The 57,671-nt window shown below is 62.0% G+C and carries 45 protein-coding genes (1 of these 45 running past the window's edge); 22 read left to right on the top strand and 23 right to left on the bottom strand.

The window, feature by feature from the left end:
• Positions 1 to 905 carry the 5' portion of a sensor domain-containing diguanylate cyclase gene (locus Q0P52_RS10385; RefSeq protein ID WP_293761604.1) on the bottom strand. Its footprint begins 694 nt before the window's first position, so the window shows 905 of its 1,599 coding nt (coding positions 1–905); it begins with the start codon at positions 903 to 905; the stop codon falls past the left edge of the window.
• A 163-nt stretch (positions 906 to 1,068) separates the two neighbouring features.
• Positions 1,069 to 1,680, bottom strand: coding sequence for an NAD(P)H-dependent oxidoreductase (locus tag Q0P52_RS10380; protein ID WP_293761602.1), 612 nt, complete (start codon positions 1,678 to 1,680; stop codon positions 1,069 to 1,071).
• 111 nt (positions 1,681 to 1,791) lie between these two features.
• On the opposite strand from Q0P52_RS10380, the gene Q0P52_RS10375 reads away from it, so the two are divergent.
• Positions 1,792 to 2,742, top strand: a complete 951-nt coding sequence (locus tag Q0P52_RS10375) for a LysR family transcriptional regulator (RefSeq protein WP_293761600.1) — start codon at positions 1,792 to 1,794, stop codon at positions 2,740 to 2,742.
• A 12-nt stretch (positions 2,743 to 2,754) separates the two neighbouring features.
• Here the strand turns inward: Q0P52_RS10375 and Q0P52_RS10370 are convergent, their stop codons facing one another.
• The 6 genes from Q0P52_RS10370 to Q0P52_RS10345 form a co-directional block, all read right to left on the bottom strand.
• On the bottom strand, positions 2,755 to 5,415 hold the full coding sequence (locus tag Q0P52_RS10370; RefSeq protein ID WP_293761598.1) for an EAL domain-containing protein: 2,661 nt from the start codon (positions 5,413 to 5,415) through the stop codon (positions 2,755 to 2,757).
• 303 nt (positions 5,416 to 5,718) lie between these two features.
• Positions 5,719 to 5,961, bottom strand: coding sequence for a hypothetical protein (locus tag Q0P52_RS10365; protein WP_293761596.1), 243 nt, complete (start codon positions 5,959 to 5,961; stop codon positions 5,719 to 5,721).
• Between the two features lie 70 nt (positions 5,962 to 6,031).
• A complete protein-coding gene (locus Q0P52_RS10360; protein ID WP_293761594.1) occupies positions 6,032 to 6,778 on the bottom strand; it encodes an EAL domain-containing protein in 747 nt (248 codons plus the stop codon).
• Positions 6,779 to 6,786: 8 nt separating this feature from the next.
• Positions 6,787 to 7,092, bottom strand: coding sequence for a hypothetical protein (locus Q0P52_RS10355; RefSeq protein WP_293761592.1), 306 nt, complete (start codon positions 7,090 to 7,092; stop codon positions 6,787 to 6,789).
• Between the two features lie 180 nt (positions 7,093 to 7,272).
• A complete protein-coding gene (locus tag Q0P52_RS10350) occupies positions 7,273 to 8,928 on the bottom strand; it encodes a ShlB/FhaC/HecB family hemolysin secretion/activation protein (RefSeq protein WP_293761590.1) in 1,656 nt (551 codons plus the stop codon).
• Between the two features lie 17 nt (positions 8,929 to 8,945).
• A complete protein-coding gene (locus Q0P52_RS10345) occupies positions 8,946 to 16,364 on the bottom strand; it encodes a YDG domain-containing protein (protein WP_293761588.1) in 7,419 nt (2,472 codons plus the stop codon).
• 250 nt (positions 16,365 to 16,614) lie between these two features.
• On the opposite strand from Q0P52_RS10345, the gene Q0P52_RS10340 reads away from it, so the two are divergent.
• From Q0P52_RS10340 to Q0P52_RS10330, 3 genes are read left to right on the top strand one after another with little or no spacing between them, the layout of a single operon-like run.
• Positions 16,615 to 17,340, top strand: coding sequence for a response regulator transcription factor (locus Q0P52_RS10340; RefSeq protein WP_293761586.1), 726 nt, complete (start codon positions 16,615 to 16,617; stop codon positions 17,338 to 17,340).
• Positions 17,337 to 18,596 carry a FecR domain-containing protein gene (locus Q0P52_RS10335; protein ID WP_293761584.1) on the top strand — a complete coding sequence of 420 codons (1,260 nt, stop codon included), beginning with the start codon at positions 17,337 to 17,339 and terminating at the stop codon, positions 18,594 to 18,596. Before Q0P52_RS10340 ends, Q0P52_RS10335 begins: the two co-directional genes overlap by 4 nt.
• The gene (locus Q0P52_RS10330) at positions 18,597 to 20,774 is read left to right on the top strand and encodes a CHASE2 domain-containing protein (protein WP_293761582.1); all 2,178 of its coding nucleotides are present in this window, start codon (positions 18,597 to 18,599) and stop codon (positions 20,772 to 20,774) included.
• A 60-nt stretch (positions 20,775 to 20,834) separates the two neighbouring features.
• Here Q0P52_RS10330 and Q0P52_RS10325 read toward each other — a convergent pair whose 3' ends face one another.
• Positions 20,835 to 21,104, bottom strand: a complete 270-nt coding sequence (locus Q0P52_RS10325; RefSeq protein WP_293813708.1) for a hypothetical protein — start codon at positions 21,102 to 21,104, stop codon at positions 20,835 to 20,837.
• 320 nt (positions 21,105 to 21,424) lie between these two features.
• Here Q0P52_RS10325 and ahpC point away from each other — a divergent pair, with 320 nt between their 5' ends.
• The gene (gene ahpC / locus Q0P52_RS10320) at positions 21,425 to 21,994 is read left to right on the top strand and encodes an alkyl hydroperoxide reductase subunit C (protein ID WP_293761578.1); all 570 of its coding nucleotides are present in this window, start codon (positions 21,425 to 21,427) and stop codon (positions 21,992 to 21,994) included.
• Between the two features lie 178 nt (positions 21,995 to 22,172).
• Positions 22,173 to 23,738, top strand: a complete 1,566-nt coding sequence (ahpF, locus tag Q0P52_RS10315) for an alkyl hydroperoxide reductase subunit F (protein WP_293761577.1) — start codon at positions 22,173 to 22,175, stop codon at positions 23,736 to 23,738.
• A gap of 77 nt (positions 23,739 to 23,815) precedes the next feature.
• On the opposite strand, the gene Q0P52_RS10310 is transcribed toward ahpF, so the two are convergent.
• Positions 23,816 to 24,718, bottom strand: coding sequence for a LysR substrate-binding domain-containing protein (locus Q0P52_RS10310; RefSeq protein ID WP_293761575.1), 903 nt, complete (start codon positions 24,716 to 24,718; stop codon positions 23,816 to 23,818).
• Positions 24,719 to 24,937: 219 nt separating this feature from the next.
• Here Q0P52_RS10310 and Q0P52_RS10305 point away from each other — a divergent pair, with 219 nt between their 5' ends.
• The 4 genes from Q0P52_RS10305 to Q0P52_RS10290 all read left to right on the top strand — a co-directional run bounded on the left by Q0P52_RS10305 (position 24,938) and on the right by Q0P52_RS10290 (position 28,254).
• Positions 24,938 to 26,104, top strand: a complete 1,167-nt coding sequence (locus Q0P52_RS10305) for a methionine aminotransferase (protein ID WP_293761573.1) — start codon at positions 24,938 to 24,940, stop codon at positions 26,102 to 26,104.
• Positions 26,104 to 26,946, top strand: a complete 843-nt coding sequence (locus Q0P52_RS10300) for a carbon-nitrogen hydrolase family protein (RefSeq protein ID WP_293761572.1) — start codon at positions 26,104 to 26,106, stop codon at positions 26,944 to 26,946. The genes Q0P52_RS10305 and Q0P52_RS10300 overlap by 1 nt, the downstream gene beginning before the upstream one ends.
• Before the next feature lie 71 nt (positions 26,947 to 27,017).
• Complete coding sequence (locus Q0P52_RS10295; RefSeq protein ID WP_293761571.1) at positions 27,018 to 27,797, top strand: transporter substrate-binding domain-containing protein; 780 nt, start codon at positions 27,018 to 27,020, stop codon at positions 27,795 to 27,797.
• A 22-nt stretch (positions 27,798 to 27,819) separates the two neighbouring features.
• A complete protein-coding gene (locus tag Q0P52_RS10290; RefSeq protein ID WP_293761570.1) occupies positions 27,820 to 28,254 on the top strand; it encodes a hypothetical protein in 435 nt (144 codons plus the stop codon).
• Between the two features lie 83 nt (positions 28,255 to 28,337).
• Here Q0P52_RS10290 and Q0P52_RS10285 read toward each other — a convergent pair whose 3' ends face one another.
• A complete protein-coding gene (locus Q0P52_RS10285) occupies positions 28,338 to 28,946 on the bottom strand; it encodes a TetR/AcrR family transcriptional regulator (RefSeq protein ID WP_293761569.1) in 609 nt (202 codons plus the stop codon).
• Between the two features lie 104 nt (positions 28,947 to 29,050).
• Here Q0P52_RS10285 and Q0P52_RS10280 point away from each other — a divergent pair, with 104 nt between their 5' ends.
• The 3 genes from Q0P52_RS10280 to Q0P52_RS10270 are packed head-to-tail and all read left to right on the top strand — an operon-like array spanning position 29,051 to position 33,224.
• Positions 29,051 to 30,490, top strand: a complete 1,440-nt coding sequence (locus Q0P52_RS10280) for an efflux transporter outer membrane subunit (RefSeq protein ID WP_293761566.1) — start codon at positions 29,051 to 29,053, stop codon at positions 30,488 to 30,490.
• 37 nt (positions 30,491 to 30,527) lie between these two features.
• Entirely contained in the window at positions 30,528 to 31,685 is a 1,158-nt protein-coding gene (locus Q0P52_RS10275; RefSeq protein ID WP_293761564.1) for an HlyD family secretion protein, read from the top strand.
• Positions 31,686 to 31,688: 3 nt separating this feature from the next.
• Entirely contained in the window at positions 31,689 to 33,224 is a 1,536-nt protein-coding gene (locus Q0P52_RS10270; protein ID WP_293761562.1) for a DHA2 family efflux MFS transporter permease subunit, read from the top strand.
• Positions 33,225 to 33,318: 94 nt separating this feature from the next.
• Here Q0P52_RS10270 and Q0P52_RS10265 read toward each other — a convergent pair whose 3' ends face one another.
• Positions 33,319 to 33,522, bottom strand: coding sequence for a hypothetical protein (locus Q0P52_RS10265; protein ID WP_293761560.1), 204 nt, complete (start codon positions 33,520 to 33,522; stop codon positions 33,319 to 33,321).
• Between the two features lie 173 nt (positions 33,523 to 33,695).
• On the opposite strand from Q0P52_RS10265, the gene Q0P52_RS10260 reads away from it, so the two are divergent.
• Positions 33,696 to 36,677, top strand: coding sequence for an EAL domain-containing protein (locus Q0P52_RS10260; protein ID WP_293761558.1), 2,982 nt, complete (start codon positions 33,696 to 33,698; stop codon positions 36,675 to 36,677).
• A 21-nt stretch (positions 36,678 to 36,698) separates the two neighbouring features.
• Here Q0P52_RS10260 and Q0P52_RS10255 read toward each other — a convergent pair whose 3' ends face one another.
• Together Q0P52_RS10255 and Q0P52_RS10250 are read right to left on the bottom strand one after the other, a co-directional pair.
• Positions 36,699 to 37,679 (bottom strand): sensor domain-containing diguanylate cyclase, encoded by a 981-nt coding sequence (locus tag Q0P52_RS10255; protein ID WP_293761555.1) that lies wholly within the window; start codon positions 37,677 to 37,679, stop codon positions 36,699 to 36,701.
• Between the two features lie 135 nt (positions 37,680 to 37,814).
• Positions 37,815 to 38,711 carry a LysR family transcriptional regulator gene (locus tag Q0P52_RS10250; protein ID WP_293761552.1) on the bottom strand — a complete coding sequence of 299 codons (897 nt, stop codon included), beginning with the start codon at positions 38,709 to 38,711 and terminating at the stop codon, positions 37,815 to 37,817.
• 119 nt (positions 38,712 to 38,830) lie between these two features.
• Between Q0P52_RS10250 and Q0P52_RS10245 the strand changes: the two genes are divergently transcribed.
• Positions 38,831 to 40,222, top strand: a complete 1,392-nt coding sequence (locus Q0P52_RS10245) for an MFS transporter (RefSeq protein WP_293761550.1) — start codon at positions 38,831 to 38,833, stop codon at positions 40,220 to 40,222.
• 228 nt (positions 40,223 to 40,450) lie between these two features.
• Here Q0P52_RS10245 and Q0P52_RS10240 read toward each other — a convergent pair whose 3' ends face one another.
• Both Q0P52_RS10240 and Q0P52_RS10235 read right to left on the bottom strand, forming a co-directional pair.
• Entirely contained in the window at positions 40,451 to 40,921 is a 471-nt protein-coding gene (locus tag Q0P52_RS10240; RefSeq protein ID WP_293761547.1) for a MarR family transcriptional regulator, read from the bottom strand.
• A gap of 99 nt (positions 40,922 to 41,020) precedes the next feature.
• On the bottom strand, positions 41,021 to 41,437 hold the full coding sequence (locus Q0P52_RS10235) for an organic hydroperoxide resistance protein (RefSeq protein ID WP_293761544.1): 417 nt from the start codon (positions 41,435 to 41,437) through the stop codon (positions 41,021 to 41,023).
• 725 nt (positions 41,438 to 42,162) lie between these two features.
• Between Q0P52_RS10235 and cyoA the strand changes: the two genes are divergently transcribed.
• The 5 genes from cyoA to cyoE are packed head-to-tail and all read left to right on the top strand — an operon-like array spanning position 42,163 to position 46,974.
• The gene (cyoA, locus tag Q0P52_RS10230) at positions 42,163 to 43,101 is read left to right on the top strand and encodes a ubiquinol oxidase subunit II (RefSeq protein ID WP_293761539.1); all 939 of its coding nucleotides are present in this window, start codon (positions 42,163 to 42,165) and stop codon (positions 43,099 to 43,101) included.
• A gap of 3 nt (positions 43,102 to 43,104) precedes the next feature.
• Positions 43,105 to 45,147 carry a cytochrome o ubiquinol oxidase subunit I gene (gene cyoB, locus Q0P52_RS10225; RefSeq protein ID WP_293761535.1) on the top strand — a complete coding sequence of 681 codons (2,043 nt, stop codon included), beginning with the start codon at positions 43,105 to 43,107 and terminating at the stop codon, positions 45,145 to 45,147.
• A gap of 15 nt (positions 45,148 to 45,162) precedes the next feature.
• Positions 45,163 to 45,774, top strand: a complete 612-nt coding sequence (cyoC, locus tag Q0P52_RS10220; protein WP_293761532.1) for a cytochrome o ubiquinol oxidase subunit III — start codon at positions 45,163 to 45,165, stop codon at positions 45,772 to 45,774.
• Positions 45,774 to 46,094, top strand: coding sequence for a cytochrome o ubiquinol oxidase subunit IV (gene cyoD / locus Q0P52_RS10215; RefSeq protein WP_293761530.1), 321 nt, complete (start codon positions 45,774 to 45,776; stop codon positions 46,092 to 46,094). The genes cyoC and cyoD overlap by 1 nt, the downstream gene beginning before the upstream one ends.
• A gap of 10 nt (positions 46,095 to 46,104) precedes the next feature.
• A complete protein-coding gene (cyoE, locus tag Q0P52_RS10210; protein ID WP_293761528.1) occupies positions 46,105 to 46,974 on the top strand; it encodes a heme o synthase in 870 nt (289 codons plus the stop codon).
• 215 nt (positions 46,975 to 47,189) lie between these two features.
• On the opposite strand, the gene Q0P52_RS10205 is transcribed toward cyoE, so the two are convergent.
• A complete protein-coding gene (locus Q0P52_RS10205) occupies positions 47,190 to 47,399 on the bottom strand; it encodes a hypothetical protein (protein ID WP_293761525.1) in 210 nt (69 codons plus the stop codon).
• A 371-nt stretch (positions 47,400 to 47,770) separates the two neighbouring features.
• Here Q0P52_RS10205 and Q0P52_RS10200 point away from each other — a divergent pair, with 371 nt between their 5' ends.
• The gene (locus tag Q0P52_RS10200; RefSeq protein ID WP_293761523.1) at positions 47,771 to 48,814 is read left to right on the top strand and encodes a sensor domain-containing diguanylate cyclase; all 1,044 of its coding nucleotides are present in this window, start codon (positions 47,771 to 47,773) and stop codon (positions 48,812 to 48,814) included.
• 154 nt (positions 48,815 to 48,968) lie between these two features.
• Positions 48,969 to 49,757, top strand: a complete 789-nt coding sequence (locus Q0P52_RS10195) for an ABC transporter substrate-binding protein (RefSeq protein ID WP_293761521.1) — start codon at positions 48,969 to 48,971, stop codon at positions 49,755 to 49,757.
• Positions 49,758 to 49,846: 89 nt separating this feature from the next.
• Here the strand turns inward: Q0P52_RS10195 and Q0P52_RS10190 are convergent, their stop codons facing one another.
• The 6 genes from Q0P52_RS10190 to atpD all read right to left on the bottom strand — a co-directional run.
• Positions 49,847 to 51,721 carry a methyl-accepting chemotaxis protein gene (locus Q0P52_RS10190; protein ID WP_293761519.1) on the bottom strand — a complete coding sequence of 625 codons (1,875 nt, stop codon included), beginning with the start codon at positions 51,719 to 51,721 and terminating at the stop codon, positions 49,847 to 49,849.
• 285 nt (positions 51,722 to 52,006) lie between these two features.
• Positions 52,007 to 53,836, bottom strand: coding sequence for a glutamine--fructose-6-phosphate transaminase (isomerizing) (glmS, locus tag Q0P52_RS10185; RefSeq protein WP_293761517.1), 1,830 nt, complete (start codon positions 53,834 to 53,836; stop codon positions 52,007 to 52,009).
• Positions 53,836 to 54,627 carry a DeoR family transcriptional regulator gene (locus tag Q0P52_RS10180; RefSeq protein ID WP_293761515.1) on the bottom strand — a complete coding sequence of 264 codons (792 nt, stop codon included), beginning with the start codon at positions 54,625 to 54,627 and terminating at the stop codon, positions 53,836 to 53,838. The genes glmS and Q0P52_RS10180 overlap by 1 nt, the downstream gene beginning before the upstream one ends.
• A gap of 286 nt (positions 54,628 to 54,913) precedes the next feature.
• Positions 54,914 to 56,278 carry a bifunctional UDP-N-acetylglucosamine diphosphorylase/glucosamine-1-phosphate N-acetyltransferase GlmU gene (glmU, locus tag Q0P52_RS10175; RefSeq protein WP_293761512.1) on the bottom strand — a complete coding sequence of 455 codons (1,365 nt, stop codon included), beginning with the start codon at positions 56,276 to 56,278 and terminating at the stop codon, positions 54,914 to 54,916.
• Between the two features lie 90 nt (positions 56,279 to 56,368).
• Entirely contained in the window at positions 56,369 to 56,791 is a 423-nt protein-coding gene (locus Q0P52_RS10170) for a F0F1 ATP synthase subunit epsilon (protein ID WP_293761509.1), read from the bottom strand.
• Between the two features lie 11 nt (positions 56,792 to 56,802).
• Positions 56,803 to 57,671 (bottom strand): F0F1 ATP synthase subunit beta (gene atpD, locus Q0P52_RS10165; protein ID WP_293813707.1); only part of this gene is annotated, 869 nt, incomplete at its 5' end.

Genomic DNA, 57,671 nt, shown 5'->3' with positions numbered 1-57,671 from the left:
TTGATATGCGCGTTGGGTGTGAGCAGGTAATCAGCGGACACCGGCATGTTAAGCAGGTTTTCTTGCGGCAGGGCTTGCTGACTAGTGGCCGCCACCAACTGATCCTGCCCATTCACCAGATACAGGCTGCCCAGCTCCGCATCGCTGGGCTTGAGCAACTGCACCAGCGTGCTGGTGGTGATATCCATGCACAGCACGCCGGCAAAGGCGCCGCCCACGCGCAGCGGCTGTACCACACTAAGCATCGGCCCCTTGCCCGCCTGATCGATGTAAACCGGCGTCAGCACGCGCCGGCCGGTGGGATTGCCTTCTGGCGAACCCAAGCGCCAGAAAGCGCCTTGCTCGGTGATGGCGGAGTAGTGGTAGTTGGCCGAAGGAGTATAGGGATAGAGATAAATGAAACGACGGGCCGACACAAAATACACCCAGGCCACACCGTTGACGTCCAGATTGCGGTAAGCGGCTTCAAACAGCGGGCTCAAGCCCACCACCACTTCCATTTCGCGCCGCGCGGCCACGTCCAGCGTCGCAATGCGACCGGTGCCGGTGAGGTTGCCCAGCTGCCGCCCGCCGGCCCCGCCCTTGAGGCTGTCCAGCTGGAAATACTGCCCGGAAGGATCATCCTGCAGGGCTTGCAGGCTGGCGGCGGCGGCGTCCAGCTTATCGAGGCTGCCCAGCTCTTGCTCGGTCTCCACCCGGAGGGTGTCCAGAAAGCCAAAGACGTGGGAGAAATGCTGTTCGATCTGTCCGGCGGCGCGCAAGACGCCCTGGTCGGCCAGGATCAGGGCGCGCGTGTAGATAGACCACGCGTTGACGCCCAACAACGTAGCCAGCAACAGCAACAGCGCAAACCGCATCGCGCGGCGATGCGCCAGCACGTACACACCCACTTTCGACCGAGTCATACCCGCACCAACCCTACTCTCTCCCTTGCCCTTGTACCGGGCATGGTTACACGCTAACACGCGACAGGGCGGCAAGGTATTATCGGCGGTTCGGATCGAAGGCTTTAAAAACAAAACGGGCCACATTGTGACCCGTTTTTTCCACAGCGCGCTTGAAAGCGTCTTACAGCGCCAGCCCTGCAATGGTTTCACGCGCGGCGTGAATAGCGGTGGCGCGCTTGTCTTCGCCCATGTTGACGGCTTCGGCACGTACGAAGCGGATATCGCTCACTCCCAGGAAGCCTAGCACGGTGCGCAGATAGTCTTCCTGGAAGTCCATCAGCTTGCCCTGCTCATTGGTGTAGACGCCGCCTCTGCTGGAGACGATCACCACGGTTTTGCCCGGGGCCACCAGGCCCTCAGGGCCATTGGCTCCGTAGCGGAAAGTGCGGCCGGCCACGCAGACGCGGTCGATCCAGCTCTTCAGCTGCGAGGGGATAGAGAAGTTGTACATCGGTGCACCGATGACCACGACGTCGGCAGCGAGGAACTCTTCGATCAGGGCGTTGCCCACGGCGCTTTCCTTGCGCTGGGTGTCGCTCCAGTCGGCCTCGGCGATGAAGTTGGCCGAAGCGATTTCGCCCGACAGATGCGCTACCGGCGCAGCGGCCAGATCATGGTAAACCACGGTGGCGTCGGCATGGCGCTGGCGCACGCTGTCCACGACGGCCGCGGTCAGTTGGCGGGAAACGGAATTGGCGCCGAGGATGCTGGAATCCAGATGCAGCAGTTTCATCAGTGTGTCCTTTCGGGAAAGCAGGTTCAGTGACGTCATGGTATGTTTTCGCAACAATCGGCACTAGACTGCTGATTTTGGAAACATTGTTCCACTGATAGGACAATCCACATGCAAGACCTGAACGACATGATGTTCTTCGCCCGCGTGGTGGAAGCTGGCGGCTTCATGGCCGCCAGTCGCGTGCTGGGCGTGCCCAAGTCGCGCCTATCGCGCCGAGTGGCGCTGCTGGAAGAACAACTGGGCGTAAGACTGTTGCAACGCACGACGCGACGGCTGGCGCTGACTGATATCGGCAGCCAATACTACCAGCGCTGTCAGGCCATGTTGGCCGAAGCCGAAGCCGCCGCCCACGCCATCGCCAGCGCCACGGCGGAACCGCGCGGCCTGATCCGCGTCAGCTGTCCGGAGCTTCTGGCCAAGGGCCTGCTCGGCCCCAGCCTGCCGCGCTTTTTACAGCGCTACCCCAAGGTGCGGGTATGGCTGGAGGCCACCAACCGGCGGGTGGATCTGATCGAGGAAGGCATTGATGTGGCCTTGCGCGTGCGCCACCGGGTGGAAGACAGCGCCAATCTGGTGGTGCGGCCGCTGGGCACCAGCCAGGTGATTCTGGTGGCCAGCCCGGCGCTGGTGGCAGACTTGCCGCCTCTGCTAATGCCAGCCGATCTGGACGGCTTGCCGTTTCTGGCCATGAGCCGCGCCGACGGCAGACAGGAATGGGCGCTGCTGGATCAGGACGGTCATGTGCATCACTTGCAGATAGACCAGCCGAGGCTGATGACCGACGATCTGATTGTGCTGCTGGACGCGGCGCTGGCCGGCATGGGCGTAGCGGCCCTGCCGCGCATGGTGTGCGAGGCGGCCCTGAAAGACGGCCGGCTGCTGCGCGTGCTGCCCGGCTTCGACAGCCCGCAAGGCGTGCTGCAGGCGGCGTACCCCACCCGGCGCGGTTTGCTGCCGGCGGTGCGCGCCTTCATCGATTTTCTGGTGGAAGACTTGCCCGGCACTTATGTATTGCCGCCGGCGCCGCCGCCCTTGATGGCGATGCCCGGCAAACCCTGAAGCCGCCCAGCCTCAAGCGGTAGCGGCCGCCAGATAGTCGGCGAAGGCCGACGGCGGCATGGGACGGGCAAACAGGTAACCCTGCGCTTCCTCGCAGCGCAGGCTGTGCAAGGCCTGCGCGGTGGCCTCGTCCTCCACGCCTTCGGCCAAGGTTTGCAAGTTGAGTGTGCGGGCCATCTCGATGATGGCGCGCACAATCGCCTCATCCTCCGGCGATTGCCGCAGATGTTGTACGAAGGAGCGATCGATCTTCAGCTTGTTCACCGCCAGCCGCTTGAGATAGGCCAGGCTGGAATAACCGGTGCCGAAATCATCGATTGCCAGCCGTACGCCCAGTTCGCGCAGTCGCTGCAGGGTGCTGATCACAGCCTCGGTCTGGTGCAACAGCAGGCTCTCGGTCAGCTCCAGCTCCAGCAAATGCGGCGGCAAGCCGCTCTGTCTCAAGGCGGATTCCACGCTCAGTTCCAGATTGCCGCGCTTGAACTGCACCACGGAGATGTTCACCGCCACCACCAGCTCGTATCCGGCGTCGCGCCACTGCGTCGCCTGGCTGCACGCTTCCTGCAGCACCCACTCCCCCAGCGCCACGATCATGCCGCTGCTTTCCGCCAGCGGGATGAAATGCCCCGGCGGCAGCAGGCGCTCGGCCGACTCTTGCCAGCGCACCAGCGCCTCCGCGCCCACCACCCGGCCATCGGCCAGATTCAACTGTGGCTGGTAGTGCAAACGGAATTCGCTTTGCGCCAGCGCCTGCACGAAGCGGCTGCGCAGATTCAGCGTTTCCCGCGCCTGCACGTACATCGCCTCGTCGTACAGCCGGTAGGTGTTACGCCCGGCATCCTTGGCGTGGTACATGGCGGTGTCGGCCTGCTTCATCAAGGTAGTGAAATCTCGACCGTCCTGCGGAAACACCGCCACGCCGATGGAGGCGGTGGTGATCAGCCGGTGGCCATCCGGCTCCATTGGTTGTTCCACCTCGGCCAACAGGCCATCGAACAGCGGCAACAACTGATCCAGTTGGCGCGCGCCTGTCAGCAGCAGCAGGAATTCGTCGCCACCCAGCCGGCAAACGGTATCGCCCTGACGTAAGCGCGATTGCAGACGACGCGCGATGGTTTGCAGCACTTTGTCGCCCACATCGTGGCCCAGCGAGTCGTTGATGGTCTTGAAACCATCCAGATCCAGAAACAGCATGGCCAGTATCTCGCCATGCCGCAGCGCCAGCGAAGCGGCCTGGCTGAAGCGCTCTTCGGCAAACAGGCGGTTGGGCAAGGAGGTGAGCGGGTCGTGATGCGCCAGAAATGCGATGCGCGCGGCGTCGCGCTTGCGCTCGGTAATGTCCTGAAACAGCAGCACCGTGCCCAAATCCTCGTCGCCCCGCCGCAAGGGATAAGCATCGTACTGCACCGACAGCAGGTTGCCGTCCACGCAGCGGAACACCGCATCCTGACTATGCGCGTCCGTACCGTCGCGCAAGGCGCGCGCCACCGCGTTCTGGCCGCCGGGCGTCAGCTGGCCGTCTTCGCCGCGATCATGCAAGCGGTTGAGCACCGCATCGCGATCAATCGCCGCCTCGTCGCCATAGCCCAGCAAGCGGCGCGCGGCCTGATTGCTGAACAGGTGTTCGCCGCCGCGTCCCAATGCGCAGATGCCCTCGCCCACCGAGCCAAGCAATAGCTGGAAGCGGTCTTCGGTGTCGCGCAAGGCCCCGGCCGTCAGCTCGCGCCGCCGTTCAGCCAGAAACAGGCGACGCAGCAACCAGGCCAGCAAAGCCAGGCCTATCAACGCGCCCACCGTCGCGCCAGTCAGGGTTTTCTTCCATTGCGGCAAGATGTCCTGCAAGGCTATGCCGGCCGCCACATAGAAGGGATAGTCGCCCACCCGCTTGAAAGCGTAGATGCGGTCCGTCTTGTCCAGCGCCGCCTCGAAACGGATCACGCCCTCGCGCTCGCCGGCCTCCACCCGCATGTGCATGGGGTTGTTCTTCAGGGTCTGATTGGTTGAACCCGCGCGCGGCGGCTGACGCAACACCAGCCGGCCATCGTCCGAACGGCGGAAGGTGATCACGCCATGCGCGCCCAGATCCACCCTGGCGAACAGGTTTTGAAAGTAGCCAAGATCCAGCGGGGCCATGGCCAGGCCCAGCAAGCGGCCCTGGCTGTCGCGAACGGGAACCGCGATATGCAACTGCTGCCGATGCGACATCCGCCCTTCCGACACCTCGGAAAAGAAGATCCTGATTGTTGGCTCGCGTTTCAGCGCCTCGACATAGCTGCGCCCGCGCGCGTTTGCGACGCTAGCGGGATCACGCACATCAGACGCATACATCAGCCGGCCGTCAGTCCTTACCAGACGCAGGCCGACGATTTCCGGAAACAGCCGCGCCTGCAAGCCCAATTGCCGGTAGATGCGATCGCGCAAGGCGTCAGAGGGTTCATCGGCAAAGGCTTCCGGCGGCGTGGAGGCCGCCACATCGTCCAGCAAGGCCTCGGTGCGTCGCAGGGTAGCCTCCAGACGGGTTTCCAGCACGCCCACCACATTGGCCGAGTCCGTCTCCGCCTGGTGCAGACGCTGCCGGTAGGCCGCCCCCATGAGAAAGGCGATCAGCGCCGCCATGGCGGCGAACGTCAGCAGGAAGAAGAGCAGGTAAATCCTGTACGGGCGCTTGGGCATGATTGCTGGCTTCGTGGCATGTGCTGTGAGACTAGCAAATCCCGCTCTTTCTTCACAGCGGAATGGCCAAACGCCACGAACAAACCATCAATTTCACATCAGGTAGCCAGCCTCATCGTTCCTGGCGCGCATGAGCGCGCGGCTGACGGTGAGTCGCCTCCGCCAGAGCCGCCGCCGTAAAAGGCAAAAAAAAACCGCCAGCGGGGTGGCGGTAAAATTGGGGCTTGTGTGCAACAGCACGGACTAATCATCACACAGATCACTACAGAAACAGTATTAAATCATGTTAAATCTCATTCCATATCACCTTCTCAAAAAATCTACTTCGCCCACCTGTGAGATGTGTTCTATGACCGCATCTCGCAATACCGAGAACGGCACGCGGCGATCAAAATAACCCACGATGGTATCCGCATGCTTGCTGGAAAAGATCTTGCCATAGCGGCTATTGGTTTTATGCCAGCTCAGTTTTCCTTCCCGCCACACCACCATAATGGCGCCTTGAGCCTCATCCACTTCTTCAAGTTTCAATTCAATTTGGTCCAACTGTCTCCACAGTGGAGATCCCAAAGGGATAAACATGTCGAATCACTCGCAATGTAATGTCAAAAACCGATCAAAAAAACATGCCGCCATAACTCAATCCAAAACCCTGGCCCAAACCAATACCCATTGCCCGGCAATTTTCCACATCCACCACATCGCTGACGCCTTCCGCGACGATTTCCAGTCCCAGCTGACGGAATCGCACCACATCTTCCTGCAAGCGTTCCCGCTTTTCCTTGCAATGTCTGGCGCCGCCAATCAGCGACTGATCCAGCTTGACCGCGTCCACCGGCATCAGGTCGCGCAGATTGCGATCTGCGTAACCCGCGCCGTAGTCGTCAATACTGATGGCGCAACCCAGTTGCTTTAGCGACAGCAAGTTTCGCCGGGCCGCATCCAGATTGCTGACAATGTCGGACTCGCTCACTTCGAGAATCAAAGCGGACAGATCGCATCCGTATCGGGTGGCGATCTGCTGGAAATAACGTCCCAGCCCCGGCTCGGCCAGGCCTGCGCCGCCCACATTGACAGCCAGTCGCGCCGCCGTGCTGACGGGCCGCCATTTCAGGCCCCATTCGAACAAGGTCAGCGCCAGGGCGACATCCAGGCTGTCCTTTTTTACGCCGGCCACAAAACAGGCCGGATACAAGATACCGTAATCCGGGTGCAGCCAGCGGGCCAACAGCTCCCAGGAGTGAATGCCGCCAGACTGCAAATCGATAACCGGCTGACAGTGCGGCAGCACTTCACCACACATCAGGGCTTCGACAAATCCGATTGTGTCGTATTCAAAACCATCAACCACCTGCTTCGGCATACAAGCACTCAAGCCGACATTTTCAGCAAAGGATTAATCAACAGATACACACTGCCTTGGCTGCAGGCCATTTCCTGCAATATCCAACCATCGCCATCCAGCACATCCACCCAGCAGTCCGGGTCCATGCCTTCCTTGTCATTGATATAAGCCATCTCATCCAACACCGAGCCATATTCCAGCTCTTGCCAGCTGAACGGAATAATATCGTAGTAAATAATTTGATTATTTTTAAAAACAACAGGGCGAAGATATTTAACCTTGCGATCAATAGTACTCTGTGTACCACTCGTTGTTGTAATCAGCTTTTTCATTACCCGCTCCAAAGAATTCACAGTGAAATTATATGGATAGGCGCGCTGATTGTTTGTTAAATGATGCTAAATGCGAAACCAATTAAAATCTTTTACAAAAACACTCAATTTTAAACAAACACAGAAAGACATAATGGAAAAAGCCCCTGCCGGGGCTTTTTTTAAACAACAACTTTAATCTTAGAATTGATTGGACACGGCAAACAGGAAGCGCAGATTGCGCGGGCTTGATTCGATATTGCCATCCACATAGCCAGCATACGGCCCCAAGCCCTTGGCTACCGTCAAGCTATAGGACAGCGCCTTGTATAGGCGACCGCCAAACTCGACGCCGGCGCCTTGCAAGGTGTAGCTGTTGTTGAACGCGCCTGCCACCGCATTGCGATTGGGCTTGACCACGCCCGCATCGTAGAACACCCCGACATACTGGTTGTTGCCAAAATGCTTGATCAGATCAAGCGACAACACCAGGCCCTCGTCGCCCACGCCATCATCCGTGGAGTAGGCACGCACGCCATTAACGCCGCCCAGAGAGATCTTGTCGTAGCTGTCCAGATTGGTGCTGGCCAGCTGACCATGGAAACGGACACTACCCAACCATTTGCCGTCATCGCTCAGAGTGCGCTCCACTTGCCCGGACAGCTCCTGCTTGTTGTAGCTGCCCATGGTGCTGTAGCGACCGGAAGTAAAACTCAACTCGTAACGATAGTGATCCAGCGACAGCGCGTCGTTGTCGGCGCTGAACGCCAGCCTGGCTTTGTCGTCGCGCAGGTTTTCCAGTTGCAGTCCGCCAATCACCAACGAGCTGGTGGTATTGCGCGTCATTAACTCCAACCGGGATTTGAACACCGCGTCGCGCGTGGTGCCGATGACATTGGTCAGGCTGGCACCGTACTCGCTGGTGCGGCCGCGAGTGTCGGTAACCTGATCCAGCACGCTACGGCTTTCGGTATAAGAGCCCCACAGGCGGACTTTGCCTTTGAGCGTTTCGGTGGGGAACTCATACTCGGCGCGGGTAAAACCAATGCCGTCCGCCGCCAACCCGGTGAGCGTCAGCTCAGAAAACGGCGTGAAGCCGCCAAAAGCCACAGAGCCCAGCATTTGCGCACGACCATATTGCCGCAAGCCATAGTTGTTGCCCTGCAGGAAGCCGCCGGCAAACTTGCCCAACTCCGGCGGCACTTCTTTCACATGCAACACCAGATCCACCTTGCCGGGGTCGGACTGCTGGATGCTGGCGTGAATATCGATGGGCAAATCGAAATTGGCGCTGGCGATGCGGTTTTCCAGATACTGCAGATCCAGCGGTTTGCCTGGCAGCACCACGTCCGAGAAGCGACTGATCAGCAGCTTTTCATAACGGCGGCTGACGGATTCGTTTTCCGCCGCCACGCGCAGGGTGCGCACTGTCGGCTGCAACACATTCACCCGCAACACACTGCCATCGCCTTCCTGCTGCTGGCTGGTGCTAGCGTAAGCCAGATAGCCGCTGCGGGTGATGACACCCCATACCCAGCCGTTGAAACTGTCCAGTTGTGCCTCGGTGACCGGCTTACCGATCATGTCGGAGAAGTAGTTCTGGATTTTCTTGCGCTCGATATTTCCTTCCACCTCCACCCGCACCAGCTTGCTAATGGCGGTGCGGGTCATGTCGCCCTGGGGCGCGGTTTGAACCGCTTTCTCCTCGCTACCCGCCGGAGGTTGGCCGAAACGGTTCTGCTCGATATTGCGCTGCACATCACCCACTGAACTGACTTGGGCGGTATCCGCCTGCGCCGCGCCAGCCAGCGTCAGCTGGATCAGGGCGGCGATAAGAGTTTTGTTTGTCGTTTTCATGCTTGCTTTACCCCGCTTCAAAACAGCTGCGACACGCGCGGCTCATTGTCTTTTTTCTTGATCTTCACATCCGGCGTCACGTAACACACCTGCACGGACGGCACCAGCGTGTCTTCGCAAGTGCAGTTTTCCGGATGCAGTCTGGAACAGGCCTTGGTTTCTTCGCGCTTGTCGAAGGAAATATGGCCATCGGTGTGATCCTTGCCGCCATCCGGATTGAAGAACGGCGGTTTGATCGGATTCACCGGGGTGTAGGGGTTGATCGGGTCCACCGGACGGATCGGGTTGATTGGCTTGATCGGATCGGCGTTTTTCAGGATGGAGGCCTGCACCACATCACGGGTACTCACAACATAGTAGTTCTGCGCCAGGCCGCCATTGCTGCCATCCGCCAGGGTGTAGTTCACGTTCACCAGCTTGCCGTTGCCCACCTGCGCATCAGTGAAGCTGCCGGAAGCGCTCAGCCCCAGCGATTCGCTGCCCACCAGGCCGCTAAGCGTGCCCGCCGTAACGATGGCGCGGGTGCCGCCATCGTAGTATTTGTCCTTGGCGGTGGTGCCGCTCACCAGCAGCGCCTTCGGCGTAATGGTGCCGGCGGCGGTGTTGGTCACCACGCTATAGTTGTTGCCGCCATTGCCGTCGCTGATGGTGTAGCCGCTGACCGTCAGCGTGCTGCCGTTGGCGCCCAGTACGTTCTTGGACACATAGCTCTGGCTCAAACCGCTGACCGTATCGCCGCTCACCAGACCGGATACCAAAATCGGCGTAGCGCTGGCGCTAGTGGTGCCGTCGTAGGTTTTGGTATTGCTCACCGCGGACAGCACCAGTTGCGCCTTGGTGATATTGCCGGTGGTGTTCTGGTCGGTAATCGAATAGTTGGCTGCGTCGGCGCCGTGCAGCGTGGTGCCCTGCAGGGTAACCGCCTGACCCGCGCCCACATTCTTGCTGGCATAGGTGGCGGTGGCCGCTGTGGCGCTGACGGCATCGCCCGACATCGCATCTAGCAACGACACTGGCGCAGAGGACTGGGTATTCACGCCGTCATACACCTTGCTGACCGTCCCCGCCGTCAGCGCCTTTGGCGTAATGGTCAGCACGCCGCCATTGGTATAGCTGCCGGTAAAGTTGGCGGTGCTGGCCGGCTGCATATTGCTGCTGTTGTAGGCGTAATTGCCCACGTTCAGATAGCCGCCGGAAGAGGCTTGAGCGCCATTAATGCCAAGGTTGAAAGTCACCGAGGTATTGGTGCTGTCGGTTGCCTTCCAGATGCCGTTGCCCAGGTTCTGCATGGTGAGGCTGGAAATCACCGAGCCGCCGCTGGTATCCAGATACTGCGCGGTGACAGTCTGCGCCGTGGCGCCTGCGTTGCCCGGCAATACGGTACCGTAGGTTTTTTGTTGGCCATTGACGGTAATCAGCAGCTGACCGGCCGGCACCACTTGCAGCTTGCCGTTCTGCACCGTGACGGTGTAGTTGCCGTTGACGGCTACCGGGGTGCTGGCAAGGCCGTACACATTGTTATACGTGCCCACTACCGGGTTGCTGGCGCCGCTGTAGGTGCGGGCAGCGTTGCTGATAGCGCCGCCCACCAGCGCCGTGGCCGCGGTTTCACCGTTCTTCAAACCGGTGTAGCTGAAGCCCTGGTTCACGGCGAGGTTCGGATCTTGCGTCACAAACATCGCGGTATCGTTTACCTTCACCGTCAGCGCCGCCGGGGTGATGGTGCCAACGTTGCCGGTGGCGGTGGTGGGCAAGGTGTAGTTGCTGAGCAAGGTATTGCTGTTGGCGCTAAAAGAAGATGGCTGCAAGGAGACCGTCACCGCGCCGCTGCCCTGGTTGTCCACCACGTTCTTGCTGGCGTAAACGCCGGATGTCGCCACCACGGAACCGCCCTCGCCCGCCGCAAAACCGGACAGGTTGACATTGGACGGCGCAATGCTGGCGGCCGTGGTGCCGTCATACACTTTGCTGACCGAGCCCTGCAGATTGGCCGACAACGCTGCCTTGTTGATGGTGCCGGTGCTCACGGTTTGGGTGGTGACGTTGTAGTTGTTGCCGCTGTTGCCATCGTTGATGGTGTAGCCGCCATTCACCGTCAGCGTCTTGCTGGTACCCGCGTTCTTGTCGGTAAAGGACTGGCTCAGACCACTGATGCTGTCGCTCCCCTGCAAACCTGAGGTTGCAACCGTTGCCGTTGAGCTGGTGCTGCCATCGTAGGTTTTGGTGTCGGTTACCGCCTGTAGGGTGAGGCTGGCCTTGTTGATGGTGAGGTTGGCGTTGTTCACCGTCACGTTGTAGTTACCGGCATCGCTGCCGCCAACACTCAGGCTGGACGTGTAGGTACCGGCATTACGACCACTGGCCGCACCGCTGATGGTGATGCTGTCGCCGCTGATAAAACCGCTGCTGGTAGCAGCAGACTGGTTCTGCGTGGCACCGTTGTAGGTCACCGTGGTGGCGGTACCGTTGACGGTGGCATCCTTCGGCGTGATGTTGGCCGTAGTCGTGGCGCTGCCGGTGCTGGTGAGGTTGTAGTTGGACCACAAACCAGTGCCATTGGCTTGGCTCAGGGTGGTTACGTCACTGACTGTCACCGTCTTGCCGTTGGCTACATTTTTGTCAGCGAAAGTGCCGCTGCCGCTCAGGCCCAGCGTTTCGCCATTGGCCATATTGTTGAAAGTGGCACCGGTAATCGTGGCCGCCGTCGTGCCGTCGTACACCTTGTTGCTGGCAGCAAGCGTATTGATAGTGATGTTGCGTTTGCCGATCACCATATTGGGCTGGGCGCTCAGCGTGGTATTGAGGCCGCTGCCCACGCTCAGGTTATAGGCGTAAGTGCCCACGTTTTCGCCAGCCACACGGGAGCCGGTAAGGCTGGAGATGACGTCGCTGGCTGCCAGGCCGAAGGTGTTGTTGCCTACGGCTTTGGTCAGGGTCGTCGCGCCGCCGCCTGCGGTATAGGCGGTTTGCAAGGCGCTGGTCAGGCTGGCCGGATCAGCGTCGCCATAGGTCTTGCTGAGGTTGGCCAGCGAAATGGAGAAGGAGGGGTAAGTTGCCGGTGCTTCGCGGAAGAGTACTTGCGCCGTACTGCTGGAACCGCTGATAGTGCCCCCGGCCGCGGTATTGAACTGCGCGTTGAGCGCATTGCTGCTGCCGTTGTAATAGAGCGTATTGAACAGGCTGGTCAGATATGACAGGCGACCCGTTGTCGTGCTGCTGCCGCTGTACACCTTCAATTTGCCGCCGCCCAGATTGGCTGCGGCATTACCAGACACCGTCAGCACCTGACCACCAGTGGCGTCGCCAGCTGCGTGCAACTTGCCGGCGGACAAAACGATATCGCCGCTGCCCATGTTGATGATGCCCGGCGCAGTGACATTGCCATTGCCATCAGTGCTGACAGTCACGCCGCCAGCGCTGTTCTGGGTAATCAACGAGGCTGCCTGAGCCGTGATGGTGGCAGCGGATGTGGCTGTGCCGTCTCCTGCGCTCAAGCTGACAGCACCGGCAGTACTACCATTGAGAATGCTGGCAGTCGACGCCACCGTAATGCCGCTATTGGTGGAGCTGATGCTTGTCGCGCCGCCATTGCTGTTGTTGGTGATGACGCGATTGCCAGTCACCCCTGCCGCCAGATAGACGCCATGCCCGCTGCCGGTAGCGCCGGCGGCGGTATTATTGCCCGTTACCGATACGGCGTTGCCGCTGTTGGCACTGCCACCGGCGGCGATGTTCACGCCCACAGAGCTCAGGTTCACCCCGTAGCCGCCGCTGGCGGTGGTCGACCCGCTGATGGTCACGCGGCTCTGGCTTTGCGTAATGCCGCCCAGCGTCACGCCGTTGCCGCTATTGGAGCTGCCGGTAAGCGTGATGTTGCCGGCGGTAGTGCCGCCAAGGGCGCCATACCCGCAATCCGAGGTGCCGCACCAGGTGCTGCCGTTCATGACATTAATGCCGTCGCCGCCCGCTGTGCTGGTGCCGGTGATATTGACCATGCCGCCGGCAGCGCCGCGCACATAACCCTGAATGGATACCCCGTGACCATTGCTGGCCGTACCCGTGATATTCACCGTCGTGTTACTGCCCGTGGACAGAATGCCCGCGCCGCCACCGTTGTTGTAGCCATTGGTCTTGCCGGTGGCGTTGATATTCAGGGTGGCCGCATTGCTGGCGGTGATGCCTGCGCCAAACATGCCGACGTTATTAGTGCTGTTGGCGGTAATGGTCGCGGAGCCGCCGCTGACTGACAGCCCGGCGGTTTGTACAAAGTACACGCCGTGGCCGTTGGTGGAGGTGCCGCTAATCACCCCGCCGGTCACGTTAGTCAGGTTCAGAGAACCGGTGCCGGTGGCCGTGTCGTTGTAATTGCTGAAGCCTGCGCCGTTGCCGCCCACTGTATTGGTGGTGGTGCTGGTGCCGCTGATGTTGGCCGAAGTGCCGGCGCCATAGTTGATGGCGCCGCCAATCAGGGAAACACCGGCCTTGGCCACCAGCGCCTTGTCGGTCACGCTGGAAGTGGCGCTGGTTACCGGATTGGTCCAGGTATAGGCATTACTGGTCAGGACCTGCACTGCGCCGCTGGTGCTGCCGGTGATGTTCAGCGCGGTACCGCTATTGCTGACATTCACCGTGCCGGCATTCAGGAAACCGGACGAGCGGACGTAACCCTGATCGACCCCCAGCACAACACCGGCACCATCGACAGAACGGTTGGCCACCGTAGTGCCGCTGACGCTGCCGCTGCTGCCAGTACCGTTAACCGTCACCGTGCCGCCCGTCACATTGGTGGTGCCGTAGCTGCTGACGCCGGACATATCCAGCGCGGTATAGGTACCGGACAAGGTACGCGAGCCACTGAAGCTGTTGCTGCCGGTGATGCTCAGCGTGCCGCCAGTCTGGCTGAGATTCAAAGTACTGTTGCCGCTGGTATTGGCGCCCATGACCACGCCGGCGCTCTGGCCGGCGGCATTGCTGCTGGTGCCGTTGACACTGCTGTTTTGCTGCGCAGCAAAGGTGCCGGACAGATAGACGCCGGCCGAACCATTCTGATTGCCGGTGGCGGTGGAAGTACCGTTGATGGTGTAGCTGCCCGCCGTGATGCCGGCGCTGCCGCCAAACTGCACACCGTAGTTGGTCACGCCATCAGTGCTGGTCTTGCCGTTGACGATCACCTGCTGGCTGCTGCTGGTATTGGCAGTCAGTACCGCGCCCACATTCACACCACCGCCGCCGCCGTTGCCGGTAATGGCGATGTTGCCGGTATTGGCCTTCACGCCCACATTCACCAGCACGCCCGCCGCGCTGGTGGCGCTATTGGTGCCGGCGCCGGCCGTGATGGAACCCGCGCCAATGGTGCCGCCGGTATTGTCGATATACACGTTGTTGCCGGTAATGCCATTGCTGCCGGATGCGCCGTTGATGACTATCCCACCCTGATTGGTGGTGACCTTCACATCGCCGCCGGTGGAGACAATGTTGTTGCCCGTGGACAGGCTCTTGAAGATGCGCACGCCGGTAGCGGCGTTGTTGGCGGTAGTGGCGGCAATATTCACATTGCCGCCAGCGTTCACAGTGAAGTCGGCCAGCGACAGCACATCCGCCGTGCTGCCGGCATTGGTGGCGGTGCCGGAAATGCTGGTGGTTGTGCCCGAGGTGAGTTGAATGGCAGTCGAGCTGGGATTGCTGCCTAGCAATACGGCATTGCCGGTACCGCTATTGGTACCGTTCAGCGCCAGTGCGGAAGCTGCCGTAATACTGACATTGCGGTCCAGCAGCACCCCAACGCCAGTACCACTGGCGCTGCCGTTCAGGGTGACGTTGCCGCCGCTGACAGCACTGCCCTGCGCCACATACACGCCGTAGCCGTTGGCCGAAGACCCGGTCAGCGTGATATCGCCGCCATTGGTGCTGATAGTAGTGCCGCTGACGGTCACCCCGTTGCTGCCGGCCACCGCGCCATTGCCCGTGCCCACCACATTGAGCTTGCCGCTGGTGGAAGTAATGGCGGAATTGATGCTGAGGGTGTTGTCGGCGTTCAGGGTCAGCGTGGCGTCCGTGCCGGCGGTTTTCTGGATGGCGGCATTGACGTAGATATTGCCGTTGCTGCTGCCGGCCGTACCGCTGTTGGTGGTGGTGATGGTGACGCTGGTGCCGTTGTTCAGCGCGGTATCGATGGTGTTGACGTTCACCACCGAGCTGCCCACGCCGCTATTGGGCGTCATGCTGCCGCCAGTATTGGTGTAGCCGCTGTCCGCGCCGCTGCTGATGGTGACATCGGCCGGGTCCAGCAACCATTGCGCCGACTTGACGCTGACGCCGTCGGTCTTCAGCCAGTCTGCCGAGGTTTCCACAAAGCCGCTTTTGGCGCTCAGGCTGGCGCCGCTGACATCGGTGCTGGCCGCCAGAATGCCGGTGTAGGGGTCGCGACCAATGATGATGGACGCCAGGCTGCCGGCGCTGCCGTCGGCAGTGATGGTGCCGCTAACCTGGATCTGGCCTTGGTCCGCCAGCAATTGCACCTGTCCACCGCTCTTGCCGCTGACATCAATGGCGCCGGCCTGCATCACGCTGGCCAGTGCGCCATTAAGCGAGGCGGCGCGCATGTACACCTGACCATCCTCTGCCTGAATGAGGCCGCCGGCAGTGTTGCCGACGCTGGTATTGATGCTGGCCGGCGTCATCTCGAAAGTGATCTTGCCGCTGGCAGACATCGGTACACTCACTACCTCGCCCGCCGCCATGCCCACGGTGCCGTGCGGCGCGATGATCTGACCACTGTTGCTGACGCTGGCGCCGATCAACGCCACATAGCCGCCGTCGGCGACGCTGATACTGCCCTGATTCACCACCGAGGCGGTGGAGCCGTTGCGGTAATAACGATAATTGCCGGCGATGAAGTCCGCATCGCTGAGGCTATAAGTAGAAGCAGTGAAACCGCCGGTGTTGACGCTGCCGTCCTTACCAAACAACACGCCGTTGGGGTTGATCAGGATCACGTGCCCATTGGCGTCCAGTTTGCCGAAGATCTGGCTGGGGTTGTTGCCCACCACGCGGTTGAGCAGCACCGAGCTTTTGTCCGGCTGCACGACCTGCACGCGGGCCGAGGAGCCGATATCGAAGGTCTGCCAGTTGGTGATGGCCTTGCCGCTGGTCTGGTTGATGGTCATGGTCGAACCGGACTGGCTGATAGTGGCCTGTCCATAAGTGACCGTGCCGCCGGTAGGCAGTGCATTGGCGGCGGGCGCCGCCCAGGCCATGGACACCGACAGCGCACTGAGGCTGACCACGCCGACAAAGAGGCTGATCGCGCTGGAAAAGCGCGCCGCGGATTCACGGCTAACGCTGCTTCCGGACCCAGCCACCTCTGAATATTCAGAAACTACTATAAAATCACCGCGCGATTTAGAGAAAATCACTTTAAAAAGATTTTTATTCATACCTGCTCCGCTATCCGCTCATAACCAGTCTTAACGCTGGCAGTTTAATAATCTTGTTTAATATTCTGCTGTTAAATCTTGTTAAATGCCGCAACGGCAATAGACAGCCGACACCGGCGAAATTAGAGTTAACCCACTTTATTTATGGCAAAGTTTCATTTAAAAGCAAAGCAACATTGCCACTGCTTTTATTTGAAATGGCGAATTAATTATCTACATTGAAAATGGTTACAAACCATTGAGATGAGAAATGAAAATCATTCTCCTTGAAGACAACGAATACCTTGCCGCCGAGCTGAAAGCATCGCTGGAGAGCCACGGCCACACCGTGCGGCACTTTGCGCATGGAGACCATCTGCTAGAGGCAATGCCTTGTGAAGATTGCGATATTTACTTGCTGGACTGGCAGGTGCCGGGAAAAAGCGGCTTTGAAATACTGCTGGCGCTGAGGGGGGAGTTCCATGAAACCGCGCCCATCGTTTTCATCACCAGCATGAGCGACGAGGAGTCCGCCGTTGCCGCTTTGTCGGCCGGAGCGGACGACTACTGCGTCAAACCGGTGCGGATCAACGAACTGCTGGCGCGAATGCAGGCGCTGCTCAGGAGATCTCAGAAAAAGAAAAAAGAAGATGTTATTGAAGAAAATTACGAATTTTACAAATTCAACACCCGGGCCAGGGAAGCCTCGATAAGAGAATCGATTATAAAGCTGACGGAAAAAGAATTTGAATTGGCGCTATTTCTTTTCCGCAATAGAGAACTGCCATTATCCCGCGATTACCTGATGGAAAAGGTATGGGGTAAATCCAGCGACATACTGACCCGCACCGTGGATGTGCATGTTGCCTGGATCAGGAAAAAACTCCGGATCGGCCTGGCCGATCGCCCTTATCAACTGCAGTCCATCCACGGCTTCGGCTACCGACTGACCCATGTCGAGACTGCTGACACCACCCAAAACGAACAGCTCCCATGACTCTGAAGCACGCAACCCTCATCGCCTTTTTGCTCGCGCTGGCTGGCCAGGCCAGCGCCGATACCGTCGACCTGGCTACCTACATCATTCAGCCCGGCGACAACCTGGAACGCATCGCTCAACGCTATTTGTCCGGCAAGAACGGCGTACAGGCCTTGCAATCCGCCAATAAACTGAACGGCAAAGCGCTGTTGCAACCCGGCGCCGCGCTGCTGATTCCGCGAGAGCTGCTGGCCTTCCAGCCTGTTAAAGCGGTGGTTACGGAAAGCAATTGCAGCATCAGCGGCTCCCGCAACGGCGCGCCCCTGCGCTATCGGGTTGGCAGCGTGATCAACGAGGGCGACGAGCTGAGCATCGACAAGAACTGTCGCGCCAGCCTGCTGCTGGACGACGGTTCGCAAGTACGCTTGCTGTCCGCCGCCACAGTGCGGCTGGAGCGCTTGCGCCGCAATGCGCTGGAGGAAAAGCCCGAAGTCCGGTTGAAAGTGGTGAACGGCAAAGCCGAAGCCGAAGTAGCGCACCGGGAGGACGGTCGCGCCAACTTTCGCATGAGCACGCCGACGGCCATGGCCGGCGTGCGCGGCACTATCTTGCGCGTGGGTTACGATGCCGAGCAGGGACGCAGCGCGATTGAGGTGGATCAGGGTTTGGTGGCGGCTTCTTCGCTCAAGACACCAGGCACAACGCCGGCATTGCTGGCGGCCGATACTGGCCAGAGCTTCGACGCCAAGGGACGGCCCGGCCCGGTGGAACACCTGCCGCCGCCGCCCGCGGGGTGGCATGCGGCTGCCCAGGACGAAGGCGCGGTTGCCGTCGCGGTGGATCAGGCTGGCGCATACCATTACCGGCGCAGCATCGACCTGTTCTTTTCCGACTTCGAGGAGGCGCAGGCGAAAACACCGCCGGCGCTGGCCAAAGAATCCCTGTCCCGCACGGCCGTCTTTCTGGAAAGCAGCAGCCTCACCGCCAGCGGTCTGGAAGGACGCTCCGCCGTGGCCGGGGTTTGCCGAAGCGCCGCCGGGTGCGATCTCTACGTCAACGGTGCGCCCGTGCAGATGCGCCGCTTCCGCTTGCTGTCCCATACCGGCGAGCAGGCCGCCAGCGTCATCGTGGACAAGGCCAGTTTTGACAAGGGCGCATCCTTCGTGGTGAGCGGCCTGCCCGCCGGGCGCTATGAATGGCAGGCGGAACTGCAGATCCAGCCGGAACGCACCGTCAGCATTGGCGGCACGTTCAACCTCTTCGCGGTGAACTGATTGATCACCCCCCATCTGCGCGACGACCGACGCCGTCTGGGCAACAGGCGGCTGATGGAGTGGGCGCTGCTGAGCGCGGCATCCACCTTATTGCTGCTGGCGCTGCAGTTTGGCAGCCTATCCACGCTGATGGGCGATGCCTTGTTCGATCTGGCGCAAGGCCGCGACATGCCGCCCCCCTCCTCCGACATTGTGGTGGTGAGCCTCGACAACGACAGCCTCGACAAACTTGGCGGCTGGCCGCTGTCGCGCCAACGTTACGCAGCGCTGCTTGAGCAGTTGCGGGCCAGCGGCGCAAAGCCGCGCGCCATTGGCTTTGACCTGCTGTTTCTCGAGCCGCGCCCAGACGACGCCGAGCTGACCCGGGCCATGCAGGGACTACCGGTAGTGCTGCCGGTAGAACTGCGCCCCGCGCCGCAAGGCGAGATCAGGATCATGCCGCCCACCGTGGGCGGCCCGCAAACCCGCCTCGCCCACATCGACATCCTGCCCGACAACGATGGCCGGGTGCGTCAGGTCAACCCTCTACGCGGCGGTTATCCACAGTTTGCCTATGCCATGGCGGGCATCCCCCTTGGCGTGGACGCCCGCCTCCCAGCGCGCTTCGCCCGCATCGCAGACGGCGCCGCCTTTCCGATGATTGGTCTGGCCGACCTGCTGGACAATCCCTATTCAGCGCGCCAACTGGACGGCAAATACGTGCTGGTGGGCGCCACGGCGGCCAGCTTGGGCGATCTCTATCCTGTCAGCGGCGAGGACGGCGGCACCCGCTTCATGCCCGGCATCCTCTTGCACGCCAACATCCTCAACAGCCTGCTGCAGCAACGCAATATCAGCCTGGCCGGGCCATGGCTCGCCTTTGCCGCAAGCCTGCCCCTGCTGCTGGCATTTCTATTGGGCCTGCTGCTGCTGTCGGCCGATCGCGCTGAGTTGGCGGCCACATTGGGCGTGTTGCTGGCGGCGCTGGCGCTGTGCGGGATGTCGCTCTGGTGGGGACGCATCTGGATCAACCCAGCCGGTCTGATCATCACCCTGCTGCTCACGCGGCCGGCCTGGTCATGGCTGCGCATGCGGCAATTGGTGACGCGCCTGCAAAACGATCTGAGCCAGGCGCAGCAGTTTTTGCCCGCCGCCGCCCTGCCGGCCAGCGGCACGCCGCACCCGGTGTGGGACAGCGGCGACGAATTGGTGGCCGGCATCAATCGCCTGTCCGGCCAGACCGAATTCCTGCAGCACATCATCAACCGTCTGCCGGATGCGGTGTTCATCTTCAGCCCCGCCCAGGAGCTGTGGCTGAGCAACGCCCGCGCCCGCGACATCATGAGCCGGCTGCCGGAGGGCCGTGAGTCCGGCTTGCGCCAGCTGATCCTGCAACTTGGCGGCGAATGCGACCACCTAGGCCGGCTGCGGCCGGAAAGCCTGCAACGCCGGCTCAATCTGGAGCACAACGGCCTGCCCTGCCACTACCAGCTGCAAGTGCATCAGGTCAGCGAAGACGAGCAGCGCGCCTGGCTGATCATGTCCATGGCCGACATTACCGACACCATTCGCGCTCAGGAGCAACGCGAGCGCGCCATGCAGTTGCTGTCGCACGATATGCGCACGCCGGTGATTACCCTGATCACCCTTTGCCGCCACGCCCACGAACAAGGTCAGCTGCCTGCCGAAGACTATGCCCGGGTAACCGACAACACCGACTTGCTGCTGGCCTATATGGACGACTTCATCCTCAGCATCAAGGCCGAGCGCGAGCGTTATCAGACCCATGAAATCTTGCTGTCCGAACTGTTGGCCGAAGCCGCCGCCAAGGTGCGCCCCCTGGCTGACCGGCTGGGCATGAGCATGGATGAAGTGGAAGACGAAGCGATGCTGTTTGTGGAGGTGGACAACCGCCTGATGCTGCGCGTGTTCATCAATCTGCTGTTCAACGCCGTCAACCACGGCGAAACTCCTGGGCGGGTCAGTATCTCGATCCGGGCCGACGAAGGCTGGGCCGTGGTGAGGATAGGCAACCGCAAAGCCGCGGACGGCGGCAACAATGCCCGCCACACCGGCTATGGTTTGGGAAACGGCTTTGTGGACAATGTCGTACGCCGCCACGGCGGTGAAGTGACGCGCCACATTCCGGAACAGGCAGGCGCCGAAGTGTGGGTGGAAATCCGGCTCAAATCTTGCTGAACACGCTGCCCGGCCCCTTTCGCAGGGTGCGCCAGGATGTGGGGCCGGTATCAACCGTGTTTACCAGGCCGCCATTTTCATCAGCAATTCATCATTGCAGGCCAGCCGGGCCACCACATGGCCGCGAGCGTCGACGGCATCCACCCAGCAGTCCCGGTCTACGCGTGAAATCGCATTCAGCAAGCAAAGCGTCTGCGCCACCCGCGACGCCTGCACCAAGGGGGAGAAAGCTACGCGGCGCTGATTGAGCAGCACGCCCGGGCGCAGGCTCACCACCTCGCCGCCCAGCTCGCATACTTCCCCGGTCATGGTCAAAAACAGACTTTTCATCGCGCACTCTGCTGGAAAATTGTTGATAAGCGCATGATAAGCAAAGGTTTGCCAGCCAACCGTTAAATCATGTTAATAACTGGCTATTTCCCTGCCACGCCTCCTTGCCGTCCGGCTTGTCCTGTGCAGCGGGCGACTCCCAACCGTTTCGGTCTGCGAGGCGCACTCTTCCCCCGCCTGCGCCATGGCAATGCTCTCCCGATGGCATTAAATTAAAATTCCCTATCGAAAAATTAAAAACAATTAATTTGAGCAAACAAAATAGCCGCCATAGAATGCATCCCATCAACAACGCAACACCACCAACCCGGAGAACCGCAATGAGCGTTACCCTGATCAACACTGAAATCAAACCGTTCAAAGCCACCGCTTTCCACAATGGCAAATTCGTCGACGTGAGCGACGCCAGCGTGAAGGGCAAGTGGTCGGTCTTCTTCTTCTACCCGGCTGACTTCACCTTTGTTTGCCCGACCGAACTGGGCGACCTGGCTGACAACTACGCCGAATTCCAGAAGCTGGGCGTGGAAATCTACGGCGTGTCCACCGACACCCACTTCACCCACAAAGCCTGGCACGATACGTCCGACACCATCGGCAAGATCCAGTACCCGCTGGTGGGCGACCCGACCGGCGCCCTGACCCGCAACTTCGGCGTGATGATCGAAGAAGCTGGTCTGGCCGAGCGTGGCACCTTCGTGGTGGACCCGGAAGGCAAGATCCAGATCATCGAAATCAACGCCGGCGGCATCGGCCGCAACGCCGAAGAACTGCTGCGCAAGATCAAGGCCGCCCAGTACGTGGCCAGCCACCCGGGCGAAGTGTGCCCGGCCAAGTGGAAGGAAGGCGCTGAAACCCTGGCCCCGTCCCTCGATCTGGTAGGCAAGATCTAAGGTTTGCCGAAGGCCGGGACTCCCCCACCCCGGCCATCACCGCGACGCCGGCCCCCGTTGGCGTCGCTCCCCCCCGGTTCCCAGTGAAAAAGCTTCGGGCGCCGCCGCTTTCTCACTGTGACATCGTTCAACCGTTTGCCCGGCCCTGCCCGGCAAGCATGCGACTGGAGACTTACTCATGCTCGACACCAATATCAAGACCCAGCTCAAAGCCTATCTCGAACGCCTTTCGCAACCGATTCAGCTGGTGGCTTCGCTGGACGACAGCGACGCCGCTCGCCAGATGCGCGAACTGCTGCTTGAAGTGGCCGAGCTGTCCACCCTGGTGACCGTGCGCGAAGACGGCGACAACACCCGCCGCCCGTCCTTTGCCATCGTGCGTCAGGGCGATACCCCGCGCGTGCATTTTGCCGGCATCCCCATGGGCCACGAGTTCACCTCGCTGGTACTGGCCCTGCTGCAAGTGGGCGGCCACCCGCCCAAGCTGGACGCCGCGCAAATCGAGCAAATCAAAGCCATTGACGGCCGTTTCGACTTCGAAACCTTCATCTCGCTGTCCTGCCACAACTGTCCGGACGTGGTGCAGGCGCTCAATACCCTGGCCGTGCTGAACCCGGGTTTCAGCGCCACCATGATTGACGGCGCTCTGTTCCAGCAGGAAGTGGAATCGCGCCAGATCATGGGGGTGCCGGCTGTATTCCTCAACGGCGAACACTTCGGTCAGGGCCGCATGGGCCTGGAAGAAATTCTCGCCAAGGTGGACAGCGGCGCGGCGGCGCGCGAAGCCGACAAGATTGCCGGCAAGGCGGCGTTTGACGTGCTGGTGGTGGGCGGCGGTCCGGCCGGCGCGGCCGCAGCGGTCTACGCTGCGCGCAAGGGCATCCGCACCGGCGTGGTGGCGGAACGCTTCGGCGGCCAGGTGCTGGACACACTGGGCATTGAAAACTTCATTTCGGTGAAGCAGACCGAAGGCCCCAAGCTGGCCATGGCGCTGGAGCAGCACGTGCGCGAGTACGAGGTGGACATCATGAACACCCAGCGCGTGGAAAGCGTGATTCCCGCCACGGAACCGGGCGGCCTGCACACAGTGACACTGGCTTCTGGCGCCAGCCTGCAAAGCCGCAGCCTGATCATGGCCACCGGCGCGCGCTGGCGTGAAATGAACGTGCCGGGCGAAGCCCAGTACAAAACGCGCGGCGTGGCCTTCTGCCCGCACTGCGACGGCCCGCTGTTCCGCGGCAAGCGCGTGGCGGTGATCGGCGGAGGCAACTCCGGCGTGGAAGCGGCCATTGATCTGGCCGGCATCGTGGCGCATGTCACCCTGCTGGAGTTCGGCGACGCCATGCGCGCCGATGCCGTACTGCAGAAAAAACTGTTGAGCCTGCCCAATGTCACCGCCGTCATGAACGCGCAAACCACCGAGGTGGTGGGCGATGGTCAGAAAGTCACCGGCCTGCGCTACACCGACCGCGTGAGTGGCGACAGCCGACTCATCGAGCTGGAAGGCATCTTTGTGCAGATCGGCCTCTTGCCCAACACCGACTTCCTGCGCGATACGCTGCAACTGAGTCCGCGCGGCGAAATCGAGATCAACGCCCACGGCGAAACCTCGGTGCCCGGTATCTTTGCCGCCGGCGACGCCACCACGGCACCGTACAAGCAGATCATCATCGCCATGGGCGAGGGCGCGAAAGCCAGCCTGGGCGCCTTCGACTACCTGATCCGCAACTCCGTGCCGGCCTGATTGACCCAGGCCCACCATGCAAAACGGCCTCCCCAGGGAGGCCGTTTTATTTTGCGCTGCGCGGAGGGGCGTGCCGCTCAGCCCGATACGGTGTCCGCCGTCTCGCTCGCTGCCTGCAGCAGGTGACGGCGCAACGCCAGTACACCGGCACGCCGCTCGTCCGGCCGCAAAGCCAGCGCGTAGGCGCAACCGCTGGGCCAGGGCGGCGAAAACGGCGTCAGCAACTCGCCTTCAGCCAACTCCCGCGCCAGCAGGCGAATGTCGCCCAGCGTCACCCCATAGCCTTGCAAGGCGGCGTTCATGGCCTGATCCAGCGTATCAAAGACCGTGCCGCCGCGATAATCCACCGCGCCGGCGCCACGCTGCGCCAACCATTGCCGCCAGTCCCGCTTGTCGTGCGAGGGATGCAACAAAGGAAAGCGGGACAAATCAGCCTCCGTCTCCAGCGGCAGCCCGCTTTGCGCCAGCAGGCGCGGCGACGCCACCGGCGTCAGCACTTCGGCAAACAGCAGCGTCTCGTTGTCGGCCACCGCCTTCAAGGGCTTGTAGACGATGGCCAGATCCACATCCTCGCGGGCAAAGTTTACCGCATGCTCGTGCACCCCGGCCAATTGCACCGGCCACTCCGGCGAAGCCCGGGAGAAAGCCTGCAACAGGGGCAGCAGCCAGCGCACCACGCAGCTGGGTGCCTTGATGCGCAGCGGAGACGCCAGCGAAGCGGCAGCGTCCATGCCCTGCTCCATCACCTTGAAGCCACGCTGCAAATAACCCAGCAACAGTTCGCCCTGCGCGGTCAGCCGCAAGCTGCGCGCATAGCGGTGAAACAACTCGTAGCCCAGCCGGGCCTCCAGCTGCGCCACCTGTTTGCTCACCGCGCCCTGAGTGAGGAACAGCTCATTGGCCGCGCGGGTGAAACTCTGATGGCGCGCCGCCACTTCAAACACGGACAAGGCATACAGGGGAAGACTTTTGCGCGACATGCCGACATCACCATGACTGAATTTTTCTCATTTATAACATGCCGATTAATCGTTTGCGGCGATCACGCTCTGGCCGTTGAATAAGAGTCGCTAACAAAACCCGGCAAAGAACCCAAGCCAAGGCGCGCCACCACAGGCAGTACGCGAAGCGGTCAGTGCTGCCGGATCACAAACCATGCCGGCCCCGCCCGGCGCGTTTTCTTACCAGAGCGAGATGTCATGCTGCACACACCCGTCGCCCCGCGTTCCCGGCTGCCCAATGTGGGCACCACCATCTTCACCGTCATCGGCCAACTGGCCGCCCAACATCGGGCCATCAACCTGTCGCAAGGCGCGCCCAACTTTCCCTGCAGCGAAGCCCTGCTGCGCTATGCGCACGAAGCCATGCAGGCCGGCCACAATCAGTACGCGCCCATGACCGGCCTGCCGGCGTTGCGCGAGGCCATCGCCGCCAAGGCGCAAGCGCTGTACGGCTGTCGCTATGATGCCGACGAGGAAGTGACGGTGATGGCCAGCGCCAGCGAGGCGCTGTTCTGCGCCGTCAACGCGCTGGTGCACGCCGGCGACGAAGTAATCGTGTTCGAGCCGGCCTTCGACAGCTATGTGCCGATGATCGAACTGCAAGGCGCGACACCGGTCATCATCCGGCTGGCCGCGCCCGATTTCGCCATCCCTTGGGATGAGGTGGCGGCCCGCATCAACCCGCGCACCCGCATGATCGTGCTCAACACACCGCATAACCCCACCGGCACTACCCTGTCGGCTGCAGACGCGGCCCGCTTGCAGGCCCTCACCACCGGCACCGACATCGTGGTGCTGTCCGACGAGGTGTACGAGCATGTGGTGTTCGACGGCGAAGCCCATCAGAGCATGAGTCGTTTCCCGGCGCTGGCCGCGCGCTCGGTGGTGGTGGCCTCTTTCGGCAAGACCTACCATGTGACCGGCTGGCGCGTCGGCTACTGTCTGGCCCCGCAAGCCCTGATGGATGAAATCCGCAAGGTGCACCAGTTCGCCATGTTCGCCGCCGACACCCCCATGCAGTACGCACTGGCGCGCATCATGGCGGAGCCGGAGCACTATCTTGGCCTGTCGGCCTTTTACCAGCGCAAGCGCGACCTGCTCACCCGCTCGCTGGCGGACAGCCCCCTGCGGCTGCTGCCCAGCCGCGGCAGCTTCTTCCTGCTGGCCGGCTTCGGCCATTTCAGCGAGGAAAGCGACAGCGACTTCGTGCAAAGGCTGATCACCCGTCACGGCGTGGCCACCATCCCGGTTTCGGCTTTCTACAGCGACGGCACCGATCACCGCGTGATCCGTCTCTCCTTCGCTAAGGACGACGACACCTTGCTGGCCGGCGCCGAACGGCTGTGCCGGCTGGGAGACGCCTGATGACCGGCGCACTCACCGCAGCCGCCGTGCAGATGAACGCCGGCGACCAGCTCGATAACAATCTGGCCCGGGCGGAAACACTGGTGGAACAGGCGGCGGCGCAGGGCGCGACGCTGATTGCCCTGCCGGAATATTTCTACCTGATGCCCGCCGATGACAGCGCCCGGCTGAAGTTGGCCGAAGACGACGGAGATGGCCCCTTGCAGACGCGCATGGCCAGCCTGGCTCGCCGGCTGGGCATATGGCTGCTGGCCGGTACCCTGCCCTTGCGCGCGGCGCGGCCAGACCGCTTCTTCAACAGCAGCCTGTTGTACGGACCCAATGGCGGCCGTGTCGCCCGCTACGACAAGATGCACTTGTTCGGTTTTGATGACGGCGGCGACCGCTACGCCGAAAGCGACACCATGCAAGCGGGCGACGCCGTGGTCAGCGCCGACACGCCCTGGGGTGCCATGCGGCTGTCGGTATGCTACGACCTGCGCTTTCCCGAGCTGTACCGCGCCCTGCCCGCGCCAACCCTGATCACCGCGCCGGCGGCCTTCACCCGCGCCACCGGTCAGGCCCACTGGGAACTGCTGCTGCGCGCCCGCGCAGTGGAAAACCTGGCCTTCGTTATCGCCCCCGGCCAATGCGGCCGCCATCCCGGCGGCAGGGAAACCTTTGGCCACAGCATGATCGTGGACCCGTGGGGCGAGGTGCTGGCCAGGCAGGAGGATGGCGAAGGCGCGGCCGTTGCCCGGCTGGAGTTCTCCCGACAAGCGGACTGGCGGCAACGCCTGCCGGCACTGCGCCATCGACGCCTTGGCGACGGTACGCGCAGTACAAGCCAACACGGCGACTGACAACGATACGGCCCGGACACAAGGGCCGAGGGCATGACCACTTTCTCAGACATGACGACAAAGGATATGACATGAAACACGCCGCACTGATCGCGGCCGCACTGGCGGCCGCCTCCCTTTCCCCGCTGGTTTGCGCAGGCCAGAGCCTGCGCTTCGGCATCGAAGCGCAATACCCGCCGTTTGAGTTCAAGACCGCCGGCGGCGAGCTGCAAGGCCTGGATGTGGAATTGGGCAAAGCCGTCTGCGCGGAAGCGCATCTGCAATGCAGCTGGGTGGAAAACGCCTTCGACGGTTTGATTCCTGCCTTGCAGGCCAAGAAGTTCGACGCCATCAATTCGGCAATGAACGCCACGGAACAGCGCCGCAAAACCATTGACTTCACCCGTGTGCTGTACCGTGTGCCCAGCATGGTGATCGCCCACAAGAACAGCGGCATCGACGCCAGCGCCGACAAGCTGAAAGGCAAGAGCATGGGCGTGCTGCAAGGCTCCATCCAGGAAACCTACGCCAAGTCCCACTGGGAACCGGCCGGTGTGCGCGTGGTGTCTTATCAGGACCAGAATCAGGTGTACAACGACATGGTATCCGGCCGGCTGGACGCCACGCTGGTGATGGCCCCTGCGGGACAGAAGGGTTTCCTCAGCCGGCCGGACGGCAAGGATTTCCAGTTTGCCGGCGCGGTGCACGACGACAAGATTCTGGGCAGCGGCATCGCCTTCGGTCTGCGCAAAGGCGATGCCGACTTGCGCAACAAGCTGGATGCCGCCATCGCCAAACTGCAAGCCAGCGGCAAAGTGAAAGCGCTGGCGGCCAAGTATCTTGGCGAGGGCATTGATGTATCGGTGAAGTAAGCAAGGAAAGGCCGGGAGCGCCATGAGCGACACAGCGAAAGACAAACACAGCGAGGACGCGCTCAAACAGGCTGTGCGCGCCCAGTACCACTTCCGCAGCAGCCCGCAAGGACTGCTGGCGTGGGATGTCCGCCGTTTGATCCGCCTGAGCCGCGACTTGCCGGTGCAGACGGTGGCGCTGGAACGCATTGTCGAACTCGACCAGCCACACTGGCATGCCCATGGCGCGGCCAGCCCCACCGTCCGCAACGTGGTGGAGCACTGTCGTCTCATGATGGCTGCCGACCTGGCCTATCCCATCTTGCTGGACAGCGCCGGCCGGGTCATGGATGGCATGCACCGGGTGGGCAAGGCGCTGTTGCAGGGCCGCACCCATATCAACGCGCGGCGGTTTGTCGTCGACCCGGAGCCCGACTATCCGGACTGCGACCCCGAACGCCTGCCCTATGATGACTGAAGCTTGGGCAGCCGGGCTTGGCAGCCCCGAAGCCAGGGCCGTCGGCCGCGTCTCTCGACGCGCCGGCGGCCTTTTTCGTCCCCTCAATCCGGACGCGGCGCGTACGAGGCCATGAATACCTCGACGCCGTCGCCCACCCGACGCGGCAGCAAGGCCATGTCTTCAGGACTGATGACGCCGATGATGAACGCCGCCTGATACTCGGCCTGGATCAGCGCCAGATAATGCATGGCCGCCTGCCAGGGATCGGCCTGCCGCAAACGGCCCGCCTCCATTTCTGTCTCCAGAAACGCCGCCACCTTGCCCCAGCCCTGACGCGGGCCGTTGTCGTAAAACTGCTGGGCAATGCCGGCTCGCACCAGTTCGCCGGCGATGATGCTGCGCATGGCCAGCATCTCCGGCCCCAGGATCACGCTCAGATAATGCTCGCCGAAGGCGCGCAGCGCGGCGGCGATGTCGCCGCCGGGCACCAGCCGGCCGAAAGCCTGCATCAGTTTTTCTTCGGCCAACATCTTCATCACCATCAGGAACAACTCTTCCTTTGACTTGAAGTAGTTGTACAAGGTGGCCTTCGAGCCGCCCACCCGGGCGCAGATCTCGGCCATGGATGTGGCTTCATAGCCACGCTCCAAAAATACTTCCGCCGCCGTCGCCACCATGCAACAGCGGCGTTCTTCGCTTTTTGTACGCATCGGCACTCCAAAACTGAACCAGTCTGTACATCGATTGCTTGACAGAAGGATGATATCACGATTATAACTGTACCGTACAGTACAGTTTATAAGCAGAAAAGACAATGGAAACCGCCATCGAACCCTCTTCTTACCCGCGTCTGCCAGTGCTGGCCATCATGGCCGGCCTGCTGCTGGCAGGCTGCGCCAACGTGCCACAACTGGGCCCGTCGCCGGAGATGAAAACCCCCGCTGCGCTAAGCGCGGGCAACGCTTTGTCCGGCGATGCCGCCGCCTGGACCGCCGACAACTGGTGGCAACGCTATCAGGACGCGCAACTCGACCAACTGATCAGCGAAGCGCTGGCTGGCTCGCCCGATCTGGCCGCCGCGCAGGCCCGCCTCGCCCGCGCCCAAGGCCAGGCGCAACTGGCCGGCGCCAGCGAGCTGCCTTCGCTCGACCTGTCCGCCAGCGTCAACAAGACGAAGCAGAGCTACAACAACGGCATCCCGCCCAACTTTGTTCCGCAGGGCTACAACAACACGGCCAAGGCTACACTGGACTTCCAGTATGAAATCGACTTCTGGGGCAAAAACCGCGCCTCGGTGGCGGCAGCCTCCTCCGAACTGCGCGCGGCCGAAGCGGAAGCCGCGCAAAGCCGCCTGATTCTTACCAGCGCCATCGCCGCCAACTATGCCGAGCTGGCCCGCCTGTTTGCCGAACAGGATGCCGCCGAGCAGGCGCAAGCCGTGCGCAAGCAAAGCGCCAACCTGCTGCGCCAGCGTTACGACAACGGACTGGAAACGCTGGGCAGCCTGCGTCAGGCCGAATCCCGCGCCGCCGCCGCCGAGGCGGATCTCTCCGCTGCGCGACAAGCCATTGCGCAACAGCAGTTGGCCCTGGCCGCGCTGATGGGCGCGGGCCCGGATCGCGGCCTGACCATTGCCCGGCCTTCGGCCAACCTTGCCAAGCCGCAAGGATTGCCGGCCACCTTGCGCGCCGATCTGATTGGCCGCCGCCCCGACCTCACCGCCGCCCGCCTGCGTGCTGAAGCCGCCGCCAAACGCACTGATGCGGCCCGCGCGGAGTTCTATCCCAATGTGAATCTCACCGCCTATCTGGGCGTGCAGTCGCTGGGCCTGAGCTGGCTGACCCGCAGCGGCTCCGATATCGGCGGCGTTGGCCCGGCCATCTCGCTGCCGCTGTTCCGCGGCGGCGCGCTGCAAGGCAATTACCGCATCGCCCGCGCCGACTACGACGCCGCCGTGGCCAGCTACAACCAGACGCTGGTACAGGCTCTGCGCGATGTGGCCGACGTGCTGGCGCAGGAAAAAGAACTGGACCCGCAGCTGCAACAGCGCCGGTTGGCGCTGAAAACCGCCGAACAGGCCTATGAGGTAATGCAAAACCGCTATCAGGGCGGCCTCTCCAGCTATCTGGATGTGCTCAATGCCGAAGACTCGGTCATCAACGCCCGCCGCGCCGCGGCCAGCCTGGAAACCCGGTTGTTCTTCCTTGACGTGAACCTCGTCAAGGCACTGGGCGGCGGCTATCAGGCCGCTTGAGCGATCGCACCAACTCACAGACATCAAGAGACAAGACATGAACGACAACTCCACCGTCCTGCCGGCCGCCGACGCGCCGCGCTCCGCCGACCAGCTGCGCCTGGCAAAGCGCAAGAAACTCTTCACCCTGCTGGGCCTCGCCGTGGGGATGGCCGCGCTGGCATCCGGCGGCTACTGGTATCTGGTGGCCTCCCACCATGTGAGCACCGACAACGCCTATGTCGCCGCTGAAGTGGCGCAAGTGACGCCGGAAGTGAGCGGCACCATCAAGCAAGTGAAAGCCGTGGATACCCAGCAGGTGAAGCGCGGCGATGTGCTGGTGCAACTGGACGACACCGATGCCCGCCTCAGCCTTGCTCAAGCGGAAGCCGAACTGGCGCGCGCCGAACGCCGTGTGCAAGGCTACCTCGCCAGCGACGAAGGCCTGCAGGCGCAAGTGCAGGCCCGCGTGGCCGAACAGGCCCGCACCACCGCGCAACTGGCTTCGGCCAAGGCGGATCTGCAACGCGCCGAACTGGACCTCAAGCGTCGCCAGGCGCTGAGCAAGAGCGGCTCGGTTTCGGGCGAAGAGTTGAGCAATGCGCAAAACGTGTTTTCCACGGCTTCGGCCAACCTGGCCGCCGCCGAGGCCGCCGCCCGTCAGGCGGAAGCCAATGCCCGCGCAGCGCAAGGCTCGCTGAAAGCCAATCAGACTCTCACCGCCAACACCACGGTAGGCAGCAATCCGGAAGTGATGCTGGCCCGCGCCAAGCGCGATCAGGCACAAGTGGATCTGGCGCGCACCGTCATTCGCGCACCGGTGGACGGCGTGGTGGCCAAGCGACAGGCGCAAACCGGCCAGCGCGTGCAGGCGGGTACGCCGCTGATGTCGGTGGTGCCGCTGCAGGACGCCCACGTTGACGCCAACTTCAAGGAAGTCCAGCTGGACAAGGTGCGCGTGGGCCAAAGCGCCACCCTCACCGCCGACCTCTACGGCAGCCGCGTCACCTACCACGGCAAGGTCGTGGGCCTGTCCGGCGGCTCCGGCTCCGCCTTCTCCGCCATCCCGGCGCAAAACGCCACCGGCAACTGGATCAAGGTCGTTCAGCGCCTGCCGGTGCGCATCGCGCTGGACCCGGCCGAATTGCGCGCTCATCCGCTGCAGGTGGGCCTGTCCATGGAAGTGGACGTCGATACCGCCAGCCGCAGCGAGTAAACCATGTCTGAAGCGCAATCTCCCGTCGCCCCCCCCCTGGAGGGCAACAAACTGTGGCTGGCTGCCATGGTGCTGGCGGCCGCCAACTTCGTGGCGGTGCTGGACACCACCATCGCCAACGTTTCGGTGCCCAATATCGCCGGCGGGCTGGCGGTGTCCTCCAGCCAGGGCACTTACGTCATTACCTCCTACGCAGTGGCCGAGGCCATCACCGTGCCGCTGACCGGCTGGCTGGCGGCGCGGCTGGGCACGGTGCGGCTGTTTATCGGCTCCATGGTGCTGTTCGGCCTGTTTTCCTTGCTGTGCGGCATGGCCGGCTCCATTGAAACGCTGGTGCTGTTCCGCGTGCTGCAAGGCCTGGCCGGCGGCCCGCTGATGCCGATGTCGCAGACGCTGCTGCTGCGCATTTTTCCCAAGGAAAAAACCGGCGCGGCCATCGGTTTATGGAGTATGACCACGCTGATCGCGCCCATCATGGGGCCAATCCTGGGCGGCTACTTATGCGACCAGGTGAGCTGGCCATGGATTTTCTACATCAACGTGCCCATCACCCTGCTGTGCGGCTACGCCGGTTGGCGCTTGCTCAAAAACCAGGAAAGCCTGCACGAGAAACTGCCCATGGACCGCATCGGCCTCATCCTGCTGGTGGTGTGGGTGGCTTCGCTGCAGATCATGCTGGACGAAGGCAAGAACCTGGACTGGTTCAGCTCGCCGGAAATCATCGCGCTGGCGGTAGTGGCCGCCGTGGGCTTTGCCGCCTTCCTGATCTGGGAACTGACCGAGAAAAATCCGGTGGTGAACCTGCGCGTATTCCGCCATCGCGGCTATTGGGCCAGCGTGCTGACCATCTCGCTGGCCTTCGGCTCCTTCTTCGGCGCCACGGTGCTGACCCCGCAATGGCTGCAAGGCTATATGGGCTACACCGCCACCGAGGCGGGCTTCGCCACCGCCATGAGCGGCATCCTGGCCGTGCTGGTAGCGCCCATGGTGGCGCAGCTGTCCACCCGGGTAGACCCACGGCCGCTGGTATTCTTTGGCGTGATGTGGCTGGGCGGCGTGACGCTGTTCCGCAGCTTTTCCAGCACAGACATGGGCTTCTGGAGCGTGGCGCTGCCGCTACTGTTCCAGGGTCTGGGCATGCCCTTCTTCTTCGTGCCGCTCACCGGCCTGGCCATGGCCAGCGTCGAGGTGGAAGAAATGGCCTCGGCCGCCGGCCTGATGAGCTTCATGCGCACACTGTCCGGCGCTTTCGCCACCTCGCTGGTGACTACGGCCTGGGAAGACAAGGCCAGCTATAACCACGCCGAGCTGGCGGGCAAGGTGGACAGCATGGGCGACACGCTGCGCACGCTGACCAGCAGCGGGCTGAATGCGGACGCCGCCACCGCCCAGCTCAACCAGTTGTTGCAAACGCAGAGCATCATGCTTTCCACCAACCAGATTTTCTGGCTGAGCGGACTGTCGTTTGTGGTGGCGGCCTGCGCCATCTGGCTGGCCCCGCGCCCGACACGCGTGGCGGACACCTCGCAAGCGCACTGATGGTCCAACGCCTCTCCCCACAGCCGGCCCTGCGCCGGCTTTTTTCATGACTGAGGACATGATTTTCAAAAATAGGCCTGTTCTCTTCTTATTTTCATAAAAGCGCCTGTTTTTCCAATCGAACTGTCAAGATCATTGCACCGAGCGCCATGCGGCACCATGACTGCAATGATTTCAGCACGGCCTGGCTGATAGCGATATGCGGCGGCCCATCTGCCGTCGGCCGGTCAATGACCCTAGGATTGCCACTGGACTGAAACGGAAAGAAACGAATGACTGTTTGAATTTGATGGCTCATTGCCGGGCCTGAGTTTGATATGACACAAGACTGCAAAACGGGAATGCCTCTACATTTCAAAACATGCCCGCACAGCAATGACAAAGGCATTTCATTTTATCCGGATTTATACCCATGCCCGAATTCATTCCCCGCGCGCACGCCACGGCCACGCCGGAGAAAGCACCGCCAGCATGACGCTCCCGGCAAGGTGGCGGCCCTGGCTGGCGGGCATCGTCGCCGCGCTCTGCACCGCACTCATCGGCGGGCTAGCGGCCCGGCACGACCTCAAGCGCAGCGAGCAGGCCATGCGCACCCAGGCGATGGCTGATGCGGCGGATCGTGCCGGTGCGGTGCAAACCGCCATCAACCGCGCCCTGTCCTCCACCTACGCGCTGGGAGCGATGGTGCGCGAAAGCAAGGGCGCGATCAGCGATTTCGACGCTTACGCCAGCCAGCTTATCCGCTACTACCCCGGCGTGGCGTCCTTGCAGCTGGCGCCCGGCGGTACGGTTAACCGCATCTATCCGCTGAAGGGCAACGAAAAAGCCCTGGGCCACAACCTGCTGCAGGACCCGGCGCGCACCAAGGAAGCCTTCATCGCCCGCGATACCGGCAAGATGACGCTGGCCGGCCCTTTCAAGCTGGTGCAAGGCGGCATCGGGGCGGTGGGCCGGCTGCCCATTTATCTGCCACGCCAAGCGGGCGGCAAGCCGGAATTCTGGGGATTTTCCATCGCCATGCTGCGCTTTCCCGAGGTACTGGACGACGCCGGCCTAGCCTGGCTGCGACAACGTGGCTACCAGTACGCACTGTGGCGCACCCATCCGGACACGCATGCCGAGCAGGTGATTGCCGCCTCCCCCGGCCTCGACGCCCGCCCGCCCGACGCCGCCAGCTACCGCATTGTCACGCCCAATGGCGCGTGGATGCTGGATGTAACCCCCACCGCCGGCTGGATCAACCACGATATCCTGCTGCGCGACACCGCATCGGTGTTGCTGCTCAGCCTGCTGATGGGCTGGCTGGCACGACAGATGGTATTGCTGCGCCAGCAGCGCGCCCTGCTGGCGCAGCAAGTGGCCCAGCGCTCGCTCGCGCTGGAACAGGAAACCAGCGAACGCCAGGCCGCCGAGCAGGCGGTGCAAGCGGAACTGAAACGCCAGGCGGCGCTGATGCAGACCGCCACCGACGGCATCCACATCCTGGACGATCAGGGCCGGCTGGTCGAGCTGAGCCCCTCCTTCGCCGCCATGCTGGACTACACCCCGGCGGAAATGAAAAGCATGCCCATGAGCGCTTGGGAGGCAAGCCTGAGTCCGCTGCAACAAAAAGCGATGCTGGATGAATGCATGCGCTTCGGCAAACGTTACGAAACCCGCCATCGTCGCCGCGGCGGCGGCCTGATCGACGTTGAAATCAACGCGCGCGGTTTTGATATCGACGGCCAGCGTTATCTGTTCGCCGCCTCGCGCGACATCACCGAGCGCAAGCAGGCCGAACAATGGCTGCGCATCGCCGCGGCGGCTTTCGAATCGCAGGAAGGCATCGTGGTGACCGACACCAACGCCTGCATCCAGCGCGTCAATGGCGCTTTCAGCCGCATCACCGGGTTTGCCGAAGACGAAGTCATCGGCCGCCGCATCAATCTGCTGCAATCCGGCAAGCACGACCGCGCCTTCTACCAGCGCATGTGGCAAGCCATTCACCAGAACGGTTTCTGGCGCGGCGAAATCTGGAACCGCCGCAAGGATGGCGAGGTTTACCTCGAATGGCTCAGCATCAGCGCGGTACGCGGCGACGACGGCCAAGTCAGCCACTATGTGGGCACCATGAGCGACATCACCCAGCGCAAGGCGGCGGAAGAACAGATCCGCCATCTGGCCTTCTACGACCCGCTCACCCAGTTGCCCAACCGCCGCTTGCTGCTGGACCGCCTGCTGCGCGCGCAGGCCGCCAGCGCCCGCCGCATGGAGTACGGCGCGCTGCTGTTCATTGACCTGGACAACTTCAAAACCCTCAACGACACGCTGGGCCACGACAAGGGCGACCAGTTGCTGTGCATGGTGGCCACGCGCCTGACGCTCTGCGTGCGGGAATCCGACACCGTGGCGCGGCTGGGCGGCGATGAATTCGTGGTCATGCTGGAAGGGCTGAATGAAGAACTGGACCTTGCCCTCCAGGAAACCCGCGCCATCGCCAGCCAAGTGCTGACCGAGCTGTCCCTTCCTTACCGGCTGGACGACAAAGAACGCCACTCCACCTGCAGCATCGGTTCGGTGATGTTCTGGGGACACAACAACTCGGTGGAAGAGCTGTTGAAGCGAGCCGACATGGCGATGTACGAGGCCAAGAGCGCAGGCCGCCACACGGTGCGCTTTTTCGACCCCGCCATGCAGGAAGCTGTCACCGCCCGCGTGGAACTGGAACAGCATTTGCGCAACGCGCCGCGCAATGATGAGCTGGCGCTGTACTACCAGCCGCAGGTGGACAAGCAGGGCCGCTTCACCGGCGCGGAAGCCTTGCTGCGCTGGCAGCGTCCCGGCTACGGCCTCACCGGGCCGGATGAATTTATTGGCCTGGCGGAGGAGTCCGGCCTGATTTTTCCCATCGGCGACTGGGTCATGGATCAGGCCTGCCGGCAATTGGCTGCCTGGCAGCTGGACCCCCTCACGGCGGCGCTTGATCTGTCGGTCAATGTCAGTTCGCGCCAATTCCGCCAGCACGGCTTCGTCGAGGCCGTACTGGAGCGCCTTCGGCAAACCGGCGCGCCGCCGGAGAGGCTGAAACTGGAGCTGACCGAAAGCCTGCTATTGCACGACATTGATGACGTGGCCGCCAAGATGCGCCTGCTCAAGACGCATGGCTTGCGCTTTTCGCTGGATGACTTCGGCACCGGCTACGCCTCCTTGTCCTATCTGCGCAACCTGCCCTTCGACGAGATCAAGATCGACAGAACCTTCGTGCAGGACAGCGGCCAGCAGCATCACGCCATCCTCAAGGCCATCATCGTACTGGCGGAAAGCCTGCAATTGCAGGTGGTGGCTGAAGGCGTGGAAACGCCCGAGCAATTCGAGCAACTTCAATTGCAGCGCTGCCAGCGTTTTCAGGGGTATCTGTTTGCCCGGCCCATGCCGGTGGGCGACCTGCACAGCCTGCTGGCGCGGCAGGACTGACCGGCAAGGCATGCCGGCAGGCTAGAGACTCAGCTCGTTCTGGAACAATTGCAGGCTGCTGCGGCCTTCCGCCTTGGCGCGGTACATGGCGCTGTCGGCGTGACGCACCAGCTCCTCGCAGGTGGTGCCGTTGAGCGGGTAGCAGCTGACGCCGATGCTGGCGCCGATATCGACGGTTTCCTTGCCGATATGGAAGGACTTGTTCAGCACGGAAAGAATGCGGCTGCCCACGTCGGAAGCCAGCGCAGCCAGCTCGCCGCCCTGCAGCAGCAGGATGAATTCATCGCCGCCCAGTCGGGCCAGCAGATCGCGCCCGCGCACCACCGCCTGCAACTGCCGCGCCACCGCGCTCAGTACCTGATCGCCGAACACATGGCCAAAACGGTCGTTCACCTGCTTGAAGTTGTCCAGATCAATGAACATCACCGCCAAGGGACGGCCGCTGAGGTCGGACTCGTGCATGGCAGCCTGCAGCTGATCGAAGAAATATTTGCGGTTGGGCAGGCCGGTCAGCGCGTCGCTGTGCGCCAGGCGCAGCAGCTCGGCTTCGGCCAACTTGCGTTCGGTGATATCGGCATGCGCCCCCATGATGCGCAGGGCGCGGCCTTCGGCATCGCGCTCCACCACCCGGCCGCGGTCCCACAACCAGGTGATTTGCTGGTCGGGCCCCAGGGTGCGGTACTCCGCCTCATAACTGTCCACCTCGCCCGCCAGATGCGCCTGGTAGCGCGCCACCACTTCGTCGCGGTCGTCCGGATGCACTTTGGCGTACCAGACATCGTAATGGCTGGCCATGTCTTCGCGCCGGAAGCCCTGCAAGTTGAACACCTGCAGTTCGCCCGTTTGCAGCAGCCCTTGCCAGATGCACAGCCCGGTGCCGTCCAGCGCCGCGTTCAGCTGTTCTCTTTGCTGAGCGATGATCTGGCGCGCCTCGTCCAGCTCGGCGCGCAGTCGGGCCAGCTCGGCTTGTGTCGCGTGGTCATCGCGGGAAGGGTCTGCCATATGTCGATCTGCCTGCTTTGAATCCGGCGCGACCGAGTCCGCAGTGCGCCCAAGCCAGTCATATTAAGCGCTGTCCGGATGGACAACAATTGCTTCTGCATAAAACTATCCCGGCACGCCCTGCCCAATGCGCTTTCAGGCCATGGCGGCGCAGACCTCGTGTATCCGCTCACGCAGCCAGCGATGCGCGGGGTCCGCATCCATGCGCGGGTGCCAGTGCAAGGACACCGTGATGCCTGGCACATCCAGCGGCAGCGGAAAACTGAACAGGCCGCGCCGCAGATTGCCGGTATGCCGCTCTGGCACCACGGTGATCAGCCCGCTCTCTCGCACCAGGGCCAGCGCCGCCGCGAACCCGCCCACCGACGCCGCTACCTGCCGCCGTAGCCCCAGCGCCGCCAGGGCTTCATCCACCCCGCCATGGAAGCGGCCGCGCCGCGATACCTGCAAATGCCGTCCCTCGGCAAAACGCGCCGCCGTCATTGCGCCCGCCGCTAGCGGATGATCCGCCCGCGTCACGCCGATGAAGCGGTCGCGAAACAAAGCCCTCACCCTCAGCTCAGGGCTGGTTTCCTCGCCCACCACGCCGGTTTCCAGATCCACCCGCCCTGCTCGCAGCAGCGCGCTGTCCTTGTCCGGCTTGGGCAGAAAACTCAGCCGCACGCCAGGCGCTTGTGCCGCCAGGGCCTCGATCAGCGCCGAGCCGAAGTTTTCCACAAAGCCCTCGCTGCATCGCAAGGTGAAGTCGCGCACCAGATTGGCGGGGTCTGCCTCATCCTGGGGATTCAATACGGCAGCGGCCTCGCGCACAAGGCGCGCCACCTCATCGCGCAGTTGTTGCGCGCGCGGCGTGGGCACCAGCCCGCGCCCGGCCCGCACCAGCAAGGGATCGCCGGTACTCTCTCGCAAACGCGCCAGCGAGCGGCTCATCGCCGAGCCGCTCAAGCCCAGCCGCCGCGCCGCGCCGGCCACACTGCCTTCGGCCAACAAGGCCTCCAGCGCGATCAACTGGTTCAGATCGTTTTGCCGCATGCGTTTTCCCTTTCCGATAGATGGCGTCAGCTGCATGAATATAGTGCAATCGCTGCGTCTTCCGACAACATTGGCGCCCGGCCTAAGCTGTACACCATCAGTCAGACCGGGGTTGCATCATGTCCGTCATTTCCGCCTCTACCCACGCCTCCCGCGCCGCGATCGCCAGCCTTGCAGGCTGCGTGCTGCTGGCTTCCTTCGGCCTTAGCAGCGCCAACATCGCCCTGCCGATGCTGAGCCGAGAACCCGGTGCCAGCTTCGCAATCGCCCAATGGGTGGTGCTGGCCTACCTGCTGACCAGCACGGCCATGATGGTTGCCGCCGGTCGCTTGGGCGATCTGTTCGGCCGCCGCCGACTGCTGCTGGGCGGTCTGGCGCTGTTCGGTTTTGCATCGCTGTGCTGCGCCCTGCCGGATTTTCGTCTGCTGCTGGCGGCGCGCGCGGCACAGGGCATGGGCGCCGCGCTGATGCTGGCCCTGTCCATGGCCATGGCGACCGACATCGCGCCGGACGGACGCACCGGACGGGCCATGGGCCTGCTGGGCGCCATGTCCGCCATCGGTACGGCGCTGGGGCCCTCGCTGGGAGGCTTGCTGCTGGCGTACTGGCACTGGCGGACGCTGTTTCTGATCAATGCGCCGGCCGCATGGTGGTTGTGGCGCAGCGCACGCCGGCATCTGCCGGCAGGCGCGCCCGCCAAGGGAGACTGGCGGCGCTTTGATTTCCCTGGCGCCGCCCTGTTGGCGCTGGCGCTGTTTGCCTATGCGCTTTGCTTGAGCGGCGGGTCACGACAACCACTGCCATCGGCGGCAATCGCCGCGCTGGCGCTGGCCGCTTTCATTCTCCGGCAGCAACGCTGCAGCCAGCCCATTTTGCCGCTCAAGGTGCTGAAGGAAACCGCGCTGGCTAGAGGCGTGATCATGAGCGGGCTGGTGGCTTGCGTCATGATGACCACGTTGGTGGTTGGTCCCTTTCATCTGCATCGCGCGCTGGGGCTGACGCCCACCGAGGCCGGTCTGGCGATGGCTGTCGGTCCGGTGATGTCGGCGCTGGCTGGCGTGCCGGCCGGCCGCCTGACTGATTGCTGGGGAGCGGGGTCGATGACGCTCTGCGGGCTGCTGCTCATGCTGTTGGGCACGCTGTTGCTGTGGCTGTTGCCCGATGCGCTGGGACTTGCCGCCTATCTTGGGGGCCTTGCCCCCCTCACCGCCGGTTACGCCCTGTTTCAAGCCGCCAACAACACCCAGGTCATGGGCGCGGCCGGCCCCCAGCGGCGCGGCCTGTTTTCCGGCCTGCTGAATCTGGCGCGCAATGCCGGCCTGATCAGCGGCGCCGCCATGATGGGGGCGGTATTCCTCGCCGCCACCGGGGCGGCCCAGCCTGCGACGGCGGCTCCCCTTGCGGTGGCCCGCGGCATGCACATCACTTTCATGAGCGCGGCGGCGATGGTCATGCTGGCGACACTGATTGCTTCGGCCAACCTTGCAAAGCCGCAAAAAACCGCAGTCTGACTGGCCGCGACACCCGCCGCTGGCCCTGCCATCGTCTGGCGGGCACAATGCAGCCGCCGACCCAACCCGGCAAGCCGACAGGCGCGTTGACCGGACGGCCTTGACCCGCTGTCCAGTCAGCCTGTTGTCCGTCTGTGCTCGCCGCAAGCAGGCAAGCGGCCCCCCTTCACAAAACAAAGCCGCCGACGGAGCGAAAGCCCCGCCGGCGGTGTCATCGGTCTGTGCACATCAAGCCGGGTCGCCGCCCACGGCCTCTTGTGCCAGCATGGCGCGCAGCAACTCATCCAGCTGTGCTTTCAGGGCCTGCAGATTCTCCAGTGGCATGCCTGCTCCCTTCAGCAACTCTGCAGGAATGCAGCGGCACTGCGCCTGCAGGGCGGCTCCCGCAGCGGTCAGGCCGATCTCTACCACCCGCTCATCGCCGGCGCGCCGCTGGCGGCTGACGTAACCCAGCTGCTCCAGCCGCTTGAGCAAGGGAGTCAGCGTATTAGTATTCAGCAGCGCACGCTGGCAGATGCGCGACACCGGGCAGGGTGCCTCCTCCCACAGGATCATCAACACGATGTATTGCGGGTAAGTGATGCCCATCGGCTCCAGCAACGGTTGATAGGCGCGCGTTAACAGACGCGACGTGGCATACAGGCTGAAGCAGAGTTGCTGATCCAGGGTCAGCGGCGCCTCATCGGGTGTGGCGGTCATGTTCACACTCATCTCTTTGAAACGGCGCAAGCAGCGATAAGGTCAGACGCGATGCCGCTTGCGCAGCCGCCACAGCCGACGGGCCCCGGCCCTGCTTGTTCACAGCAGCGCCAGCGCCACCTCGATATTGCCGCGCACGGCGTTGGAATACGGACAAACCTGATGCGCCCGGTCCAGGATGGCCTGGGCCTGCTCGCGCGGCAGGTCGGGAATGGTTACTTCCAGTTTTACCGCCAGCTGAAAACCGCCAGCGTCATTACTGCCGATGCCGACGGTGGCGTCCACGCGGGTGCCGGTCAGCTTGATTTTCTGTTGCATGGCGACAAAGTTGATCGCGCTGTCAAAGCAAGCCGCATAGCCGCAGGCAAACAGCTGCTCCGGATTGGCGGCGGCGCCGCCGGGACCGCCCAAGCCTTTGGGAATGGCCAATTGCAGGTCAATGATACCGTCGTCGGTGGATACTCGGCCATTGCGGCCGCCAATGGCCGCGGCCCGTGCTTGGTACAAGGTGTTCATGGGCATATCTCCTTTAATCGCACACGTTTATATCGTGTGCGATATATATTTCACCCGATGACCGGAAAAGTCAAACCCTCCCTCGTTCTTCATCGCCTTCCCGTGGCCTTCAGACACATGTGCCGCACCGCATGACGCACATGCAGCATCATCATCAGCAATAGTGAATTCATCCTGTTTCAAATGCGCTCATTCTGACTCTTGGCAATAACCACAATATATTGATGGGGATTAGCATTTATCCGCCACATTTGCCCATAAAAACTAAAAGGTTATTGCCTGCTGCACTGCATTGACTGTTGCGCACACACCAATCCATGACAGAAAAAGTTCGAGTTCACACTTTTTTTGTAACGGTTTGCAACCATCGCTTTATTGCGCCGCAACAGCAATGCCATCTCAATAAGCACTGTCCGAACAATCATTTGCCGCCACATTGCGTCCTTGATATTCGTCAAACCCAAAGGGTTTTCATGCCGCAAACATGCAATTCATTGATTTGGATCAGCTTGCCCGAGGCTTGAAATGAATCTTTAATAGCGCGGGCGAAAGTGCGGCGATTTGTCGCACCCGCTCCTCGAGCCGCCATGAGGGCCTCGCCGCGAGCCTGCGGCAGGCAAACGGCACAGCATGATTTCACGGGCAAGACGGCCAAGGCGGCCTTGCTCCGGTTCGCGCCGCCAGACGACCGCGCACCACCAAGAATCTTTAACTGCACAAGACGCATGATGAGAAACTGTAGACCCACCCGCCTGTTGTGGGGACTGTCGCCGGCTCTCGCCGCACTGCTTTCGGGCTGTCAGGGAGGCATCCTTGACCCCAAAGGGCAAATTGCGGCGGACGAGAAGTCCCTGATCATCACGGCCACGCTGCTCATGTTGCTGGTCGTCATCCCGGTCATCGTCATGACCTTCCTGTTTGCCTGGAAGTACCGCGCAGGCAACAAGGACGCCACCTATACCCCCAAGTGGTCGCACTCGAACAAGATCGAGGCGGTGGTGTGGATTGTTCCCATCATCATCGTCAGCTGTCTGGCGGTGGTGACCTGGGAAACCACGCACAAGCTGGACCCGTACCGTCCGCTGGAGTCGGACAAGAAGCCGATCAACGTGCAGGTGGTGGCGCTCAACTGGAAATGGCTGTTCATCTATCCGGACCTCAACATCGCCACCGTCAACCAGCTGGCCTTCCCCAAGGATGTGCCGGTGAATTTCCGCATCACCTCCGATGCGGCGATGAACTCCTTCTTCATTCCTCAGCTGGGCGGCCAGATTTACGCCATGGCCGGCATGGAAACCAAGCTGCACCTGATCGCCAACGAAGCCGGCACCTATAAGGGCTTTTCGGCCAACTACAGCGGCGCAGGTTTCTCGGGCATGAAGTTCAACGCCATCGCCACGCCTACCCAGCAAGAGTTTGACGCCTGGGTGGCCCGGGCGCGCTCCGCCGCCAAGCCGCTGGACGCCGAGGCGTATATCCAGCTGGCCAAGCCCAGCGAAAACAATCCGGCCGCCTTCTACTCGCTGCAAGAGCCGCGCCTTTTCAGCGCCGTGCTGCACAAGTACATGGCCAATCGCCAGTCGCTGGCCGCCACTGACGAGCAACTCAAGATCGACGCACTGACCAAGCGCCTGTGCGAAACACCGGTCATCAAGGAGCAATAAGCAATGTTGTTAGGCAAACTGACCCTGGATGCCATCCCCTTCCACGAGCCCATCATCATGGGCGCGCTGGGCGGCGCCGGCCTGGTCGGCCTCGTTGTCATGGGGCTGCTCACCAAATTCGGCAAGTGGGGCTATCTCTGGAAAGAGTGGCTGACCTCCGTCGACCACAAGAAAATCGGCGTGATGTACATCATCGTCGCCATGATCATGCTGTTGCGCGGCTTTGCCGACGCCATGATGATGCGTGCCCAGCTGGCTATCGCCACTGACGGCCACATGGGGATTTTCCCGCCGGAACACTACGACCAGATCTTCACCGCCCACGGCGTGATCATGATCATCTTCATGGCCATGCCCTTCATGACCGGCCTGATGAACATCGTGGTGCCGCTGCAGATCGGCGCGCGCGACGTGGCCTTCCCCTTCCTCAACTCGCTGAGTTTCTGGCTGCTGGTATCGGCGGTGATTCTGGTGAACCTGTCGCTGGGCGTGGGCAACTTTGCCCGCACCGGCTGGGTGGCCTATCCGCCGCTGTCCGAGCTGGGCTTCAGTCCTGACGTGGGGGTGGATTACTACACCTGGGCGCTGCAGATATCAGGGATAGGGACGACACTCACGGCCATCAACTTCCTGGTAACCATCATCAAGATGCGCGCGCCGGGCATGAAGCTGATGCAAATGCCGATCTTCACCTGGACCTGCACTTGGGCCAACGTGCTGATCGTGGCGTCCTTCCCCATCCTGACCGGCGCGCTGGCCATGCTGAGCCTAGACCGCTATCTGGACTTCCACTTCTTCACCGCGGAAGCCGGCGGCAACGCCATGATGTACCTGAACCTGTTCTGGGCCTGGGGTCACCCCGAGGTGTACATTCTGGTGCTGCCCGCTTTCGGTATTTTCTCCGAAGTGATCTCCACCTTCTCCGGCAAGCGTCTGTTCGGCCACACCTCCATGATCATCGCCAGCGGCGTGATCTCGGTGCTGGGCTTCATGGTCTGGCTGCACCACTTCTTCACCATGGGTTCCGGCGCCAACGTCAACGCCTTCTTCGGCATCGCCACCATGGTGATTTCCGTCCCCACGGGCGTAAAGCTGTTCAACTGGTTGTTCACCATGTACCGCGGCCGCGTGCGCTTTACCCCGCCGGTGCTGTGGACCCTGGGCTTCATGGTCACCTTCTCCATCGGCGGCATGACCGGCGTGCTGATGGCGGTGCCCGGCGCGGACTTCGTGCTGCACAACAGCCTGTTCCTGATCGCCCACTTCCATAACACCATCATCGGCGGCGCGGTGTTCGGCTATCTGGCCGGTTTTGCGTACTGGTTCCCCAAGGCCTTCGGCTTCAAGCTGAACGAAAAACTGGGCAAGCTGGCCTTCGCCTTCTGGCAAGTGGGTTTCATGTTCGCCTTCATCCCGCTGTACGTGCTGGGCTTCTTGGGCATGACCCGTCGCCTGAACCACACCGACAATCCGGCCTGGGATCCGTGGCTGTACGTCGCCTGCTTCGGCGCGGTGCTGATTGCCTGCGGTATCGCCACCCAGCTACTGCAGCTGTACGTGAGCGTCCGCGACCGCAAACAGAACATGGACGTTACCGGCGACCCGTGGAACGGCCACACCCTGGAGTGGGCCACCTCCTCCCCGCCGCCGTTCTACAACTTTGCCATCGTGCCGCGCGTGCATGACATCGATGCCTTCACCGACATGAAGGAAAAGGGCATCGCCTACGCCGTGCCCAAGGCTTACGCCCCCATCCACATGCCGAAAAACACCGCGGCCGGCATCTTTATCGGCGGTTTCACCACCGTGCTGGGCTTTGCGTTGATCTGGCACATCTGGTGGCTGGCCATTGTTGGCCTGCTGGGCATCGTCGGCAGCATGCTGGCCCGCGCCTACGACAATGATCTGGACTACTACGTGCAGCCGGACGAAGTCGAAAGCGTCGAGCGCTCGCACTTCGAGCGCATGGGCATCGATGTGGACAACTACACCGAACGCGACGACAAAGCGTCCCGCTCCGGCAGTCGTCCCACCACTACCGCTTAACAGGTGGATCCACACATGAGTACTTATGTAGACCACGCGCACAACGCGCATGACGACCACGAGCACCACGACAGCGGTTCGCAAACCGTGCTGGGCTTCTGGTTCTACCTGATGACCGACTGCATCCTGTTTGCGACTGCGTTCGCCGGCTACGCCGTGCTGTATCGCAATATCGCCAACGGCGTGTCGGGCAAGGAAATCTTCGACCTGCCTTACGTGATGGTGGAAACCGCAGCCCTGCTGCTCTCTTCCATCACCTACGGCTTCGCCATGATTGCCGGCCACAAGGGCAACAAGACGGCGGTGCTGGGCTGGCTGGCCGTCACCTTCGCCTGCGGCGCCGCGTTCATCGGTCTGGAAATCAACGAGTTCCACCACCTGATCTCCGAGGGCCACGGCCCGCAGGTCAGCGCCTTCCTCTCGGCCTTCTTCGGCCTGGTGGGCCTGCACGGCCTGCACGTCACCGCCGGCCTGATCTGGATGACGGTGATGATGATCGAAGTGGCCAAGACCGGCCTGACCGGTCGCGCCATGACCCGCCTGAACTGCTTGAGCCTGTTCTGGCACTTCCTCGACATCGTGTGGATCTGCGTCTTCACCGTCGTGTACCTGAAAGGAGCCATGTGATGAGCCACGCGCATGACAACGCCAGCCACGGCACCGTAAAGAGCTATGTGATCGGCTTCGCGCTGTCCGTCATCCTCACCGCCATTCCGTTCTGGATGGTGATGGGCGGCGGCTTCACCAAGCAGGCCACCATGATCGGCATCTTCGCTTTCGCCGTCGTGCAGATCATCGTGCACCTCAAGTACTTCCTGCACCTGAACTTCACGCAAGAAGGCAAGCTGAATACCTTCTCCTTCCTGTTCACCGCGCTGATCATCGTGATGCTGGTGGGCCTGTCGGTGTGGATCATCTCCACCGCCGACGCGCTGATGATGCGCTGAGCCAGACGGAATGAAGCTCAAGCGTTATCTGCAGGTAACCAAGCCGGGCATCATCTTCGGCAATCTCATCTCCACGGTGGGCGGCTTCCTGCTGGCCGCGCAGGGGCCGCTGTCCTGGCCCTTGCTGCTGGCCACCATGGCGGGCCTGTCCTTGGTGGTGGCCTCCGGCTGCGCCATCAACAACTGCATTGACCGCGACATCGACGCGCGCATGGCGCGCACGCAGAAGCGGGTGCTGGTCACCGGGGACATGAGCCTGAAAGCCGCGTTGGCTCACGGCGTGCTGCTGGGCATGGCGGGCTTCGCCACGCTGGCGCTGTGGACCAACGGCCTGGCGCTGGCCTGTGCCCTGTTCGGCTTTGTGATTTACGTGGGCGTGTACAGCCTGTACATGAAGCGCAAATCCATCTACGGCACGCTGGTGGGCAGCCTTTCCGGCGCGGTGCCGCCGGTGGCGGGCTACTGCGCGGCGCGCGGCCAGTTCGACAGCGGCGCGGCCATCCTGCTGCTGATGTTCTGTCTGTGGCAGATGCCGCACTCCTACGCCATCGCCATCTTCCGCTTCAAGGACTACGAAGCGGCGCGCATTCCGGTGCTGCCGGTGGTGAGGGGAGTATCGGAGGCCAAGCAGCAGATCGTGCTGTACATCCTGGCTTTCGCCGTGGCCACGCTGATGCTGACCGTATACGGCTATGCCGGCTACGGTTATCTGTCGGTGGCCTGCGCCACCAGCCTGTGGTGGCTGAAAATGGCGCTGTCCGGCTACAAGGAAAGCACCGACGATCGCCAGTGGGCGCGGCAGGTGTTCTTCTTCTCCATCATCACCGTCACCGCGCTCAGCGCAATGATGGCGCTGGACAGCCAGATCCCGCCGATGTGATCCGCACCGGACAGGCGGCCCCCCGGCCAAGCTTGTCTGTCAAAAAGAGGCTCCTTGGGGCCTCTTTTTATTTGTCCGGTCATGCCGGCGGCTGCTCGCCCTTGAGCCGCCCGCCAAACCTCGCGGGGAGCCTGGATCAAGGCGCGCCGACGCAGGAGCTGCAGGCGATACGGCAAGGAAGCGCGACACAGACGCAGGGGCCTTGTCAGCGGATCTTAGCCAGGCCCGCCCGCTGCCAAGCGGATGCTGGCCAGTAAGTCCGCCGGCAACGCCATGCCCTGCTCCGCCGCCGCGCGCGCTGCCGCCTCGTCGCGTTCGCTCGGCAGGCGCACCCCGTCTTCGGCCAACATCGCCGATACCAGCGTTGCCACTCGTTCAAAGAATACCGCTTGCCCAGCCAGCGCCGCCGGGTCGATCAACAGCATGCATTGCGCGATGCGCGCCCGGTTGCCTTCCGGCAAAAAGAAACTGTCAGCCTCAAAGCCGAAGCTCGCTCCAACACAAAAACAGAACAGTCCGAAAGCATGACGCCATGTGCGGTAGCAAACAGCGACTTCACCGCCTGGCCCATCCGTCCACGGCCGGCTCGCGCCTTGCCCAAGCGGTCCACCCCTGTTGAAAGCCCCGCCCAAAATGCATTTTCTTGTTCGCGGCGATAAAGCCGGATTCATGCTAAAACAGCTGTAAGCGCTTCAATTCCTACGTTAAAATACGTAGCGTCACGCTCAAGACTGCGCAAGACCCCGGGCTTGCCGAGCGACCTTCCCGTCCCCGGCATGCAAGATGGAGAGCTGGCATGGACCCGGTCCTTTCCCAACTGACTGCCTCGCTCGCCAAAGCCAAAACCGTCGAGCAGCTGATCCGCCCCCTGCTGGACATGCTGGGCAATATCACCGGTATGGAGTCCACCTATCTCACCAGCGTTCATCCCGAGCAGAATCTCCAGAAAGTGCGTTATGCCCGCAATGGCGGACGCATGCAGATCGCCGAAGGCTTGTGCGTGCCCTGGGAAGACACGCTGTGCAAGCGATCACTGGACATGGGCATCACCGCCACCAATCAGGTGAGCGTACTGTGGGGAGACTCTGCCGCCGCCCGCCAACTGGGCATCAACACCTACCTCAGCGCGCCGGTATTCAATACCGACGGCCTCCTGCTGGGCACCCTGTGCGCCGCCAGTTCCGACACCCTGCCCATCACCCACGAGATTGAAACCCTGCTGCTGCTGTTCGCCAACATCATCGCCAATTTCATCGAGCGCGAACTGCTGGTGGAAAGTCTGCAAGTCGCCAATGCCCAGCTCACCTCCTACGCCATGACTGACGCGCTGACCGGGCTGCCCAACCGCCGAGCCCTGTTCGACCACCTGGACCGGCTGCTGGCGCAAGCAGTGCGCAACCGCTTCAGCATTCTGGTCGGCGTGGTGGATCTGGACGGCTTCAAGCAGATCAACGATCAGCACGGCCATCAGGCGGGCGACGAATTCCTCAAGAGCGTAGCGCAGCGGCTGCAAAGCGGCTTGCGCGCCACCGACATGCTGGGACGGATGGGCGGCGACGAGTTCGTCATCGTCGGCCCCGGCCCCGCATGGCCGAAAGACGACGCCCCAGGCGCACTCATCACCGAAGGCGAACCGGCGCAGGCGGGCGCCACGTTGCAGCGCCGTCTGGCTGCAGCCACGGCAGGCGACTACCTGCTGGCCGGCCATGACACCAGCTACCCTGGCGCCAGCGTCGGCGTAGTGGCGCTGGCGCCTTTCGGCCTGCGCAGCGAAACCGCCGTCAGCCTGGCGGACAGCGAAATGTACACAGTCAAGCAAAGCCGCAAGGCCGGCCGCTGAGCCAGGCCGGCGCGCGGCAAATGCGCCTTGCGTGGCGCATAAGCGACAACCCCATAGTAGCTTCATGGTTTTATCGCATGCCCTCAACTAGCCTGCTGCATTGCCGCATCGTTTCCGACGATACTGTCTGCAAAAGAACACTCTGTCTGCTCGCATGCGCGCCACCCTCCTGCTTGCCCTCGGCATCCTGTCCGCCAACCCCTGCGCCAGCGGCCCCATGGCCGCCCGCCCGTTGCGTTTCGCCTTTCTGGAAACCCTGGAAATGCCGCTGGGCGAAATACAGCGCGATGGCAGTAGCGCTCAACTTACCGGGGGCATCGACAAGGATCTCAACGCCGCTCTGGCACATGAACTGGGTCGCCCGCTGGTAGAAGTGCCCATTCCCCGTCGCCGCGTGACCGATAATACCGCCAGCGCCAGCTTTGACGTCATGTGCCTGATGTCCCCCTCTTGGCTTGGGCAGGATGCGCTGATGTTCGACTGGACACCGGAAATCATGACCATCACCGAGAGAGTGGTCGGTTTTGCCGGCACCCGCGGCATTGGCGAGCTGAACGCGCTGAAAGGCAAAACCATCGGCACCGTCAACGGCTACCAATACCCGGTACTGGAAACGCTGTTCAGCAGCAGGCAAGCCACACGGGACGATGCACCCAGCGAACAGCACGCCCTGATGAAACAGCTGGCCAGACGGGTGGATGTCACCGTGATGCGCGATATCGATCTTGATTACGCCGCCGCCAGTCATCCGGAAGCTCACCAACTGGAAGCCTCCCGCCTGGTGATTACCGCCACCTCCATCCGTTGTCTGCGCAGCCCCAACGCTAGTGTCGGCGCGGACGAGCTCTCCGCCTCGGTCACCCGGCTGCTGCGCAGCGGAAAAATACGCGCCATTCTGGCCCGCTACGGCGGAGCGCACGGCAAAACCATCGCCTCGCCCTGAGCTTCGTCCCGCTGCCCGGAACCCGGATCAGCCACATAAAAAAAGACAGGGCACAGGCCCTGTCTTTTTGCTTGGCGCGGAACGCGGTCTTACAGTCTGAACTGGGACACCAGGCTGCGCAGATCGCCGCCGCGGCGCGACAGATCTTGAATGATGCTGAGAATCTGCTGCACCTTGGCATCGCTCTCCAACGCCTTGCTGTTGATGCGCTCAGCGCTTTGCGCCATGGCGGTAGTGGCCGCGCTCTGCTCCTTGGTGGAGGTGGTGATTTCCGACATGCGCGACTCGATGTCGTGCGTGCTGGTCTGGATCTTGCCCACTTTGTCCGCCGCCTCGCGCGACAGCGCCACGCCGGTGGCGACGCGCTCGTTGGTCTTGCTGGTATGGCCAATGGCCACTTCGGTCTGGCTGATCACGCTGCTGATCATCTGCTCGATTTCTACCGTGGCGGACGCCGTGCGTTCGGCCAACTTGCGCACCTCATCGGCCACCACGGCAAAGCCGCGGCCCTGCTCGCCGGCTCGCGCAGCCTCGATGGCGGCGTTCAAGGCCAGCAGGTTGGTCTGATCGGCAATATCGCGAATCACTGCCACGATGCCGCGAATCTGCTCGGAATGTGAAGCCAGATCACCCATTGCGCCTTGCAGCGAACCCACTGTTTCCACAATGGACTGCACCTCGCGCGCCACGCGCTCCATCGCCTGATAGGAGTCTTCGGAGTTGGTGCGCGTGCTGCTCACCAGATGCTCGGTTTCGCCGGCATTGTCGGCAATGTGGTTGATACTGACCGTGATCTCTTCAATGGTGGCGGCGGTAGCCGACAGCTCATTGGACTGAATGCGCGAATCGGAAGCGATGCTGTCCGCCGCCTCATGCAAAGACGCGGTATCGCGCGCCAGCGCCTCGGCGTCGTTGCGCACCGACACGAACATGCCGTGCAGCTTCTTCACAAACTGGTTGAAGGCATCCGCGATCTGCCCCACCTCATCGTGCGACTTCACCGGCAGATGCAGGGTAAGGTCGCCGTCGCCGCTTGCCACATTGCGCATGGCGTCGCGCAGTTCGCTCAGACCGGACAGCATGCGCGCCACGCCGATAGTGGCCAACACCGCCACCACGGCCAGACCAGCCAACAGCAGGCCCACCATGATCATCATCAACTGGCCCACCGAAGCGGTGGCGGCCGCTACCGGCACCATCACACCCAGCAGCCAACCGGTCTTGCCCACCGGATACAGCGCAGTCAGCATGTTCTCGCCGTTGATGGACGCCGTTTGCAGGGTGCCGTCCTTGCCAATAGCGCCAAAGTCATAGCCCGGGACGATTTCGCCGATCTTCTTCATGCCGGAATCTTTGGTCGGGTGAGCGATGATGGAGCCGTCGCCAGTCACCAGAAAGGCATAACCATCACCCGGCAGCTTGGCGGACACCACTTCGTCCGCCACGCGTTGCAGCGATACGTCGCCGCCCGCCACAGCAACTACCTGACCGTCTTTGCGCAGCGCCTTGGCGAAAGTAATGATCGGCTTCTTGGTGGCCGCGTCGATATAGGGCTCGGTAGCGATGGCCTCTTCGCTCTTGCTGGCGGCCAGATACCACGGGCGGCCAGTCGGGTCATAGCCCGGCGGCACCGGCGTGGACTTGGAGAACTGGGTCATGCGCTTGTTGGATTCGCCAACGTACATATCGTCCAGCTTGCCGGCCTCCTGCGACTGGTCAAGGATGGGCTTCAAGTCGCCGCCATCGGTGAAACGCTGCAGGGAAGAACCAACGATGCTCTGGTGGGAAGACACCCACTCGGTAATGAAGCTGACCTTGCTGCTGGCGGTCTGGGTCACCTGATCGCGCACCGAGGACAACAGCGCGTCTTTCATTTTCCAGTAAACCACCCCACAGAACAGCAGAGAAATGGCGACCAGCATCGCCAGCACGAAGACAAGCAGTTTTGAGCGGAGAGTACGCATGGAGGATCCTATTTTTCTAATTCAGGTATTTCAAGCAAATTTCGCATAATAAGCAGCGCATTTGCATGATTTGCTCACAAGTGCAGTATATCGGCCCAGTCGAGTGAATGCTTTAAAATTTGCGCCATCTCATGGCGGGAGCATCGCGATTCTGCCTCCCCCGCAACACCGCCCCCATGACAATGCCCCACTGCACTCCTTTCAGCCTAGAAAGCAAAAAGAGGTCCGTAAAGGACCTCTTTTTACTGAAAGCCGAAATCAGGACAAATCCTGATCGCGCGGCAGTTACTCCACCGTCACGCTCTTGGCCAGATTGCGGGGCTTGTCCACGTCGGTGCCGCGCGCCAGCGCCACGTGGTAGGCCAGCATCTGCACCGGGATGGTATGCACGATGGCGCTAAGCACGCCGACATGACGCGGGGTACGAATCACATGCACGCCTTCCGATTCACTGAAATGGCTGTCCAGATCGGCGAAGACAAACAGCTCGCCACCGCGCGCTCGCACTTCCTGCATATTGGATTTCACTTTTTCCAGCAAGCTGTCATTGGGCGCAATCACCACCACCGGCATGCTCTCGTCCACCAGCGCCAGCGGGCCGTGCTTGAGTTCGCCGGCCGGGTAGGCCTCCGCATGGATATAGGAAATTTCCTTGAGCTTGAGCGCGCCTTCCAGAGCGATCGGGTAGTGCAAACCGCGCCCCAGGAACAGCGCGTTGTTTTTTACTGCGAAACGCTCCGCCCAAGCCTTGATTTGCGGCTCCAGATTCAGTGCATGCTGCACCGAACCCGGCAGGTGGCGCAGATCGTCGAGGTAGCGGTGTTCGGTCTCGGCATCGACGCGGCCTTGCAGCTTGCCCAAAGTCACCGCCAGCGCGAACAGGCTGACCAGCTGGGTGGTGAAGGCCTTGGTGGAAGCCACGCCGATTTCCGCGCCGGCGCGGGTGTAGAACACCAGCTCGCTGGCGCGCGGGATGGCGGATTCGCGCACATTGCAGATGGACAAGGCCTTGTCGTGCCCCAACTCTTTGGCGTATTTGAGCGCTTCCATGGTGTCCAGCGTTTCACCGGACTGGGAGATGGTCACCACCAGATGACGCGGATTGGCCCAAGCGTCGCGGTAGCGGTATTCGCTGGCGATTTCCACATCGCAAGGCAGGCCGGCAATGCTTTCGATCCAGTAGCGCGCGGTGAGGCCGGCGTAGTAGCTGGTGCCGCAAGCGAGGATTTTCACGCCTTCCACGGATGGCAACAGGCTGTCGGCACGTTGGCCGAACAACGCCGGCGCGAAACCGTTTTCCAGAATGGCTTCAATGGTGTCGGACAGGGCTTTGGGCTGTTCGTGGATTTCCTTCTGCATGAAGTGGCTGTAAGGCCCCAGCTCCAGCGAAGCCAGCGAGACATCCGACAGATGCAAGGCGCGCTCCACCGGCTGATCGTGCTTGTCCACCAGCGTGACGCCGTCGCGGGTCAGCAGGCCGATGTCGCCCTCTTCCAGAAAGATCACCCGGCGGGTGGCGGAAAGGATGGCGGAGACATCGGAAGCGATGAAGTTTTCGCCCTCGCCCACCCCCACCAGCAGCGGACAACCCATGCGGGCGCAGACCAGTTCGTCCGGACGATCCAGCGCGATGACGCCAATGGCGTAAGCGCCGGTCAGTTCGCGAGTGGCCAGCTTGACGGCGTCAAACAGCGAGCGCCCTTCCTGATAGTAGTGATGCACCAGGTGGGCGATCACTTCGGTATCGGTCTGCGAGCCGAAGCTGTAGCCCAGATCCTTGAGGCGCTGTCGCTGTTCTTCATGATTTTCGATGATGCCGTTATGCACCACGGCGATCTTGTCGAAGGAGATGTGCGGGTGGGCGTTGAATTCGGTCACGCCGCCATGAGTGGCCCAGCGGGTGTGGCCGATACCCAGCAGCCCTTGCAAGCCCTCTTCGGCGGCGGCGTTTTCCATTTCCGCCACGCGACCCACACGGCGCACACGGCGGATGGCGTCGCCGGTCAATACCGCGATGCCCGCCGAGTCGTAACCGCGATACTCAAGCCGCTTCAAACCTTCCACCAGAACCGGGACTACATTGCGTTTGGCGATGGCGCCGACGATGCCGCACATTATTTTCTCCTTGCATTGAGGTTGGCCGAAGGCGCGCAAATCAGGGTGACGCCTTTCGCCAGAATTCGGGCCCTGGCCTCGTCGGACAGGGCGTCATCGGTGACCAGGGTATGGATGCTGTCCCATGGCAACTCGAGGTTGGGGATTCGCCGGCCGATCTTATCCGACTCGACCATCACAATGACTTCGCGCGCCACTTCTGCCATCACGCGCGACAGCCCCACCAGTTCGTTGAAGGTGGTGGTGCCGCGATCCAGATCGATGCCGTCCGCGCCGATGAAAAGCTGGTCAAAATCATAGGAACGCAACACCTGCTCGGCCACCTGCCCCTGAAACGATTCGGAGTGCGGGTCCCAGGTGCCGCCGGTCATCAGCAGAATGGGTTCGTTTTCCAACTCGCGCAGCGCACCAGCCACATTCAGCGAATTGGTCATGACCACCAGGCCGCGCTTGTTGCCCAGCAAGGGAATCATGGCGCTGGTGGTGGTGCCGCTGTCGATGATGACGCGATTGTGATCGCGGATGCGCTCCGCCGCAGCGCGAGCAATCTCCTGCTTGCGCAAGGACACTTGCTCCGCATCCACCTCGGCCACCATTTCACTGGGCAGACACACAGCGCCGCCATAGCGGCGCAGCAACAGGCCGCCGGTTTCCAGCAGGGCCAAGTCTTTGCGGATGGTGACTTCGGAGGTGTCGAAACGACGGGTCAACTCCTCCACGCTGACTTCGCCCTGCTCCTGCACCAGAGCGGCGATGGCGTGACGGCGTTGCTGGGTATTTCGTTTCGTCATGGCGAGGTTTCGTTTCGAAAGTTTCGCAATACTAACAACATTCAGCTGGTCTTGCCAATCCAACCGGTCAAATTTTCTTTCGAATATCTTCCGAATCGAAATATTTAGCCGAAAAAGTTAAAAACCCGGCTCGCCTATAGGCGCAACCGGGTTCTCTCTGCCAGTTAGTGCGGCTAACAAACACCTGATGCTGTGCTGCGCCTCCTGGCCGTACTCAAGTACTGCCAGCGTCGGAGCGCCTTGACTCAGGGTGTTTGGGTGGATTTGACAGCAACTATCAGCAACTTCAGCTCTTTTTTGCCGGGCGCTTCCAACCGGGGATGGTCGTTTGTCGGGCACGCGCCACGGTCAGCTCGCCAGCCGGGGCCGTGCGGGTAAGCACCGAGCCCGCGCCGATAGTGGCACCCTCTTCCAGCGTTACCGGTGCCACCATCAGTGTGCCGGAGCCTACGAAGACGTTGTCGCCAATCACGGTCTTGAATTTGTTGACGCCATCGTAGTTGCAGGTGACAGAGCCCGCGCCCACGTTCACTTTGCTGCCGATGCTGGCATCGCCGATGTAGGTGAGATGATTGACTTTGGAACCCTCGCCCACGGTGCTCTTCTTGATTTCAACAAAGTTGCCGACGTGCACATGCCCGGCCAATGCTGCGCCGGGACGCAAACGGGCATAAGGACCAATGCGGCACGCTTCGCCCACCACGGCGTCTTCCAGATGCGAAAACGCGGCAATGCGGGTGCCGGCGGCTACGCTGACATTCTTCAATATGCAATTGGCGCCGATCTCTACGCCGTCGCCCAGGCTTACCTTGCCTTCAAACACACAATTGACGTCGATACTCACATCGTTGCCGTGGACCAACTCGCCCCGGATGTCGATGCGTGCCGGGTCCGCCAGCGTCACACCAGCCGTCAGCAGCGCCCGCGCCTGGTTCTGTTGCAGAATGCGTTCCAGTTCGGCCAACTGCAGCTTGTTGTTGACGCCGGCAGCCTCCCAGCTGTGCGCCACCAAGGCGCTTTCCACCGCCACGCCTTCGGCCACGGCCAAGGCCAGCACATCCGTCAGGTAGTACTCGCCCTGCGAGTTGCCATTGCGCAATGCGTTCAGCCAGTCGGCCAAGCGCCCGTTGGGCAACACCATCATGCCGGTATTGATTTCGCGGATAGCCAACTGCTCGGGGCTGCAGTCCTTATGCTCGACAATGGCTTTCAGCTTGCCGTCCGTGCCACGCACCATTCGTCCGTAGCCGGTGGCGTCATCCAGCACATCGGTCAGCACTGCCATTCCATCGCCGGCAGCGGCCAGCAGATCTTGCAGCGTTTCCAAGCGGGTCAATGGCACATCGCCATAGAGCACCAGCGTGCGCCCGGCGTCCGGCAGCAAGGGCATGGCCATCTTCAAGGCATGCCCGGTGCCGAGTTGCTCAGCCTGCTCGGCCCACAACACGCCGTCATCGCCAATGGTTTGCCGAACCTGCTCGCCGCCAAAACCGTACACCACCACCAGGCGATCGGGCGATAGCTGCTTGGCGGTTTCGATGACGTGGGCCAGCATGGGCTTGCCGCCGATGGAGTGCAGAACCTTGGGCTTGGCCGAGTACATGCGGGTACCCTTGCCGGCAGCCAGAATGACGACGCTGAGGCTATCCATGGTGTTGGTGGTATTCGGAATCAGGAAGAAATGAAAAAGGCTGCCACTTGCGTGGCAGCCTGCAACTATACACGATTCGCTCTCGCGCTATCAGTGCACGCGCTTCTTGAGGTAGTCCAGCGCCTTGAGCTGTGCAATGGCGGATGCCAGGGCGGCATGCGCCTTTGCCGTGCTCAGGTCGTCGGTAGCATGTTGCAGAGATTCCTCTGCAGCGCGCTTGGCCTCATTGGCGCGAGCCTCGTCGAGATCCTCGCCGCGGATCGCCGTATCGGCCAGCACGGTGATGTGGGTGGGCTGCACTTCCAGCATGCCGCCGGAAACAGCCACCAACACTTCGTCCTTGCTGCCCGGCACCTTCAAACGAAGGATGCCGGGTTTGATACGGGTCAGGAGCGGCACGTGTCGCGGATACACACCGATTTCGCCTTCCAGCGCCGGAGCCACCAGAAACTCGGCGTCACCGGAGTAGATCAGCTGCTCAGTGCTTACCACTTCGACATGCATCTTGGACATCAGCCCTCTCCTTAGTTAAGGGTCTTGGCTTTCTCAGCAGCTTCTTCGATGGCGCCAACCATGTAGAAAGCCTGTTCCGGCAGATGGTCGTATTCGCCAGCCAGAATAGCCTTGAAGCCCTTGATAGTTTCGCGCAGCGGAACGTATTTGCCCGGGGAGCCGGTAAACACTTCAGCAACGTGGAACGGCTGGGACAGGAAACGCTGGATTTTACGGGCGCGAGCCACAAGCAGCTTGTCGTCCTCGGACAGTTCGTCCATACCCAGAATCGCGATGATATCGCGCAGTTCCTTGTAGCGCTGCAGCGTGGACTGCACGCCACGGGCAACCGAGTAGTGCTCGTCGCCAACCACCAGCGGATCCAGCTGACGGGAGGTGGAGTCCAACGGATCAACGGCCGGGTAGATACCCAAGGCGGCGATGTCGCGGGACAGTACCACGGTAGCGTCCAAGTGGGCGAAGGTGGTAGCCGGAGACGGGTCGGTCAAGTCATCCGCAGGTACGTATACGGCCTGGATGGAGGTAATGGAACCATCCTTGGTCGAAGTAATACGTTCTTGCAGACGGCCCATTTCTTCGGCCAACGTCGGCTGATAGCCCACGGCGGACGGCATACGACCCAGCAGAGCGGATACTTCGGTACCGGCCAGGGTGTAGCGGTAGATGTTGTCCACGAACAGCAGAACGTCGCGACCCTTGCCGGAAGCATCCTTCTCGTCGCGGAAGTGCTCGGCCATGGTCAGACCGGTCAGAGCAACGCGCAGACGGTTGCCCGGCGGTTCGTTCATCTGGCCATACACCATCGCAACCTTGTCCAGTACGTTGGAGTCCTTCATTTCGTGGTAGAAGTCGTTACCCTCACGAGTACGCTCACCTACAC

Origin of the sequence: uncultured Aquitalea sp. (assembly GCF_945957525.1) — a bacterium.
Classification (GTDB): Bacteria; Pseudomonadota; Gammaproteobacteria; order Burkholderiales; family Chromobacteriaceae; genus Aquitalea.
Note: the sequence above shows the minus strand (reverse complement) of the source record. Positions and strands in the feature narration are given on the sequence as shown.

Excerpts from the sequence above, each read along its gene's own strand:
- Q0P52_RS10380 (WP_293761602.1), bottom strand. The coding sequence starts at position 1,680 with ATGAAACTGCTGCATCTGGATTCCAGCATCCTCGGCGCCAATTCCGTT.
- Q0P52_RS10375 (WP_293761600.1), top strand. The coding sequence starts at position 1,792 with ATGCAAGACCTGAACGACATGATGTTCTTCGCCCGCGTGGTGGAAGCT.
- Q0P52_RS10370 (WP_293761598.1), bottom strand. The coding sequence starts at position 5,415 with ATGCCCAAGCGCCCGTACAGGATTTACCTGCTCTTCTTCCTGCTGACG.
- Q0P52_RS10360 (WP_293761594.1), bottom strand. The coding sequence starts at position 6,778 with ATGCCGAAGCAGGTGGTTGATGGTTTTGAATACGACACAATCGGATTT.
- Q0P52_RS10355 (WP_293761592.1), bottom strand. The coding sequence starts at position 7,092 with ATGAAAAAGCTGATTACAACAACGAGTGGTACACAGAGTACTATTGAT.
- Q0P52_RS10350 (WP_293761590.1), bottom strand. The coding sequence starts at position 8,928 with ATGAAAACGACAAACAAAACTCTTATCGCCGCCCTGATCCAGCTGACG.
- Q0P52_RS10345 (WP_293761588.1), bottom strand. The coding sequence starts at position 16,364 with ATGAATAAAAATCTTTTTAAAGTGATTTTCTCTAAATCGCGCGGTGAT.
- Q0P52_RS10340 (WP_293761586.1), top strand. The coding sequence starts at position 16,615 with ATGAAAATCATTCTCCTTGAAGACAACGAATACCTTGCCGCCGAGCTG.
- Q0P52_RS10335 (WP_293761584.1), top strand. The coding sequence starts at position 17,337 with ATGACTCTGAAGCACGCAACCCTCATCGCCTTTTTGCTCGCGCTGGCT.
- Q0P52_RS10325 (WP_293813708.1), bottom strand. The coding sequence starts at position 21,104 with ATGAAAAGTCTGTTTTTGACCATGACCGGGGAAGTATGCGAGCTGGGC.
- ahpC (WP_293761578.1), top strand. The coding sequence starts at position 21,425 with ATGAGCGTTACCCTGATCAACACTGAAATCAAACCGTTCAAAGCCACC.
- ahpF (WP_293761577.1), top strand. The coding sequence starts at position 22,173 with ATGCTCGACACCAATATCAAGACCCAGCTCAAAGCCTATCTCGAACGC.
- Q0P52_RS10310 (WP_293761575.1), bottom strand. The coding sequence starts at position 24,718 with ATGTCGCGCAAAAGTCTTCCCCTGTATGCCTTGTCCGTGTTTGAAGTG.
- Q0P52_RS10305 (WP_293761573.1), top strand. The coding sequence starts at position 24,938 with ATGCTGCACACACCCGTCGCCCCGCGTTCCCGGCTGCCCAATGTGGGC.
- Q0P52_RS10300 (WP_293761572.1), top strand. The coding sequence starts at position 26,104 with ATGACCGGCGCACTCACCGCAGCCGCCGTGCAGATGAACGCCGGCGAC.
- Q0P52_RS10295 (WP_293761571.1), top strand. The coding sequence starts at position 27,018 with ATGAAACACGCCGCACTGATCGCGGCCGCACTGGCGGCCGCCTCCCTT.
- Q0P52_RS10290 (WP_293761570.1), top strand. The coding sequence starts at position 27,820 with ATGAGCGACACAGCGAAAGACAAACACAGCGAGGACGCGCTCAAACAG.
- Q0P52_RS10285 (WP_293761569.1), bottom strand. The coding sequence starts at position 28,946 with ATGCGTACAAAAAGCGAAGAACGCCGCTGTTGCATGGTGGCGACGGCG.
- Q0P52_RS10280 (WP_293761566.1), top strand. The coding sequence starts at position 29,051 with ATGGAAACCGCCATCGAACCCTCTTCTTACCCGCGTCTGCCAGTGCTG.
- Q0P52_RS10275 (WP_293761564.1), top strand. The coding sequence starts at position 30,528 with ATGAACGACAACTCCACCGTCCTGCCGGCCGCCGACGCGCCGCGCTCC.
- Q0P52_RS10270 (WP_293761562.1), top strand. The coding sequence starts at position 31,689 with ATGTCTGAAGCGCAATCTCCCGTCGCCCCCCCCCTGGAGGGCAACAAA.
- Q0P52_RS10265 (WP_293761560.1), bottom strand. The coding sequence starts at position 33,522 with ATGAGCCATCAAATTCAAACAGTCATTCGTTTCTTTCCGTTTCAGTCC.
- Q0P52_RS10260 (WP_293761558.1), top strand. The coding sequence starts at position 33,696 with ATGACGCTCCCGGCAAGGTGGCGGCCCTGGCTGGCGGGCATCGTCGCC.
- Q0P52_RS10255 (WP_293761555.1), bottom strand. The coding sequence starts at position 37,679 with ATGGCAGACCCTTCCCGCGATGACCACGCGACACAAGCCGAGCTGGCC.
- Q0P52_RS10250 (WP_293761552.1), bottom strand. The coding sequence starts at position 38,711 with ATGCGGCAAAACGATCTGAACCAGTTGATCGCGCTGGAGGCCTTGTTG.
- Q0P52_RS10245 (WP_293761550.1), top strand. The coding sequence starts at position 38,831 with ATGTCCGTCATTTCCGCCTCTACCCACGCCTCCCGCGCCGCGATCGCC.
- Q0P52_RS10240 (WP_293761547.1), bottom strand. The coding sequence starts at position 40,921 with ATGACCGCCACACCCGATGAGGCGCCGCTGACCCTGGATCAGCAACTC.
- Q0P52_RS10235 (WP_293761544.1), bottom strand. The coding sequence starts at position 41,437 with ATGAACACCTTGTACCAAGCACGGGCCGCGGCCATTGGCGGCCGCAAT.
- cyoA (WP_293761539.1), top strand. The coding sequence starts at position 42,163 with ATGATGAGAAACTGTAGACCCACCCGCCTGTTGTGGGGACTGTCGCCG.
- cyoB (WP_293761535.1), top strand. The coding sequence starts at position 43,105 with ATGTTGTTAGGCAAACTGACCCTGGATGCCATCCCCTTCCACGAGCCC.
- cyoC (WP_293761532.1), top strand. The coding sequence starts at position 45,163 with ATGAGTACTTATGTAGACCACGCGCACAACGCGCATGACGACCACGAG.
- cyoD (WP_293761530.1), top strand. The coding sequence starts at position 45,774 with ATGAGCCACGCGCATGACAACGCCAGCCACGGCACCGTAAAGAGCTAT.
- cyoE (WP_293761528.1), top strand. The coding sequence starts at position 46,105 with ATGAAGCTCAAGCGTTATCTGCAGGTAACCAAGCCGGGCATCATCTTC.
- Q0P52_RS10205 (WP_293761525.1), bottom strand. The coding sequence starts at position 47,399 with ATGCTGTTGATCGACCCGGCGGCGCTGGCTGGGCAAGCGGTATTCTTT.
- Q0P52_RS10200 (WP_293761523.1), top strand. The coding sequence starts at position 47,771 with ATGGACCCGGTCCTTTCCCAACTGACTGCCTCGCTCGCCAAAGCCAAA.
- Q0P52_RS10195 (WP_293761521.1), top strand. The coding sequence starts at position 48,969 with ATGCGCGCCACCCTCCTGCTTGCCCTCGGCATCCTGTCCGCCAACCCC.
- Q0P52_RS10190 (WP_293761519.1), bottom strand. The coding sequence starts at position 51,721 with ATGCGTACTCTCCGCTCAAAACTGCTTGTCTTCGTGCTGGCGATGCTG.
- glmS (WP_293761517.1), bottom strand. The coding sequence starts at position 53,836 with ATGTGCGGCATCGTCGGCGCCATCGCCAAACGCAATGTAGTCCCGGTT.
- Q0P52_RS10180 (WP_293761515.1), bottom strand. The coding sequence starts at position 54,627 with ATGACGAAACGAAATACCCAGCAACGCCGTCACGCCATCGCCGCTCTG.
- glmU (WP_293761512.1), bottom strand. The coding sequence starts at position 56,278 with ATGGATAGCCTCAGCGTCGTCATTCTGGCTGCCGGCAAGGGTACCCGC.
- Q0P52_RS10170 (WP_293761509.1), bottom strand. The coding sequence starts at position 56,791 with ATGTCCAAGATGCATGTCGAAGTGGTAAGCACTGAGCAGCTGATCTAC.